Consider the following 55,781-nt stretch of genomic DNA (forward strand, 5'->3'; position numbering starts at 1 on the left):
GTCCCCTGCCGCTCCTCAGGAGCCGGCTGCGCCGTGTCTGGGAGGCGATCATGCTGGAGCGGGTGACGGAGCTCAAGGACGACGGGACGAACGAGGAGTTGTAGCGTCCGCCTCAGCTCTGGGCCAGCACCACGCACGACTCGCCCGGCACGTACAGCAGCCCGTCCGCGCCGGGCGGCTCGACCGGCTCCCAGGCGGCGAGGACCTCGGCCCGGCGCGTGCCCAGCGGGATCGCCGCGCGCTCCTTGCCGAGGTTCACCGCCACGCGCACGTCCCCGCGCCGGAAGGCGAGCCAGCGCGCCTCCTCGTCGTACGCCACCTTGATGTCGGCGAGACCGGGGTCGGTGAGGTCCGGCTGCTCCGTGCGCAGGGCGATGAGCCGGCGGTACCAGTCCAGCACGCGCGCGTGCGGGTCGCGTTCGGGCTCCGTCCAGTCCAGGCAGGAGCGGTCGCGGGTCGCCGGGTCCTGCGGGTCGGGCACGTCCTCCTCGGCCCAGCCGTGCGCCGCGAACTCCCGTCGCCTTCCCTGCCGTACGGCCGCCGCGAGCTCCGGGTCCGTGTGGTCGGTGAAGAACTGCCAGGGGGTGCCCGCCGCCCACTCCTCGCCCATGAACAGCATCGGCGTGAACGGCCCGGTCAGGGTGAGCGCCGCCGCGCAGGCCAGCAGACCGGGGGAGAGGGACGCCGAAAGCCGGTCCCCCTGGGCGCGGTTGCCGATCTGGTCGTGGGTCTGGCTGTAGCCGAGCAGCCGGTGTCCGGCGACCCGCGCGCGGTTCAGCGGGCGGCCGTGCCTGCGGCCCCGGAAGCCCGAGTACGTGCCGTCGTGGAAGTAGCCGCCGGTCAGCGTCTTGGCGAGGGCGGCGAGGGGGGCGTGCGCGAAGTCGGCGTAGTAGCCCTGGGACTCGCCCGTCAGCGCGGTGTGCAGGGCGTGATGGAAGTCGTCGTTCCAACTCGCGTGCAGGCCGAGGCCGTGCTCCGCGCGCGGCGTGATGATCCGCGGGTCGTTGAGGTCGGACTCGGCGATCAGGAACAGCGGCCGGCCCAGCTCGGCGGCGAGTCCCTCCACGGCCGTCGACAGCTCCTCCAGGAAGGGGTACGCGCGCGTGTCGCGCAGCGCGTGCACCGCGTCCAGCCGCAGCCCGTCGAGCCGGTAGTCGCGCAGCCAGGCCAGCGCGCTGTCCACGAGATACGCCCGCACCTCGTCCGAACCGGGCGCGTCCAGGTTGACGGCCGAGCCCCAGGGGGTCTGGTGCGTCTGCGTGAAGTACGGACCGTACGCCGGCAGGTGGTTGCCCGACGGACCCAGGTGGTTGTGGACCACGTCCAGGACGACGCCCAGGCCGAGTTCGTGCGCCCGGTCGACGAACCGCTTCAGCGCGTCGGGGCCGCCGTACGGCTCGTGCACCGCCCACGGGGACACCCCCTCGTACCCCCATCCGTGCCGCCCAGGGAAGGGGGTCAGGGGCATCAACTCCACGTGGGTGACGCCTAGTTCGGCCAGATGCTCCAGCCGCTGCGCGGCCGCGTCCAGGGTGCCCTCGGGGGTGTACGTCCCCACGTGCAGCTCGTACAGCACGGCGCCCGGCAGCGGACGCCCCTCCCACGCCGTACGCCATGCGTACCGCCCCTGGTCCACGACCGCGCTCGGCCCCTCGGGTCCGTCCGGCTGGCGGCGCGAGCGCGGGTCGGGCAGCGCCGGACCGTCGTCCAGCGCGAATCCGTACCGCGAGCCGTCCGCCGCGTCCGCCTCGCCGCTCCACCACCCGGGCCGGTCGGGATCGCGCTCCAACGCGCGCGTGGCGCCGTCGCAATGGAGCGTCACGCGGTCTGCCTGCGGTGCCCACACCTCGAACTGCACGGACGGTTCCCCTTCGTCTGCTCACCGTGATGTAGCCAGTCCATCGTGCCGTGCGCGAGATCGATCCGCTTTTGAATCCCGCCTTTTCGGGCGGGTGTCGCGGGAAGTACGCGCGCGTGGCGGCCGTTTCCACGTCGCAGGAAGACGCTGGACAGCCAGGGGTGACTGGCCGACAATCACGAACGTGACGTCGTCCTTCGAGATGCATCCCTCTCCCGCGCGGCTGTCCGACGCGGAGCGCGACAAGGCGCTGCGGGTGCTGCGCGACGGCGTCGTCATGGGCCGTCTCTCGCACGACACGTTCGTGCGGCGCATGGAACTGGCCCTCGCCGCACGCCGGTCCGACGAACTCGCCGTGCTCACCGCCGACCTGCCGAACGAGAACCGCGTCTCGCGCGTCTTCTTCGGCACCGTCGAGGCGGTCTCCGGCTTCCCGGGCCGCCTGCGCGCCGCCTGGCAGGCCGAACGCCTGCCCAAGCTGCTGCTGCCCCACCCGGCCGCCGCCCACCCGCTGCGCATCGGCCGGGATCCGGGCAACGGGCTGCGGCTGAACCACGACACGGTGTCCCGCGTGCACGCCGAACTCAGCCACCAGAGCGGTATGTGGGTGCTGAGAGACCTCGGCTCGACGAACGGCACGACCGTGAACGGGCGCCGCGTCATCACCGCCGCCGTGGTCCGCGAGGGCGACCGGGTCGGCTTCGGGCGGATCGCCTTCCGGCTCTCGGCGAACTGAACGGCGCCCGGCCAACCGGCCACGCCTGTCGCGACGTTGCGCGTGCGGTGGCCGAAAAGGCGGTGCCCGTCGTGGTGTTGACGTACCCCTGAAGTCGTGACTCACTGTGCCTACACCATGCCCCCCAGGTGAACCGACGGCCTCACCTTGTGGAGGTGTGCCCTGCCGCTCCTGCGCTACCCGACCGTGGACGAGCTGGGCGTTCGCGCGGCCGAGCTCGTCGCCCGGCGCCCCGTGGACGCCCGGCTGCGCCGGATCGGGGCCTCGCGCGCGGGCTCGCCGCTGTGGCTGCTTTCGATCGGTCACGGCAGCCGTCACGTCCTCGTCGTCGCCGGCCCGCACGCCAACGAGCCGGTCGGCGGCGCCACCGCCCTGAACCTGGCCGAGCGCGCTCTCGCCGACTCCCGGCTCACCGAGGGCGCCGACGCCACCTGGAACCTGCTGCTGTGCCTCGACCCCGACGGCTCCCGCCGCAACGAGGGCTGGCTCGGCGGCCCGTACACCCTGGGCCACTACTTCCGGAACTTCTTCCGGCCCGGCTTCCTGGAGCAGCCCGAGTGGCTGCCCGACGGCGCGGCCGCGGCCGCACTGCCCGAGACCCGCGCCCTGCTGGAAGTGCAGGACGAGCTGCGGCCCTTCCTGCAGTGCTCGCTGCACGGCGTCGACATCGGGGGCGGCTTCGTGGAGCTCACCCGCGACCTGCCAGGACTCGCCCAGCGCCTCGCGCACACCGCGACCCGCCTCGGCATCCCCCGCGAACTCGGCGCGTACGACGCCCTGTACTGGCCCCCGTTGGGCCCGGCCGTGTACCGGATCCCGGCGCCGCGCCGCGGAGACGCGGTCGAGGCCATCACCGAGGCCGCCGTCGAGTCCACCTGGTTCCACCCGCAGCGGCACGGCACGGTCACCGCGATCGTCGAGGCGCCCATGTGGGGTGCGGCCGCCGTGGCCGACGGCTCGCCGCCCATCGACCGGGACGCGGTCCTGCGCGGCGTCAGCCGCACCCTGCGCCACGACGCACGCCTCCTGGAAGGCATCCTCGCCCGGATCAGGCCACGGCTCTCCACCGTGCCCGACACGACGAGCGTCCTCGCGGCCGTCGGCGACTACCTGCTGGTCTGCCCGGATCTCGCCGACACCTGGGACCCCGACACCGAGGACGGCAGGGGCCGCCCGCTCCCGCCGCTCAGCGCCGCCCACCTGGCCGCGCTGCGCATCGCGGGGCGCCGCCTTGCCCTGCGCACGGCCGGACTGCTGCACCGGCTCGCGCGCGACACCGGAGACGACGCGGCCGGTGTCCTGCCGGAGCTGGACCGGCTCATCGACGCGCGGTGCGACGAATACGACAACGGCTGTGGAGCGCGCTGGATCTCGGTCGGCCGTCAGGTCGAGTACCAGACGCGGGTGGTGCTCAGCGTGTTCGAACTGGCGGGCCGCTACGCGCGCGTGCGCTCCCGTTCGGGTGAGCCGGGGTGGGGTGCGGAGGCCGCCGTGCCGATGCATCGGGAATGACGCACACCATCACAGCGACGGCCGTACGCGGCGCTCTGCTCGCGGCGGCCGCCCTCCTGGCCGTCGGCCCTGCTCCGGCCGCCCACGCGGCAACGCCCGCGCAGTTCCCGGGCACGTGGCTCGACCTCACCGTCACCCGCGGCGAGACCGTGTCCGGCGACGCGCGCGGCACCCTGCTGACGTGCTTGCCGCCCCAGGGCCACCCGCACGCGGCCAAGGCCTGCGCCGAACTCGATGCGGCGCACGGCGACATCGGCGCCCTCCCGCCGAACCACGACGTCCTGTGCCCGATGATCTACGCCCCGGTGACCGTCCAGGCGTACGGGGTGTGGCAGGGGCGGCCGGTCGCGTTCCGGCACACGTTCTCGAACGCGTGTGAGATGGCCGCGCGGACGGGGGCGGTCTTCGCGCTCGACGCCTGAGGGGCCGGCGACGGGCGCCGCGCGCTCGTGGTGCGCGACGCGCTGCTGTGCGGACACCTCAAGCGGCCCGCTCCCGCGCGTGCAGGGCCGCCGCGAGCACCGTCCGGGACTGGTGCTCGACCTGGTGCTCCAGGGGGACCCAGCGGGCGCGGAAGCGGTCCGCGAAGGCCCCGCACCAGGAGGTGACGAGCTGTTCGAGCCGGGGCGCCGCGCTGTCGTCGGCCTCGCGCAGGACCCGCAGCAGCATCGCGGCCGCCCGCAGCGGCAGGCGCCGCCCGAAGGCGTCCACGCTGCCGACGTACGCCATCGTGGTCTGGGCGGGCGGGGTGTGGATCCAGTCGGCGGCCAGTCCGGGGATCAGCCCCAGCGCCCACTCGGCCGCCCGCAGCAGCGGTCCCTCGGCGCCGTCCAGCCGGGGGAGCGCCTCCCTGAGGATGAGGTCCACCTCCAGGGCGTCCCGCTGCAGCCGGCCGGCCAGACGCCGCATCGCCGCCGCCGGGGCGGGATGCGGCGCCGGGTCGTCGACCAGGTCGCTGGCCCACATCGGCACCTCCACCACCGCCGTCAGGCCGCCGTACCGGTGCGTGTGGTACCAGGTGCTGTGCCGCGCGTCGTCCGGCATGCTCGGGTAGGCGGCCTCCGAGTCGGGCCCCGGCATCACGTGCACCCCGGGGCCGGAGGCGGGCCAGGCCGCCGCGTCCGAGGCGCCCGCCTCCACCGGTATGTGCAGCTCCGCCGCGGACTTGGCGAACGGCTCTGCGAGGCCCGGCACGTCCCGCGTCAACTGCACCCAGCTGCCGCCCAGGTCGGTCCCGTGCAGCGTCACCTGGAGGTAGGGCCGCAGCTCGTCGATCACCGCGGTCAGGGCCCGTGTCTCGGGCGGCAGCCGGTCGGGCGGCAGCAGCGACGGCGACCACTCCGGCTGCTCGGGCCCGGCGGGCCGGTAGAAGCCGAGGTGGTAGTCGAGCAGGCTGCGCGGTGCCGGGGTCACATGGAGGCTCGCCCCGTCGGGGTCCGCGCACAGCAGGAAGTGCCAGGAGGTGCCGGCCCGCAGCTCCCGCTCGCGCAGGACGCGCTCGGCCAGCGCGAGGAGGGTGGAGCCGCCGGTCGGCTCGTTGGCGTGGGCGCCCGCCACCACCAGCACGGTCCGGCGGGCGTGGCCCACGGACAGCAGGTGCAGGGGTCTGCCCCCGCGGGAGACTCCCACCTGCCGCAGGGTGCACAGGGCGGGCCGGTGTGCGGCCAACGCCCTGGCGGACGCGACCAGTTCGGGAACGGTGAGGTAACGCAGCTCCGGCAGGAGACTCACCCCCCCGACGTGTCCGTCCGGCTCCGCTGTCCCCAGTGCCGCATGACAGTAGCTGAACTGTCAAGGACAGTACGGGGGGCGCCAGGGGTGACGCTCCGGCGGGAGGGTGCGCTCACTCCTCCCCGTCGTCGCCGGCCCGCTCCAGCAAGGCCACCGGCAGCCGGTCGAACAACTCGGCCACGCGCGCGTGCCCGGTGAACTCGCGCTCCGGAGCCAGCAGATCGGCCCACCGTCCTGGCGGCAGCGGCAGCCGGGTGTCGCGCCAGCCGCCCGCCTCCGCCAGCCGCAGCGACAGCCGGGTCACGGCCGTGACCACCTCGCCGGAGCGCGCGAACGCCACGCAGTGCGCCGCCGCCGGGCCCTCGGCGGTCAGCGGCTCGTACGTCCCCGCCTCCCCGAAGGCGTCCGGCCGCCGCGCGCGCAGCCCCAGCGCCGCCGCCGTCAGCGCGGCCTTCCCGCCCGGGTCCGCGGGCGGGAAGCGCACCGGCCGCCGGTTGTCCGGGTCCACCAGCGCCCGGTACTCGTCCTCCGTGCCCTGGTACAGATCGGGCACCCCGGGCATCGTCAGATGGACCAGGGCCGTCCCGAGGACGTTCGCCCGGACGTGCGCCGCCAGCGCGTCCCGGAAGGCGGCCACATGCGCACCTGTCACCCCGCACGGGCCCCTCGCCACGAACTCCGCGACCGCCTCCTCGTACGGCGGCTCCTGCTCGGTCCAGCTCGTGTACAGGCCCGCCTCGCGCACGTGCTTCAACAAGGCCTGCCCGACGCGCTCGGCCCCGCCCTCCGCCGGGCCGAGCCCGAACACCGTCTGCCAGGCAGCCCACGCCAGCTGTGCGTCCGGCACGCCCTCCTCGTCGCGGGTCACCTCGGCGAGCACCTCCGCCCAGCGCTCCGGGCACTCGGTGAGCACGGCCAGCGCCGCGCGCACATCGGCGCTGCGCTTGGTGTCGTGCGTCGTCACCACGGTCCCGGTGGCCGGCCAGTCGCGCTGCACACGCGCGCAGTACGCGTGGAAGTCCTCCGGGGACACGGCCGGGCGCCCCGGATCCCCGCCCACCTCGGTGGCCGACAGCAGCGGCACATAGCGGTAGAACGCCGTGTCCTCCACGGACTTGGCGCGCAGCGCCGAGGCGGTCTGCGCGAACCGCTCGCGGAACTCGATGAGTTCGGGCGCGTCAGGGGCGTCCGGCGCCGCGCCGTGCGACGTACCGAGCAGCAGGTCGCGTACGGCGTCGACCGCCTCCCCCTCCTCGGGCACGAGGAAGGCGAGCCGGGCCTCGCGGGCGGCCTCCTGCGTGACCACGGAGGCCGTGTCGGTGGAGGTGTACGGCCGGTACACGCGCATCCGCACCAGCAGTTCCCGCAGCGCGGTGTGCAGCGCCCAGGGCGCGCGGTCGCGGTGGGCCGGGTCCGGCGACGCGGCGCACGCGCGGCTCGCCGCCCGGGTCAGCCGGTCCATCTCGGCGGCCAGCTCGTGTGTGAGCACCCTGTACGCGGCCCGGCGCGCCGTGGCCGCCCAGTCACCGCCCCGGTCCGTCTGCGGGGCCGCGAACCGCCGGTAGCGCGCGAGCAGTTCACCGGCGCCGGCGGGGTCCGTGAACAGCCCGTCGACGTGCCGGAGGGCGTCGTAACCGGTGGTGCCCGCGACCGGCCACGACGCCGGGAGCCGCTCCCCGTCGGCCAGGATCTTCTCGACGACGGTCCAGCGCCCGCCGGTCGCCTCGTGCAGCCTCCGGAGGTAGCCGTCGGGGTCGGCGAGGCCGTCGGGGTGGTCGACGCGCAGCCCGTCGAGCACCCCCTCGCGCAACAGCCGGAGGATCGTGGCGTGGGTGGCGTCGAAGACCTCCGGGTCCTCCACCCGTACCCCGATGAGCTCCGAAATGCTGAAGAAACGCCGGTAGTTGAGCTCGGTGCGGGCCAGCCGCCACCACGCCGGCCGGTACCACTGGGCATCGAGCAGCTGCGGCAGCGGCAGCTCCTCGGTGCCCTCCCGGAGCGGGAAGACGTGGTCGTGGTAGCGCAGCACGTCGCCGTCGGCCACCAGGTGGCCGAGCTCCTCGCCCACCGGCCCGCCGAGCACGGGCAGCAGCAACTGCCCGCCCTGCGCCGCCCAGTCGATGTCGAACCAGCGCGCGTACGGCGACTTCGGGCCCTCCCGCAGCACCTCCCACAGGGCGCGGTTGTGGCGCGGGGTCATGGCCATGTGGTTCGGCACGATGTCGGCCACCAGGCCCAGACCGTGCCCCCTCGCGGTGTGCGCGAGGGCGCGCAGGCCCTCCTCGCCGCCCAGCTCGCCGCGCACGCGCGCGTGGTCCACGACGTCGTAGCCGTGCGCCGAGCCCGGCACCGCCTCCAGCACGGGGGACAGATGCAGATGGGAGACGCCGAGCGACGCCAGGTACGGCACGGCGACCGCGGCGGCCGCGAACGGGAAGTCGGGCTGCAGCTGGAGCCGGTAGGTGGCCGTCGGCGTCCTGGGGTCGGGTCGCTCAGATGTCATGCAGACCTACGTACCCGTCCCGCCACGTTTCGTGACATCGGCGCCCCCCGGCCGGCGTCACACGGGCCGCTGCAGCACCGTCAGGCTCCGGTCCGGCAGCGTGATCCGGTCCCCGGCCCGCACCTTCGCACCGGTGTCGGGCGGCACCCCCTCCGTACGGGCGGTGTCGACGACCACCTGCCACTGCCGGCCGTGGTCCACCGGGACGACGAAGCCGAGGGGCGCCGGCGAGGCATTGAACATCAGCAGGAAGGAGTCGTCGCCGATGTGCTCCCCGCGCGGACCGGGCTCGGAGATCGCGTTGCCGTTGAGGAACACCGTCAGCGCCGACGCCCGCGCCAGATCCCAGTCCCGCCGGGTCATCTCGCTCCCCTCCGGAGTGAACCAGGCGATGTCGGACAGCTCGTCGTGGGTGCCCTCCACCGGGCGCCCGTGGAAGAAGCGCCGCCTGCGGAAGACCGGGTGCTCCCTGCGCAGCCACACCATCGCGCGCGTGAACTCCAGCAGCCCGCCGCCGTCCGCGTCGTCGGCGTCAGGGTCGGGCCACGCCACCCAGGACACCTCGTTGTCCTGGCAGTACGCGTTGTTGTTGCCTCCTTGGGTGCGCGTGAACTCATCCCCGTGGCTGATCATCGGCACGCCCTGGGACAGCATCAGCGTGGCGACGAAGTTCCGCATCTGACGGGCACGCAGCTCCAGCACGCCCGGGTCGTCGGTGTCGCCCTCCGCCCCGCAGTTCCAGGACCGGTTGTGGCTCTCGCCGTCCCGGTTTTCCTCGCCGTTGGCGTCGTTGTGCTTGTCGTCGTACGAGACGAGGTCGTGCAGCGTGAACCCGTCATGGCAGGTCACGAAGTTGATGGAGGCCAGCGGGCGCCGCCCGTCGTCCTGGTAGAGGTCGGAGGAGCCCGTCAGCCGGGAGGCGAACTCCGCCAGCGCGCGTGGCTCGCCCCGCCACAGGTCGCGCACGGTGTCGCGGTACTTGCCGTTCCACTCGGTCCACAGCGGCGGGAAGTTGCCCACCTGGTAGCCGCCCTCGCCCACGTCCCACGGCTCGGCGATCAGCTTCACCTGGGAGACCACCGGGTCCTGCTGCACCAGGTCGAAGAACGACGACAGCCGGTCCACCTCGTGGAACTGCCGGGCCAGCGTCGCCGCGAGGTCGAAGCGGAACCCGTCGACATGCATCTCGGTGACCCAGTACCGCAACGAGTCCATGATCATCTGGAGTACGTGCGGGGACCGCATGAGCAGGGAGTTCCCGGTGCCCGTGGTGTCCATGTAGTAGCGGGGGTCGTCCGTCAGGCGGTAGTACGACGGGTTGTCCAGGCCGCGGAAGGACAGCGTCGGGCCGAGGTGGTTGCCCTCGGCGGTGTGGTTGTAGACCACGTCCAGGATGACCTCGATCCCGGCCTCGTGCAGCGCCCGGACCGCCGACTTGAACTCCAGGACCTGCTGGCCGCGGTCGCCCCAGGAGGCGTACGCGTTGTGCGGGGCGAAGAAGCCGATGGTGTTGTAGCCCCAGTAGTTGCCCAGGCCCATGTCGGCCAGCCGGTGGTCGTTCACGAACTGGTGCACCGGCATCAGCTCCAGCGCGGTGACGCCCAGCTCGCCCAGGTGCTCCAGGACGGCCGGGTGCGCGAGCGCGGCGTAGGTGCCGCGCAGCTCCTCCGGCAGTCCCGGGTGGCGCATGGTCAGGCCCTTCACATGGGCCTCGTAGATCACCGTGTGGTGGTAGCCGGTGCGCGGCGGCCGGTCGTCGCCCCAGTCGAAGTAGGGGTTGATCACGACCGACGTCATGGTGTGCGGGGCCGAGTCGAGGTCGTTGCGCTTCTCCGGGGCGTCGAAGTGGTAGCCGTAGACCTCCTCGCCCCAGCGGACCGCCCCGCCGATCGCCTTCGCGTACGGGTCGAGCAGCAGCTTCGCCGAGTTGCAGCGCAGACCGCGCGCGGGGTCGTACGGCCCGTGCACCCGGAACCCGTACCGCTGCCCGGGCATGATGCCCGGCACGTACGCGTGCCGCACGAACGCGTCGCTCTCCCGCAGTTCCACCGCCGTCTCCGAGCCGTCGTCGTGCAGCAGACACAGCTCTACTCGGTCCGCGGCCTCGGTGAACACCGCGAAGTTGGTCCCGGCGCCGTCGTACGTGGCGCCGAGCGGATACGCCTCTCCAGGCCAGACCTGCATGGCACACGACTCTTCCAGGTGGGCTCCGCCGCCGGGGCGCCTTCGCCCGGAGTCTCCCCGAAAGCGACACCGCCACCCGTCGCTCCCGGCCCCCGATCCTGCGCTCGGCGGGCCGCCGAGGCGGGTCCACCGGCGCGGCCTGCGCATCACCCGGCGCGACGCCACCGCTATGAATCCGCTCACTCCGTCCGCCCGTCCCGCTCAGAACGGGTACGGAATGGAAGGAAGTTGAGGAGAGACCCTGTCCATCCGGCTGCATCGCCGACCGCTCCCGGAGTACCCTTCCTTGATCGTTGAGACGGAGTGCTCGGGGGAGCGGAAGGCGGTGCACGGGTGGGCTCGGGAGGGCTGGAGCTGCCCCCTGGTGACGAGGGTCGCGAGGGAAACTCCACGGACGTCCCGCCCGGCGCGGTGTCCCTGGCGCGGCCGATGGACGCGGGGGCGATCGGACCGGAACTGGACTGGGGCGCCGAGGCCTGGCGCGAGGTGCGGACGCGCGCCCAGCGGGCCGGCCGGGCCTACATCTGGCTGAACCTCGTCGAACAGCGGCTGCGCGCGGTCGTGGCCGCCGTCCTGCGGCCGGTCTACGAACCGGTGCACGGCGACGACTGGGTGGTCGCCGCGGCCGGACCCGCCGGACAGGAATGGGTGCAGCGGGCCGTCGCCGTCCGCGAAGTCAGCCGCCGCAAGGGCTACTTGCTCGACCCGGCCGACGACAACGTCATCAGCTTCCTCACGCTGCCCCAGCTGCGCGAGCTGATGGTGCAGCACTGGCCGTGCTTCGAGCCGTACATCGACGAGCGCCGGGACGTCGAACTCGCCCTGGACGAGCTGGAGGTCACCCGCAACGTCGTCTCCCGCAACCGGGCCCTGTCCGAGGCCGTCCTGGCCCAGGCCGAACGGGCCTCGGCCCGGCTGCTGGCCATGCTCGGCTCGGGCGGCGACGTGCCGTCCTCGCGCCGGCTGCCCGTCGACGCGGTCGAGGACCTGGTCGGCGACCGGTACGCGGACGTGGTCGCCGTGCACCCCGACCGGGTGCGGCTGATGCGTCAGTTCCCCGCCGAGGACCTCTTCGGCGGCGCCCGCCGCCTCGACGCCATCGGCATCGGACTCAACCTGCTCGTGCAGAACTTCTCCGGACGGCGGCTGGTGCGCCTGGCCGAGTCCGGCTGCCGGGTCCGGCTGCTGTTCCTCAATCCGGCCTCCAGCACGGTGAAACGGCGCGAGCGCGAACTCGGCATCAAACGGGGCGAACTGGGCCGCTCCGTCGAGATGAACATCCTGCACATGCGCCGGGTGCGCTCCCGGCTGCGCGACCCGGGCGCCTTCGAGATCCAGGTGTACGACGAGACGCCGCGCTTCACCGCCTACCTCGTGGACGGCGACGGGGCCGACGGCATCGCCGTGGTGCAGTCGTATCTGCGCAGGGCGCGGGGCATGGAGTCGCCGGTGCTGGTGCTCCGCAACGGAAGCCGGATGCTCAGGTCGAACGCCTCGGGCGACGCGGTCGAACCCGGGCTCTTCCCCACCTACCGCGAGGAGTTCGAGCTGGCCTGGGCGGATTCGCGACCGGTGTCGTAAGGCGTCCCGGGTGGTCCACGGCGGCCCGGTCCGGGCGGTAAGCGGAACCGGGTCGTCGGATTGTCAGTGGCGCATGCGAAGGTGGAGACCACTGGGGGACAGCACCACCACGAAGGGGGACCGCCCATGAGCTGGCACCGGGAGCTGCTGATCGGCTTCGACCTGGAGACGACCGGGACCGACCCGCGCACCGCGCGCATCGTCACGGGGGCCGTGATCGAGGTCAGAGCGGGGCAACCGGCCGGACACCGGGAGTGGCTGGCGAATCCGGGCGTGCCCATACCGGCCGGCGCGGTGGCGGTGCACGGCATCACCAACGAGCGCGCGGTGGCCGAGGGTCGCCCGGCCGACCAGGTCGCGGACACCATCGCCGACGTCCTCACGACGTACTGGAAGACCGGCGTCCCCGTCGTCGCCTACAACGCCGCCTTCGACCTCACCCTGCTCTCCGCCGAACTGCGGAGGTACGGGCTGCCGTCGCTGTCCGAGCGTCTGGGCGGCGTGGACCCGGCCCCGGTCGTCGACCCGTACACCATCGACCGCCGCGTCGACCGCTACCGCCGAGGCAAGCGCAACCTGGAGGCGGTCTGCGCGGAGTACGGCGTCGTGCTCGACGCCGCCCACGACGCCTCGGCCGACGCCCTCGCCGCGGCCCGCCTGGCTTGTGCGATTGCCGACCGTCACCCCAAGGTCGCGGCCCTCGGCCCGGCGGAGCTGCACCGCCGCCAGATCGAGTGGTACGCGGAGTGGGCGGCGGACTTCCAGAACTTCCTGCGCCGCAAGGGCGACGCGACCGCCGTGGTCGACGGGGCATGGCCCATGCGGGAGTTGGCCCAGGAGACGGTCTGACCCGTCCCCCGGGTCCAGAGTTGATCTCTAAGGGGAAGCCGGGGAACGGGGCGACGGTGAGCGCGCGGCCGTAGAGACCGGTCGTGCGGCGTCCAGAACGCGGGCGCGCTTCAGTGCGTCGAGCCGGAGCTTTGTCGCGGCATTGAGATCGCGCCGCTGCTGCGCGGTCAGTTCGCCCAGGTATCGCGGCCCCACGCGATCGACCACCCCGGGCAGATCGACGGTGAGCACGCACGCGGCGTCGGCCTCGGCGATCCGTACCTCCGCGCGCGGTGCGACGCCCTTCGTCGGAGGGGCGTCGTGACTCCGACGGGCCGCGGCGGCCCGGGCGCTCTCCATCGAGGCGAAGGGCAACCTCCGCTTCGTCATGCAGGAAGACCACTGGTCAAGGGCTCGGCGCGTGGCGGCGTCGTCGGCGATCCGTCCACGAACGGCGTTGTAGGCCTCCTGCGGAACGTACGAGACCTTGGCCGCCGCCATGACGTCACCGTAGAGACGGACGCGGCCGCGGGCGATGCAGCCCGTGGTCGCGAAGGTGAACCGTGGGCCGCTCGACAGCCGTAGCGTGGCGCGCTGCCCTGGATCGCCGGTGAGCGCACGGGCGTAGACCTGCCGCTTCGCCGCCGGAAGCCCGGGCGGGTACTGGTCGTCGGGGGACGGGCCGGGGTCGGAGAACCCGTAACCGTGGCTCCGCCGTGCCTCGGGATCGGGGTGCCAGGGGTCGTCGTCCCGGGCGGTGGCAGCGTCAGCGGCGGGCTGACCGAAGCCCTGCGCGGCCATGCACCGACGGGTCAGCTCGTCCTCCGCCCGGCGGAGTGTGCGCTGCTCCTCGCGGTAGGGGGAGGTCCGCAGCGCGAGGTCCACGGCTGCCTGGCTCAGGGCCGGTCCGCCGGGCCGGCCCGCCGGTCCCGCCGGCTGCGCGCGAACGCAGCCGGCGGAACCGAGGGCCAATACGGCGACGGCTACCGCGGCGACCGCGGGTGTGGCCATCGGACGCATGTCATCGATCCTCAGCCGCACCACCAGTTGTTGGAGCTGATGGCGTCGTTCCAGTTGCCCCCGCTCGGCTTGCCCCACTTGGTCAGATCGGCGGCCTGGGTGTCACGGTTGATCACCCACGAGGATCCGCCGTAGTTCGCGTTCTCGTACACCACGGCCTCGCAGCTGAGCCCCTCGTTGCGAATGGCCGAGGCGCAGTCGTTCCAGTGCCGGACCGAGTCGCACCCGCCGGCGAAGTTGCCCCAGTAGGTGTTGTTGCCGGACACCTTGCCCATCGAGCCACCGTAGTTGGCGTTGACCCAGAAGCAGAGGTAGCCGCTCTCGTTCGGGCAGTCGGTCACGGCCGCCTGGGCCGAGGGCGCGAGTGCCAGACCGGAGAAGACAAGGGCTCCGGTCGCGAGTACGGACATGGCGATTCGACGCACCGTAGTTCGATCCTCTCTGTGGAGGTGAGCTTGCTGACGATGTGTGACTCCCCGAGTCTGGGCGGCGGGGCCAGGGCCGTCGTTGATCGCGAGCGCCGTCCGGTTGTCGTTACGTGCCGTCCCGGCCGGTCCGTTCCGTGCCGTCGCGGCCAGCGCACCGGATCGCGCGCCGGTAGTCACCGGGCGGCATCCCGTAGGCCGCGCGGAACAGGCGGCTGAAGTGCGCCTTGTCGGGTAGGCCCCAGCGGGCGGCGACGGCCTGGACGGGGCGGTGGTCGTGGCGGGGGTCGGCCAGATCGCGATGACAGTTCTCCAACCGGCGTCGGCGTATCCAGCCCGCGACCGTGAGCCCTTGCGCTTGGTAGAGGCGGTACAGCTGGCGGGTGGAGACGTTGTGGGCCGCGGCCACGACGGCCGGAGTCAGTCCCGGGTCGGCCAGATGGTGCTCGATGAAGGCACGGGTCCGCAGAAGCAGGGTGTGGTGACGGCTCTCCAAGGGCAGCAGGCTCTCTGCCTCCAGGTGATGGGCGCACACGGCCGCCAGGAGATCGACCGTGACGGCGGTCAGACGCGGGGCGTCCGCCGGGGTGTAGGAGCCGGTGTCACCGACCAACTGCTCCAGAAAACAGGCCAGCAGTCTGCCCACACCTCTGTCGCCGGGCAGGCGCAGGGCGGTGAGCGAGCGGACGACGTCCTGCGGAAGCGGCAGCAGCGCGCGGGGAATCTGCACCATGATGCCGTGCACGGCGCCGCTGGTGCCCGGCTCCGCCCAGCCCTGCCAGGGCCGGGAGGTGTCGTAGAGCGTCATCTCGCCGGCCGAGCTCGTGGTGTCGTGGCCCCCCTGGATGATCCGGTGGCCACCGCTCCGGTTGAGCATCACCTGATAGCTCTCGGGGTCGGACCGCCGGATCAGCTTCGCCGGCCGGTACGTCTCCAGCCGGGGGTACCCCAGACCGGACACCTGGATCGCGCCCAGGTCCACCAGCCGTAACCGTGCCCGGAAGTCCGGCGCGTGCTCGCTGCGCTGCCGGTTGGGGACCAGCGTGTCGCTCGTCATGCCCTGCCAGTAGTCGAACCGTTCGGCGGGCGGTAGGACACTCGTGCAGAACTCCGTGACCTTCGTCATGAACCCTCCCCTGGTGGCGTCCCTGTGGAGCCAGGGACGTCAGCGGCGAAAGTATTGGCGACGGCCGGGTGCGGCGGAAGATCTCGGGAGGCCAGAAGGCCAGAAGGTCAGAACGGATACCAGCGCACCGTCTCGTCGCCGTCCCGCAGCGAGGCCACCCGGCGCCGGAACTCGGTCAGTGCCGCGGGGTTGGCGGGGGCGTGCTGCGCGACCCAGGCGCAGCTCGCCGTCTCCCGGGCCCCGCGCAGCACGGAGCAGCCCTCCCATGCGCGCACGTCCCAGCCGTACGCCTGAGTGAAGGCGTCGTAGGTCTCGGCGGGCAGGCCGTACCGGTCGCGGGAGAGGGCCATGACGACGAGGTCGTGCTCGCGCAGGTCGGCGGAGAAGGTCTCCAGGTCGACCAGGACCGGACCGTCCGGGCCGACGTGCACATTGCGGGGCAGGGCGTCGCCGTGGATCGGGCCCGGCGGCAGATGGGGCGTCAGCGCGGCCGCGGCCGCCGCGAAGCCGTCACGGCGCTCGCGCAGATAGGCCGCGTCGGCCGGGTCGATCGCGTCGCCCGCGAGGCGCAGCCAGCGTTCCACGCCGCCCAGCAGCTCGCGGCGGGGGAGGGTGAAGGAGGGGGCGGGCAGGGCGTGCACGACCCGGAGCAGTTCCGCGAGATCGCGCGGCTCCGCGGGCCGTACGGCATCGGGCAGCCGGTGCCACACGGTCACCGGGTGCCGCCCGTCCACCAGCACGGCCTCGGACGCGGCCGCCCGCACCGCCGGCACGCCCGCCTCGGCCAGCCAGCCGGCGATGTCCAGTTCCCGCCGCGCCCGGTCCAGGAGCTCGGCGTCGCGGCCCACCTTGACGACCAGGTCACCGGCGGCGAACACCGCGTTCTCGCCGAGGGCGAGGAGCCGCGTGTCCCGTGCCGGACCGGGCAGCACCCCCGCCGCGGCCAGTACGTCCCGCGCCCGCGCCTCGTCCATCCGTCCGCCTCCGTGCCCTGTGCGTTGCCTGTGACTGTGTCTCTGCCTGTTCCTGCGCGGCCAGTGTCGCATTCGCACAGGTCGGACCCCGTGCGTGGTCCCTTGACGGGCAGCCGGGGCTTTCACGAACATGAACACGCCAACCGACCTGTGCGAAGGGGCTGATTCCGTGACATCAGTGAGCGAAGTGACTCAGTCGAGGCAGCGCGCCCCGAGCCCGAACGGACAGCGGCATCTCACTGGTCACGGCGCCTGGTTCCTGGTGCTGCCTGCCCTGATCCCGATCCTCGTGCTGAGCGTCGGACCCCTGCTGTACGGCATCCTGCTGGCGTTCACCGACGCCCAGTCCGGCCGGACCGCGCCCACTCAGTGGACCGGCATCCTCAACTTCCGGGATCTGGCGCAGGACACGCTGTTCTGGGAGTCGTTCCGGATCGGACTGGTGTGGGCGGTCGGCGTGACCGTGGCGCAGTTCCTGCTCGCCCTCGGCCTCGCCCTGCTCCTGAACCAGGACCTGCGGCTGCGCTGGCTGGCACGGGCCCTCGCGATCGTCCCCTGGGCGATGCCCGAGGTCGTGGTCGGCATCATCTGGCGGCTCGTCTACAACCCCGACGCGGGCGTCCTCAACGAGACCCTGCGCGGCCTGGGCCTCGGCGACGGCCGAGACTGGCTGGGCGCACCGGCCACCGCCTTGCCCGCGGTGATCGTCGTCGGCGTCTGGGCGGGGATGCCGCGCACTACGGTCGCCCTGCTCGCCGGGCTGCAGAACACCCCGCGCGAACTGCACGAGGCGGCCGCGGTGGACGGCGCGGGTGCCTGGCGCCGCTTCCGCACGGTCACCTGGCCCGCCCTCAGGCCGGTCGCGCTGGCCGTCACCGCGCTCAACCTGATCTGGAACTTCAACGCCTTCGCCCTGGTCTACGTGCTGACCAGCGGCGGACCCGGCGGCCGCACCCGGCTGCCCATGCTGTTCGCCTACGAAGAGGCCTTCCGCTACGGCCAGTTCGGTTACGCGGCGGCGATGGGATGTGTGATGGTCGCGGTGATCGCGATCCTCCTCGCCGTGTTCCTCGCGGGCCGGCTGCGAAGGGGTGACGACGCATGACGAACCGACGACGGCACATGAGGCCCGGCCCCGGGGCGCGCCTCGGCCAGTACGCCGCGCTGCTCGCCTATCTCGTCTTCCTCGCCTTCCCTCTCCTCTGGCTGCTCTCCACCGCCTTCAAGTCACCGCGCGAACTGGGCAGTCCGCATCCCACCTGGATCCCCAGGGACCCCACCCTGGCCAACTTCCGGCAGGCCTTCGCCGAACAGCCCCTGCTCCACGCCGCGTTCAACTCTCTGCTCGCCGCGCTCGGGGCGGCCGTGATCGCCGTACTGCTCGCGACCCCCCTCGCGTACGTCATGGCGCGGCGCCGCTCGGCGCTGTCCAGGGCCGCGTCGGGGTGGGTGGTGGTCAGCCAGGCGTTCCCGTTCGTGCTGCTGATCATCCCGCTGTTCCTGGTGCTGAAGAACCTGCGGCTGATCGACTCCGTGAGCGGACTGGTCATGGTCTACGTGGTGTGGGCGCTGCCGTTCGCGCTGTGGATGCTCGCCGGGTACGTGCGGTCGGTGCCGCCGGACCTGGAGGAGGCCGCGGCGGTCGACGGCGCGGGCCGAATGCGGACCCTGGTGTCGGTGACGGCGCCGCTGCTGGCGCCGGGGATCGCGGCGACGGCGCTGTTCGCGTTCGTCACCGCCTGGAACGAGTTCTTCTTCGCGCTGGTGCTGCTGAAGACCCCGGAGAATCAGACCCTGCCCGTGGTCCTCACGCACTTCATCGGCGCGGAGGGCGCGGCGGACCTCGGCCCCCTGGCCGCGGCCGCCTTCCTTGCGACGCTGCCCTCGCTGGTGGTGTTCGCGGTCATCCAGCGACGGATCACGGGCGACATGCTCGCCGGGGCGGTGAAGAGCTGATGCGGACCATGAGACTGCTGGCCCTGGTGGTGCTGCTCCTTCTCGCGGGCTGCACCTCCGGCACCGGGCACGACGGTGGCAGGATCACCCTGCGCTTCCAGTCCCTGGCCTGGCAGACGGAGTCCGTCGCCGCCAACAGGGAACTCGTGAAGCAGTGGAACGCCACCCATCCACGGGTCAAGGTCGAGTATGTCCAGGGGAGTTGGGACAGTGTCCACGACCAGCTGCTCACCTCCTTCGAGGGCGGCGAGGCGCCGGACGTCATCCACGACGCCTCCGACGACCTCGCGGACTTCGCCTATGGCGGCTACCTCGCCGACCTGACCGACCTGCTGCCCGCGAAGCTGAAGTCCGGCATACCGCAGCGCAGTTGGGACACTGCGACCTTCGGTCACGGGATCTACGGCGTGCCCTTCCTCCAGGAGCCGCGCGTGCTGATCGCCAACGCGACCGTGCTGCGAAGGTCGGGCGTGCGGATACCGACGCCCGAACACCCCTGGAACTGGCAAGAGTTCCGGCAGGTGGCCAGGAAGTTGAGCGGTGGCGGCAAGTACGGCGTGGCCTGGCCGCTCAAGGAGCCTGTCTCGGCCACGCTCAACCTGTCGCTGTCGGCGGGCGGGGAACTCTTCCACCGCGGCGCGGACGGCAAGGCCGCCGTGCGCTTCGACGCGGCCGACCAGGTGGTGCCGCGCACCATCCACGACCAGGTCGTCCTCGACCGCAGCGCGCCGAGTGCGACGCTGGGCAGCGGCGGCTCGGACACCCTGCCGGGCTTCTTCGGCGGCAGGTACGCGATGGTCCCGCTGGGCTTCTCCTACCGGCAGCAGATCGCGCAGCAGGCGCCGAAGGGCTTCGACTGGCAGGTGCTGCCCGCGCCGGCCGGCGCCGACGGCCTCACCCAGGGGGTCAGCCCGCAGACACTGTCCATAGCCGAGGACAGCCCCCACAAGAAGGAGGCGGCGGAGTTCATCGAGTTCCTGCTCCGGCCGAAGAACATGGTGCGGCTGGCCCTCGGCGACTGGATGCTGCCCACCGGCACCGAGGCCCTGAAGGACCCGGCCCTGCGCACCGCCAAGGACGGCTGGGCCACCGGCACCGCCCTGGCGGCCCGCCTGCGCTCCGCGCCCGCCCAGTCCGTGCGCGGGTACCCGGAGTGGAAGGACAAGGTGGCCACCCCGGCCCTCCAGGAGTACTACAGCGGCGCGATCGGGACCGGCGAGCTGCGTCGCCGCCTGGAGAAGGAGGGGAATCTGGTGCTGGCGCGGTACCAGCGCTGAGCGCCGTTCCGGGTGCTGCCCAGCGAAGGGGTGGGGGCCCGCAGCGACGTCCGATCCGTCAGTAGAGGCCTGGTTTGTGATGAAGGAGCCTCGTCGAACTCATCACAGGTGCGTGAAGACGTCGCCGCGCGCCCGCCCGATCGGCCAGAGTTTCGCGCAGCCCGGCCCGCCGGGCACGGCCGTCGCGCCCGCCCCCACGGGGCGCGACGGCCACCCCTAAGGTGACCGGATGACGACCTATGCGGCGCTCCTGCGCGGAATCAACGTGGGCGGCAAGAAGAAGGTCCCCATGGCCGAGCTGCGAGGGCTCATGGAAGGCCTGGGCCACGAGGGCGTACACACCCATCTGCAGAGCGGCCAGGCCGTGTTCACCACCGGCCGGGGCGACGAGGAGTCCCTCGCCGACGAGCTCACACGGGCTATCGAGGGCCATTTCGGCTTCCCCGTCGACGTGCTCGTACGCGACCACGCCTACCTCGAGGCGGTCGCGGCCGCCTGTCCCTTTCCGGCCGCCGAACTGGAGCCCAGGCAGCTCCACGTCACGTACTTCTCCGCGTCCGTCGGTGCGGAGCGCTTCGCGGACATCGATCCGGCCGCCCATCTTCCCGAGGAGTTCCGCCTCGGCGACCGAGCGCTGTACCTGTACGCCCCCGACGGCCTCGGCCGCTCCAAGCTCGCCGAGGCGCTGGCGCGGCCCCGCGTGAACCGGGGGCTCATCGCCACCTCGCGCAACTGGAACACGGTCGTCAAGCTCGTGGAACTGACGGGGAGTTGAGATCAACAGGCGTCGTAGGCTCTGCCCATGCGCTACATCATCATCGGGGCAGGGGCGGTCGGCGGCACCGTCGGAGGAAGGCTCGCCCAGGCGGGCCGCGAGGTCGTCCTCGTCGCACGGGGCAAGCAGCGCGCGGCGCTGAGCGAGGGCGGGCTGCGGCTACGGGTGCCGGAGGGCGAACTGACGTACCGGCTGCCGGTGGTGGACGGTCCGGGTCCGCTCGGCGAACTGCGCCCCGACGACGTGCTCGTGCTGGCCGTGAAGACCCAGGACAGCGTGGCCGCCCTGGAGGCGTGGAGCTCCGCGCCGGTGGCGGGCGGCGGTACGGCGGCCGAACGGCTGCCGCTGGTGTGCGCCCAGAACGGGGTGGAGAGCCAGCGGCTCGCCCTGCGCCGCTTCCGCCATGTGTACGGCGTATGCGTCTGGCTGCCCTCGGCCTTCGTGGAACCCGGCGTCGTCTCCGCCGCCGGCGCCCCGCTCACCGGCATCCTGCACCTGGGCGGCCATCCGCACGGCACCGACGACACCGCCCGGCGGATCGCCGCCGACCTCGAGGCGTCCCGCTTCGAGGCGCCGGTCGTGCCGGACGTCGCCCGCTGGCAGTACGCCAAGCTGCTCGGCAACCTCGGCAACTCCCTGGAGGCGGTCAGCGGCCCGATCGAGGACGACGCGGGGAAGGCGCTCTTCGCGCGGGTGCGGGCCGAGGGAGCGGCCGTGCTCGACGCCGCCGGGATCCCGTACGCGAGCGTCGAGGAACAGCGGCAGGCACGCGGCGACAAGGTCACCCTCGTCCCGCTCGACGGCGCCCCGCGCGGCGGCGGCTCCTCCTGGCAGTCCCTCACCCGCGGCACCGGCACCATCGAGGCCGACTACCTCAACGGCGAGATCGTCCTCCTCGGCCGTCTGCACGGCGTACCGACCCCGCTGAACGAACTGCTCCAGCGCCTCGCCAACCAGTTCGCGCGGGAGCACCGGCCGGCCGGCTCGATGCCGCTGGCCGAGCTCGTGCGGCGGGCGGACGAGGCTGTCGCGTTTGTTCAAGAGGCCTGAGCGGACACTGCCTAGCGTGGGCCGCATGACGTACGACGACCTGCACCCTTACATGATCGAATGCGCCGCCGAGGCGGCCCGCGTCGCGCGCGGTGTCACGGCGGCCCGGCTCGACGACCGGACGCACTGCCCCGACTGGGACGTCCGCGCCCTCGTCAACCACTGGGTCCTGTACACCTCGCACGGCCTGGAGCACCGCGCCCGGCGCGAGCAGCTCCCCGAGGAGCTGACCGAGCGCGACTTCACCGCCGATCCCGACTGGGCGGAGGCGTACGCCGCCCAGCTGGACCGGGCGGTCGCCGCCTGGGCAGATCCGGCGGTGTGGGAGGGCGAGATCGACCTCGGCATGGCGACGATGCCGGCCACCGCCATCGCCTCGATGATCATCAAGGAGATGGCGGTGCACGGCTGGGACGTCGCGACCGCCACCGGTCAGCGCTACCGCGTCTCGGACGGCGCCTCCCGCTTCGTCCTGGACGTGGTCGAGACCCACGGCGACCTCTACCGCAAGTACGACGGCTTCGCCGATCCGGTCCCCACCGGGCCCGACGCGTCCGTCTTCGACCGGGCCCTGGCGTCGAGCGGCCGGGACCCGCGGCAGGGCGTCGAAGTGGACCACTGACAAGCCACCGGATTGGCCCGGGACGCTGCGCCACCCGTGGCCTAGCCTCGTCGGCATGACGCGTTCCGAGACCCCTGTGGTCGACTTCTTCTTCGACCCCGCCTGCCCCTTCGCCTGGATCACCTCACGCTGGATGCTGGAGGTCGAGCGCGAGCGCCCGCTCGATCTCCGCTTCCACGTGATGAGCCTCTACCTGCACAACACCGGCAACGACCTCCCGGACTGGTACCGGGACCTGGTGGACCGCTCGATCGGTCCGGTGCGCGTCGCGGTGGCCGCCGCCGAAAGGCACGGCGAGAAGATCCTGCGGGACCTGTACACCGCCTTCGGGACCCGGATCCACGACCACGGCGTGAAGGACTTCGACGCCGTGATCGCCGAGTCCCTCGCCGAGCTCGGGCTCCCGGCCGAGCTGGCGGACGCCGCGCACGACCCGTCGTACGACGACGCGGTCCGCCGCCGCCACCAGGCCGGCGCCGAGCCGGAATCGGGCGGCTATGTGGGCACGCCCACCCTCCACGTCGACGGCACGGTGTGGTTCGGCCCGGTGCTGCGGGCCATCCCGCGCGGCGCCGAGGCCGTCGAACTCTTCGACTCCTTCCGCGTGCTGGCCAATCACCCCGACTTCTTCGAGCTCAAGCGCACCCGCACGGGAGGGCTGTCGTTCGACTGATCGGCGTCCGCCTCAGGCGCCGAGGGCCGACAGCATCGGCATCCGCGCCGCGTCGTACCGCTCCAGCAGCACCCGTGCCACCTCAGGGGCCGGGCCCAGCACATCCGCCAGGACGTCCGCCTGAGCCGCGCCCCGCGCGATGCGGTCCGGCAGGAAGCCGGGGGCGAGGACGTAGGGGGCGACGGCGACCCGTGCGCAGCCGAGGGCGCGCAGTTCGCCTACGGCGTCCTCGGTACGGGGGAGGGAGGCGGAGGCGAACGCAGGCCGCACGGCACACCAGCCGGTGTGCCGCCACTCCCGCGCGATATCAGCGATCACTGCGATCGCCTCCGGGTCGGTGGACCCCGCCGAGGCCAGCACGACCCCGGTCGAGGACTTGTCGGCGGGGGTCAGCCCCGCCTCGTACAAACGGCGTTCGAGCGCCGACAGGAGAAGGGGCGAGGGGCCGAGCACCTCCGCCTGGCGGATGCGCAGCCGCGCGGGCGCCTTGCGCAGGACGGCGGGGATGTCGGCCTTCGCGTGGAAGGCCCGGGTGAGCAGCAGCGGCAGGGCCACCACATCCCGTACGTCGCCCTCCGCCGCCAGTGACTCCAGTACCCCCTGCACGGACGGCAGGTTGAAGTCCAGGAAGCCGGTCTCCACGCGCAGACCCGGCCGCAGGGACCGCACCCGCCGCACGAGGGCGTGCACGGTCGCGGCGTGCCGCGGGTCACGGCTGCCGTGCGCGACGACGACGAGCACGGGGGGAACCGGCGTGCGACGCATGGGACCTCAGCCCTTCACCAGCAGGCCGCGGCTGCGCAGCACCCACCGCTCCAGCGGGCTGAAGATCAGCAGGTCGATGGCGATGCCGACGAACAGGATGAGCAGGATGGCCTCGAACACCATGGCCATGTCGCTGGCGGTACGGCCGTTCTCCAGCAACTGGCCGAGGCCCACGCCCAGGTCGGGGAAGTTCGCGATGATCTCCGCCGCCATCAGCGAGCGCCACGAGAACGCCCAGCCCTGCTTCAGGCCCGCCACATAGCCGGGCATCGCAGCGGGCAGCGTGACGTACCGCACGCCCTTCAGGCCGGTCGCGCCCATCGTGCGGCCCGTGCGCAGGAACAGCGGCGGCACCTGGTCGATGCCGGACACCAGGCCGTTGGCGATGGACGGGACCGCGCCGAGCAGGATCACCGCGTACATCATCGAGTTGTCCAGGCCCAGCCAGATGACGGCCGGCGGCACCCAGGCCACCGACGGCAGTGACTGGAGCCCGGACAGGATCGGCCCGATGGCCGCGCGCACGAACCGCACCCGGGCCACCAGCAGCCCCAGCGGGGTGCCGATGAGGAGCGCGAAGAAGAAGCCGAGCAGACCGCGCGAGACGCTCGTCCAGATGTAGCCGAGCAGCGTGCCGTGCAGCCAGTCGTGCTGAAACGCGTGCCACACCGCCGCCGGCGCGGGCAGCTTGGTGGGATCGTCGACGATCTTGAGGGATATCAGCCCCTGCCAGACCACCAGGACCACGAGGACCGCGGTGACCGGCGGGACGATCTTGGTGACGAAGGTCTGCCGGAACGTCGGCCGTCCGGTGACGGCGACCTCCAGGGCGTCGAGCCCCGCCTCGACGCTTCCGGCGTCCGCGGCGGGCTTCGTCTCAGTGCTGGCCATGGCGGCGGATCTCCCCACGCAGGACTTCGGTGATCTCGAGGGACAGTTCCGCGACGGGGGCGTCCTCGATGCGGCGCGGCTGCGGGATGTCGACCGCCCACTCGCGGGCCACCCGGCCCGGACGGGACGACAGCAGGACCACCCGCTGCGCCAGCCGCACCGCCTCCCGCACGTTGTGCGTCACGAACAGCACCGACAGACCGGTCTCGGCCCAGATGCGGGTCAGTTCGTCGTGCAGCACGTCGCGGGTGATGGCGTCGAGGGCCGCGAACGGCTCGTCCATCAGCAGCAGTCCGCTCTCCTGCGCCAGCGCCCGGGCCAGTGCCACGCGCTGCCGCATGCCGCCCGACAGCTCGTGGACGCGCTTGCCGTACGCGCCCCGCAGCCGGACCAGTTCGAGCAGCTCCTCGGCCCTGCCGCGCCGCTCGGTCTTCGGAACCCCCCTGAGCTTCAGGGCGAGTTCGATGTTCTTGCCCGCGGTCAGCCACGGGAAGAGGGCGTGCTCCTGGAACATCAGCGCCGGTCGGCCGCCGGTGGTGATGGCGCCGGTGGTGGGCCGGTCCAGGCCCGCCACCAGGTTCAGCAGCGTGGACTTGCCGCAGCCCGAGGCCCCCAGGAGGGTGACGAACTCGCCCGGCGCGACATCGAGGCTGATGTCGTCCAGGACGAGCTGCCGCCCGCCAGGCCCCGGTCCCGCGAAGGACTTCGAGACGTGATCCAGGCGCGCCGCGTGGTCGACGGTCTCGTCGGCCTTGGCGAGGGTCGTGGTCGTGGCCATGGTCGTCACCTCCTGGGAACGGATCGGGGCTTGGGGTCAGTCGGTGCCGAGTCCGGCGGCGTCCACGGGGCTCTTGCCCTCGGCCTTGAGGACCTTGTTGAGCGGGGCGAGGTCGTAGATGGACGTCAGGTCAGGCCTCTGCAGCAGTCCGGCCTTCACCGCGTGCGCGGCCTCGGTGTGCAGCGTGGCGGCCAGCGGGTCGTCGGTGATCTGGATCGACTTCCACGCCGGGTCCAGGACGTTCGCCGGGAGCGCCTTGCCGGAGTCCGTCTCCAGCTGCTTGTTCGCCGCCGCCTTCGCCTCGTCCGGGTGGGCGTTGATCCACTTGTTGGTGGCGACGGAGGCCTTCAGGACGGCCTCGACGGCCTTCGGGTGCTCCTTGAGGAACCTCTGCGACACGATGATGTTCGTGATCACGAACTTCTTGTCCGGCCACAGCGTGGACTCGTCGAGGATCGCCTTGCCGCCCTCGGCGATCAGCTTCGACGCGGTCGGCTCCGGTACCCAGGCGCCGTCGATGGAACCGGACTTGAACGCGTCCGGAGTCACCTTGTTGTCGCTGCGTACGACCGTGACGTCGCCCTTGCCGCTCTGCGCGTCGACCTTCCAGCCCTGCTCGGCGGCCCAGTTGAGGAACGCCACGTCCTGGGTGTTGCCGAGCTGAGGCGTGGCGATCTTCTTGCCCTTGACGTCCTTGAGGGACTTGATCTTCTTCGGGTCGACGACCAGCTTGACGCCGCCCGAGGCCGAACCACCGATGATCTTCAGGCTCTTGCCACCGGACTTGGTGTAGCCGTTGATCGCCGGGGAGGGGCCGATCCAACCGATGTCGATCGAGCCGGAGTTGAGCGCCTCGATCTCGGAGGGCCCGGCGTTGAAGGTGGCGTACTCGGCCTTGGTGGCGCCGAGTTCCTTCTGGAACAGACCCTCCTGGCGGCCGACCAGTGCGGTCGCGTGGGTCAGGTTACCGAAGTAGCCGATCTTCACCGAGTCCAGGCCGTCGATCTTCTTCGCACCGGCGGCGACCTTCTGCTTGGCGGAGTCGTGCGTGGCCTCGGAGCCGTAACCGCAGGCCGCGAGCGCCAGCAGGGGAAGTACGACGGCCACGGCGAGGCCGCCGCGGAGGAACGTGACTCGGGATGAGCGGGGGGCAGGCACGGGAGGTGTTCCTCTCGTTGGCCCGGCGGTCACGCCTCTCGGGTCGTGGCCGGGACGTCGGCAGGTCTTCGCTTATTCAGGCGGTGGGGGGTGAGCAGGGCGCGCATGCAGGGCGCGTACGTCAGCGCGCACATCGCGCCACTCCGCCCTGCCCGCTGCCGAGGGCGCCGCTGCCGACGCGGCCGCCCTCCTTCGCGAACGTGGAGTAGAAATCGGGGGAGTTCATGGTCAAAAGTCCCAACCGTCCTCGTCGGCCGCGTCCTTGACCGGCTCCGGAGCCGCGAACGACTCGCCGACCATGCCCGCGGTGAGCGTGGTGCCGTCGGACGGGTCGATCAGGATGAACGAGCCGGTGCGGCGCGAGTCGGCGTAGGAGTCGACCGGGAGCGGCTCGGCGGTGCGGATCTTCACCCGGCCGATGTCGTTGGCGACGAGCTGCCCCGGGTGCGGGTGCAGGGACAGGTCGGCGAGGGTGAGCCGGGACGGGATGTCCTTGACGATCGCCTTGACCGTGCGGGTGCCGTGCTTGAGCAGCACCCGGTGGCCGACGGCCAGCGGCTGGTCGGCGACGTGGCAGACGGTCGCCTCGACGTCCTGCGTGATCGCGGGCGCGTCCTTGCTGGGCACGATCAGATCGCCGCGCGAGACGTCGATGTCGTCCGTCAGCAGCAGCGTCACGGACTGGGTCGTCCAGGCCGCGTCGACCGGCGTGCCGAGCAGGTCGATGCCGGAGATGGTGGTCGTACGGCCGGAGGGCAGGACCGTGACCCGCTCGCCGACCCGGAAGGTGCCGGCGGCGATCTGGCCCGCGTAGCCCCGGTAGTCCGGGTGCTCGGCGCTCTGCGGCCGGATCACGTACTGCACGGGCAGCCGCGCGTGGCAGTGCGCCAGGTCGTGGCTGACCGGGACGGTCTCCAGGTGCTCCAGGACGGTCGGGCCGCCGTACCAGTCCATGTGGGCGGACGGCTCCACGACGTTGTCACCTGCGAGCGCCGAGATCGGGATCGCGGTGACCTCCGGGACGCCCAGCTCGGTGGCGTACGCCGTGAACTCCTCGGCGATCGCGGCGAAGACCTCCTCCTCGTACGCGACGAGGTCCATCTTGTTCACGGCCAGCACCACGTGTGGCACGCGCAGCAGCGCGGCGATCGCCGCGTGCCGGCGGGTCTGCTCGACCACGCCGTTGCGGGCGTCGACGAGGATGACCGTCAGCTCGGCCGTGGAGGCACCGGTGACCATGTTGCGTGTGTACTGCACATGGCCGGGGGTGTCGGCGAGGATGAACCGGCGGCGCGGGGTCGCGAAGTAGCGGTACGCCACGTCGATCGTGATGCCCTGCTCGCGCTCGGCACGCAGGCCGTCCGTGAGCAGCGCCAGGTCGGGAGCGTCCTGGCCGCGGTTGCGGGAGGCGTGCTCGACGGCCTCCAGCTGGTCGGTGAGGACCGACTTGGAGTCGTGCAGCAGACGGCCCACGAGCGTGGACTTGCCGTCGTCGACCGAACCGGCGGTGGCGAACCGCAGGAGGGTGGTCTCGGACAGGGCCGAGATTTCGGAGAGATCCGTGATCGTGGTCATGCTCAGAAGTACCCCTCGCGCTTGCGGTCTTCCATCGCGGCCTCGGAGAGCTTGTCGTCGGCGCGGGTCGCGCCGCGCTCGGTGAGCCGGGAGGCGGCGATCTCGGTGATGACGGCGTCCAGCGTGGTCGCGTCGGAGTCGACGGCGCCCGTGCAGGACATGTCGCCGACGGTGCGGTAGCGGACCTGCCGCTTCTCGACGGCCTCGTCCTCGCGGGGGCCGCCCCACTCGCCCGCCGTCAGCCACATGCCGCTGCGCCGGAAGACCTCGCGCTCGTGCGCGAAGTAGATCTGCGGCAGCTCGATGCCCTCGCGGGCGATGTACTGCCACACGTCCAGCTCGGTCCAGTTGGACAGCGGGAACACCCGGACGTGCTCGCCGGGCGCGTGCCGCCCGTTGTACAGGTTCCACAGCTCGGGCCGCTGCCGGCGCGGGTCCCACTGCGAGAACTCGTCCCGCAGGGAGAACACCCGCTCCTTCGCGCGCGCCTTCTCCTCGTCGCGCCGCCCGCCGCCGAAGACGGCGTCGAACTTCTCGCTCTGGATCTTCTCGGTGAGCGGCAGCGTCTGGAGGGGGTTACGGGTCCCGTCGGGACGTTCCTTGAGCACACCCCGGTCGATGTAGTCCTGTACGGAGGCCACATGGAGGCGCAGCCCATGTGCGTCCACCACACGGTCCCGGTACTCAAGGACCTCCGGGAAGTTGTGTCCCGTGTCCACATGCAGCAGCGAGAAGGGCACGGCCGCCGGAGCGAACGCCTTCAGCGCCAGATGCAGCATGACGATGGAGTCCTTGCCGCCGGAGAACAGGATCACCGGCCGCTCGAACTCGCCCGCCACCTCACGGAAGATGTGCACCGCCTCGGACTCCAGCGCGTCCAGGTGCGACAGGGCGTACGGCGTGCCCGGTCGGTGCCCGGGGCCCGTGCCCTCCTCGGTCCTTGCGACGGTCGTCATGCCAGTCCCCTCTTGCTGAGCAGGGCGTACACCGACGCCGCGGACTCCTGCACGGTCTGGTGCTGCGACTCGATCCTCAGATCGGGCGCCTCGGGCCGCTCGTACGGGTCGTCGACCCCGGTGAGCCCGGTGAGCTCGCCCGCGGCCTGCTTGGCGTACAGACCCTTCACATCGCGGACGGAGCACACGTCGACCGGGGTCGCCACATGCACCTCCAGGTACGGCGTCCCGCCCTTCTCGTGACGCCCCCGCACCGTGTCCCGGCTGTCCGCGTACGGCGCGATCACCGGGACGAGCGCCTTGACGCCGTTGCGGGCGAGCAGCTCGGCGAGGAAGCCGATGCGCTGCACGTTGGTGTGCCGGTCCTCGCGGCTGAAGCCGAGGCCCGCGGAGATGAACTCACGGATCTCGTCGCCGTCGAGCACCTCGACGAGGTGGCCCTCCTCGCGCAGCCGGCCGGCCAGCTCGTACGCGATCGTGGTCTTGCCGGCGCTCGGCAGACCCGTGAGCCAGACGGTGGCTCCGGTGGTCACGTGGTTCTCCTGTACGTGGGTGGTGGTCGTCATCCGTGCAGCCCGCACTCGGTCTTGGCGCTGCCCGCCCAGCGGCCGGCGCGCGCGTCCTCGCCCGCCAGGACCCGGCGGGTGCAGGGGGCGCAGCCGACCGAGGCGTAGCCGTCCATCAGCAACGGGTTGGTCAGGACGCCGTGTTCGGCCACGTACGCGTCCACGTCGTCCTGGGTCCAGCGGGCGATCGGGGAGATCTTGACCTTCCGCCGCTTCTCGTCCCAGCCGACGACCGGGGTGTTCGCCCGGGTCGGGGACTCGTCGCGGCGCAGCCCGGTCGCCCAGGCCTGGTAGCCCTTGAGGCCCTCCTCCAGAGGCTGGACCTTGCGCAGCTTGCAGCACAGGTCGGGGTCGCGGTCGTGCAGCTCCGGGCCGTACTCGGCGTCCTGTTCGGCGACCGACTGGCGCGGGGTGAGCGTGATGACGTTCACGTCCATCACGGCCTCGACCGCGTCGCGGGTGCCGATGGTCTCCGGGAAGTGGTAGCCGGTGTCGAGGAACACCACGTCCACGCCGGGCCGGGCACGGGAGGCGAGGTGCGCCACCACCGCGTCCTCCATGGAGGAGGTCACGCAGAAGCGCTCGCCGAAGGTGTCCGCCGCCCATCGGAGGATCTCCAGCGCGGAGGCGTCCTCCAGCTCGCGCCCCGCCTGCTCGGCGAGCGCCTTCAACTCGGCGTCCGTACGCTCTTCCTGGGCTGTGGTCATATCCCGTCATCCCCTCCGTCGCCGACTCGCTGAACGCCCCGGGCGAGCAGCCCGAGGAACTTCAACTGGAAGGCCCGGTTGCACGCACCGCATTCCCAGGCGCCGTGGCCCTGCTCGCTCGGACGCAGGTCCTCGTCGCCGCAGTAGGGGCAGTGGAAAGGAGCAGCACGCTCGCTCACGACAGAGCCTCCTCTGAAGCCCGCGCCGCCCACGTGGCGAACCGCTCGCCGTCCCCGCGCTCCGCCTGGAAGCGCTTGAGGACGCGCTCGATGTAGTCGGGGAGCTCCGTCGAAGTGACCTTCAGGCCGCGGACCTTGCGGCCGAAACCGGCCTCCAGACCGAGCGCCCCGCCGAGGTGCACCTGGAAGCCCTCGACCTGCTCGCCGTTGCCGTCGAGGACCAACTGGCCCTTGAGGCCGATGTCCGCGACCTGGATACGGGCGCAAGCGTTCGGGCAGCCGTTGAGGTTGATGGTGATCGGCTCGTCGAAGTCCGGGATACGGCGCTCTAGTTCGTCGATCAGCGCGCTGCCGCGCGCCTTGGTCTCGACGATGGCGAGCTTGCAGAACTCGATGCCGGTGCAGGCCATCGTGCCGCGCCGGAAGGGCGAGGGCCGGGCCGTCAGGTCCAGCGCCTCCAGCGCCTCGACCAGCGGATCGACCTGCGCCTCCTCGACGTCGAGCACGATCATCTTCTGCTCGACCGTCGTCCGCACCCGGCCCGAGCCGTGCGCCTGAGCCACCTCGGCGATCTTCGTGAGCGTGGCGCCGTCGATGCGGCCGACGCGCGGGGCGAAGCCGACGTAGAACCGGCCGTCCTGCTGCCGGTGCACACCGACGTGGTCGCGCCACCGCTCCACGGGCTGGGCGGGAGCCGGACCGTCGACGAGCTTCCGCTCGAGGTACTCGTCCTCCAGCACCTGCCGGAACTTCTCCGCACCCCAGTCGGCGACCAGGAACTTCAGCCGGGCGCGCGTGCGCAGGCGCCGGTAGCCGTAGTCGCGGAAGATACCGATCACGCCCGCCCAGACGTCCGGGACCTCCTCCAGCGGGACCCACGCGCCGAGCCGTACGCCGATCTTCGGGTTGGTGGACAGTCCGCCGCCGACCCACAGGTCGAAGCCCGGGCCGTGCTCGGGGTGTTCGACGCCGACGAACGCGACGTCGTTGATCTCGTGGGCGACGTCCAGCAGCGGGGAGCCGGAGATCGCGGTCTTGAACTTCCGGGGCAGGTTGGAGAATTCCTTGCTGCCGATGTACCGGCTGTGGATCTCCTCGATGGCCGGGGTGCCGTCGATGATCTCGTCCTCGGCGATGCCGGCCACGGGCGAGCCGATGATGACGCGGGGCACGTCGCCGCAGGCCTCGGTGGTGGACAGCCCGACGGCCTCGAGCCGCTCCCAGATCTCCGGCACGTCCTCGATCCGGATCCAGTGCAGCTGGATGTTCTGCCGGTCGGTGATGTCCGCGGTGCCGCGCGCGAACTCCTGCGAGACCTCGCCGATCACGCGCAGCTGCCGGGTGGTGAGCCGGCCGCCGTCGATCCGCACCCGGAGCATGAAGTACTTGTCGTCCAGCTCCTCCGGCTCGAGGATCGCGGTCCGGCCGCCGTCGATCCCGGGACGGCGCTGGGTGTACAGCCCCCACCAGCGCATACGGCCGCGCAGGTCGGTGGGGTCGATCGAGTCGAAGCCGCGCTTCGAGTAGATCGTCTCAATGCGTGTCCGCACATTGAGACCGTCGTCGTCCTTCTTGAACTGTTCGTTGCCGTTGAGCGGAGTGAAGTGACCAACGGCCCACTGACCCTCACCGCGGTGACGACTCACCTTGCGGCGGGGCGCGGAGGCGGCAGGGTTTTGCGGGGTGGCGGCCATGGGTGTACGTCCTTCGGGACAGGCGAAAAGCGGCTCTGACCTGCGCGTCTATAGGCATGCAGGGACACGTGCGCGTCATTGCGCAGGGGAAGAGGAAAGTGAAGAAGATCGGCTGGGCTGTGCTCTCAGCTCGCGCGACAGATGGCGCTGGACATACGGCCAAGGTCGACGTGCCGCCGACTCACCAAGGCAATTCCAGTTCCAGGCATGACGGAAGCGTGGCACGTGGATCTCGGGCCAGTCCACCGTTATCCGAATGCTGGACATATGCATCCCGGATGGTGGGACTGCTGTGATCCAGGTCATGCGGGTGGGGGTTTGCGGTCATGCAGGTGGGGCCGGGCCCCCTGGGCCTCAGGCGCCCGGCCACGGCCCCGGTGTCGCCGCCGCGGGCTCGTCCTCCACCTTCGTGTCGAACAGCGTGAAACCCCGCCGCTGATAGTTGTCCATCGCGAACTCGCCGTCCTTGCTGCAGGTGTGCAGCCACACCCGCTTCGTCGGCGCCCGCCCGGGCCACCGGTCCGCCAGGTCCCAGGCCCGCGCGGTGCCGTACGCCAGCAGGTGGCCGCCGATCCGCCGCCCCCGGAACGCCGGGATCAGGCCGAAGTAGGCGATTTCCACGACCCCTTCGTCCTGCGGGTCCAGTTCCACGTACCCGGCGGGCGTCCCGCGGTCGTACGCCACCCACGACTCCACGCCGGGCCGGTCCAGGTACTCCAGCCACCGGGCGTGGCTCCAGCCCAGCCGGTCGGTCCAGTGGATGTCGCCGCCGACCGAGGCGTAGAGGAACCGGCTGAACTCGGGGGAGGGGACCTCGGCGCGGACGATCCGGACGTCGCCCTCGGGCGCGGCGGCGGGCAGGAGTCGGGCCGGGGACGTCTGCTCCAGGGACCAGGTGGTGACGGTGACGCTGTTCATGGAGGTCAGGGAATCAGCTAGCGCGTCGACCTGTCGAGGGTGGCCAGGGGCAGCGAGAACAGCATCCGGTCCGTGACCGACCACACCTCGCCGGTCTCCTGCCAGTACGACAGGGAGCCGACGCCCTCCGTCCAGCAGTGGCGGGTCGACTCCGGGCCGCAGCGCGCGGACGTCGCGCCGGTCGTGTCCTGGCGCCAGAGGGTGCCGTGGCGGTACAGGGCGCTGTGGCGGTACGAGGCGCCGGGTGCGGTGCTGACGTACCAGGTGGACCGTCCCGTCCCGGCCGGGCGGTACGCCAGCACTCCGCGGATGCCGGCCGCCTGTGTCCGGTACGCCTCGACCGGCGCGACGCGCCCAGCCGCGTCGGTGGCGAGCAGGCCCTCGCGCGCGGGGTTCTTGCTGAAGGGGTAGCGCCACAGGCGCGCGGGGCCGTCGCCACCCGCCGGGGTCCCCTCGGCCACGACCAGGCTGTCCGGCACGGAACCGCGGTCGAGGGAGAGGCTGCCGGGGCAGGGGGTCCCGGCGCGGGCGCAGCGTGCGCCGCCGGGAAGGCGGTAGGTGCCGACCGCGGGCATCACGTAGCGGTAGCCGTCGGCCGACCAGCCGCCGGGCACGCGGCCGATCGCCGTGCGGTCGGCCGTGGTGCGCTGGATGCGGTTGAGGTCGTAGACGTAGAGGGCGGCGGAATCCCCGGCGGCCGCGGTGACCAGCAGCTTGTCCTGGTACCAGACCATGCCGGAGACGTGTGAGACGAGACCGCGGTAGCCGCGGCCGTCGGCGGTGGGGACGGCGAGGAGCACCCACCGGTAGGCGGGGTGCGCGGGGTCGGCCGCGTTCACGAAGGCCACGCGGGCCAGTCCTCGCTCGGTAGTGGGGCCGGTCGTGGCGCTGTGGGCCCAGCCCGCCAGGATCACGCGGTTCTGGCCCCACAGGCCGTCGTCGTCAGCGTCCCCGGACGTGGTCACCGACACCGGGCGCCAGTCCGCCGCGGTGGCGTCGGCGCGGTCCCAGCAGTACGCGTGCGCGGCGGCGGGTGCGACGGGCAGCGACCTGCGGTCGGCGGCGGCGCAGTCGGCCGCGTCGCGCAGGGTCCGGTCGGCGCTCGTCAGGACGGCGTCGACCCCGACCGGACGCCCCATCGCGGAGGCGAGCCGGTCGAGTGAGCGCTGCGCCACCAGGTGCTCCTGGAGCCGCAGTTGTCCGGTCGCGGCGGGGGAGGTCAGCGGCTTCAGGGCGCCCGGGTCGGCGGCGACCGTGGCCTGGGAGGCGCTGATCATGGTGGCGACCGCGGTGAGGGCGAGGGCGGTGCCGGCCAGGACCGCGCGCACCGCCTGACCTCGTCTGCGCCGTCGATGTCTGCCGCGATGCTTCACAGTTCCTCCCGAGGCAGGCCAACTGCGCCTGATGGTCCGAACGTTGACCGAGGAGCAGGTGAGGACGCCCGTACGGGATGCTACGGCAGCGGGACGCGGCACGTGTCCAAGACCAGGCAAATATGCGGAAGATACCTCCGTAATGCCCCCGGAATATCCCCCCGGGACTGCCCCCTGGTCAGCGGCCCGTCGCGCGGGCCGCGGCCACCGCCGGGGCCGTCGAGTGGGGCAGCAGGTCGCGCGGATCGTCGGGCAGCAGCACCTCGACCTCCGCGTCCTCGTCGAATCGGTACGGCCGGTGCCGCAGGAACGCCCCGAGATATCGCCGTACCCGCGACATCTCGGCGCGCACCGTCACCGTGCGGGTCGGGTCGCCGAACATGTCCCCGGCCAGGCCCGCCGCGCTGAGGCCGGAGCGGTGCAGGGCCAGCAGATAGAGCAACTCGGCGTGCCGCGGGCTGAGTTCGTGCGACCAGGAGCCGGCGCAGCCGGCGACCGACACCGACCAGCGGCGCGGCTGCGTCAGGTCCAGCACGACGCGGGTGGCCGCGGACGGCACCGGTTCGGCGGCCGCCCGCACGAGCCAGCCGTCGGCCAGCGGCTCCACGGAGCACAGCCCGAGCGCCGGCAGCCATCGGCGGCCCGGCACCGGTGACTTGGGCAGCGCGACCCGCCGGGTGTACGGCATCCCCGTGACCGCCGCCGTCCAGCCGTCGCCGTCCACGACCAGGGCGCGCCCCTCCAGCCGGGCGAGCACCGGCGCCGCCACCGCGCGCAGCCGCTCCAGGGAGTCCTGGTGCAGCTCCCGCAGCCGTGCCTCGGCGAGTTTGGCCACCGAGTCGACCCAGGCGAGCGTGGCCGGGTGCATCGTCTCCAGCGGTCCGCTGACGTCCACCACGCCGATCAGCCGGCCGCCGCGGGGATCGGTGATCGGGGCGCCGGTGCAGGTCCACGAGGTGTGCGAGCGGACGAAGTGCTCGGCGGCGAAGACCTGGACGGGCCGGCGCACCACGGCCGGCGTGCCCACCCCGTTGGTGCCGACGACGTCCTCCCGCCAGTCGGCGCCGGGTTCGAACCCCAACTGGTCGGCCTTGCGGAGCACGGACGCACTGCCCTCACGCCACAGCACCCGGCCGTCCTCGTCCGCGACCACCATGATGTGGTGGGCGATGTCCGCGACCGCGAGCAGCCCCTCCCGCAGCAGCGGCAGGACGTGCCGCAACGGTGACTCCTCCCGCCTGCGCCGCACCTCGTCCGCGCTGAGCAGCCCCGACCTGACGTCGCGGTCCGGGTCGACGCCGCTGCGCAGCATCCGCCCCCACGACTGCCGGATCACCGGACGCGGCTCGATCCGCCCGCGCTGTCCGGCGAGCGTGGCCTCGCGGACATCGCTGAGCAGGCGTGCCGCCTCGGCCACGTCGGCGGCGGCGAGGTGGGCCACGTTCATCGGCGGGTGCGCCACTTGAGGTCCTCCCGGAAGGCGTTCGAAACAGGGCGGCAAGCCGTTCGGGTGGCGGTTTCCGGTCCGACTGTTTCGTATCGTGATGCCGTTTGTCCGTCTCATGGTGCCGTTTGCCCGCGCCGGAAGGACACCCTCCGCACACAGAAGCCAACTTGTTGCAACCCCTTGCAACCCTGGTGGTCCGACGCGGGGTGTCTGAGACTTGAGCCGCGCCGCCGCGAGCGGCGTTCGTGGCCTTGAGCGGCCCCGAGATGCGGGGGTGGTGCCGTGTCGGCGCAGCACCACCCCCGTACTGCTCAAGGCAGCGGGCGTGCGCGTTCCACCACCGACGCCAGGTCCAGGGTGGGAGGCAGCGTGCCGAAGGACGAGCCCCAGTCGCCGCCCAGGCGGGACGCGCAGAACGCGTCGGCGACCTCCGGCGGGGCGTGACGCACCAGCAGTGAGCCCTGGAGCACCAGCGCCATCCGTTCCACGAGCCGTCGCGCACGTCCCTCGACGCCCTCCAGCTCGCCGAGTTCGGTCAGCAGGTTCTTGACCGCCCCGTCCAGCCGGTGGTCGGCGCCGCGCACCCGGCCGACCTCCAGCAGGAAGGCGTCGAAGGCCCCCGGCTCGCGCTGCAGCGCCCGCAGCACGTCCAGCGCCTGGACGTTCCCGGCGCCCTCCCAGATCGAGTTGAGCGGCGACTCGCGCACCAGCCGGGGCAGGCCCGACTCCTCGACGTAACCGTTGCCGCCCAGGCACTCCGCCGCCTCCACCGTCACCGGCGTACACCGCTTGGTCACCCAGTACTTGGCGGCCGGCACCGCGAGCCGCAGCAGCGCCCGCTCCTGCTCGCCGCCGTCGTCGTAGGCCGCCGCGAGCCGCAGCGCGAGCGCGGTCGCCGCCTCCGACTCCAGCGCGAGGTCGGCCAGGACGTTGCGCATCAGCGGCTTGTCGATCAACTTGCCGCCGAACGCCTCCCGGTGGGTGCAGTGGTGGATCGCCTGCGCCACCGCCTGCCGCATCAGCCCGGCCGAACCGAGCACGCAGTCCAGCCGCGTCGCGGTGACCATCTCCAGGATGGTCCGCACCCCGCGCCCCTCCTCGCCGACCCGGCGCGCCCAGGTTCCGTCGAACTCGACCTCGCTGGAGGCGTTCGACCGGTTGCCCAGCTTGTCCTTGAGCCGCTGGATGAGGAACGTGTTGCGCGTGCCGTCCTCCAGCACCCGCGGCACGAGGAAGCAGCTCAGCCCCTCCGGCGCCTGCGCCAGCACCAGGAAACCGTCCGACATCGGCGCCGAGCAGAACCACTTGTGCCCCGTCAGCTCGTACGTCCCCTCCTCGGCGAGCGGCCGCGCCGCCGTCGTGTTCGCGCGTACGTCGCTGCCGCCCTGCTTCTCCGTCATGCCCATCCCGAAGACCGCTCCCGCCTTCAGGTGCGCGGGCCGCAGATCGCGGTCGTAGATGGTGGACGTCAGCCGCGGCTCCCACTCCGCGGCGAGCGCCGGATCGGCGCGCAGGGCGGGCACGGCCGCGTGGGTCATCGACAGCGGACAGCCGGTGCCGGCCTCGGCCTGCGTCCAGACCAGGAACCCGGCCGCACGCCGCACATGGCCGGCCGGACGCACCCAGGCCGTCGTCAGGCCCGCCGAGACCCCCTTGCCGAGCAGCCGGTGCCAGGCGGGGTGGAACTCGACCTCGTCGACGCGGTTGCCGTAGCGGTCGTGGGTGCGCAGCCGGGGCGGGTTCTCGTTCGCCTGCACCGCCCATTCCTGTACCTGCGCCGACCCCGTGGCCCGGCCGAACGCGGACAACTCGTCGCGCACCTCGTCGAGCAGAGCCGGATCGGTGTGCCGTTCGACCGCCTCCACCAGGGCCCGGTCGGCGGAGAAGACGTCGTATCCGACCAGCGGCGGGGGCTGGTTCGTCACGGTGTGGGTAGGAGTGCCTGCCATGTCTGCGAACTTACCCGGAGCGGCGGCGGGGGGCACCACACTGCCACGGAGACGGTCCCGGGCGCCTCTTTCTCCACAGAGCACCAGGTGGGGCAGGGTGGACGGGCCGGAAGATCAGGTGGATACCCCGGAAGATGAGGGCAATGGGGTGCGACGGATACCTTTAGGTCGTGCAGCCAGCAAGTGACATCCCCGAACCCCACTCAGGACGCCTCCACCGGGCGCGAGCCCTCTATCGCAACGTCTCCAAACGCAGGACCGCCTGGCTGCTGATCAAGGACACCGTCGACTCCTGCATGGAGTACCGCATCCTGGGTCTCGCCGCCGAGGCCGCGTTCTTCACGCTGCTGTCGGTGCCGCCCCTGTTGCTGAGCCTCATCGGACTGCTCGGTTACGTCGACGCCTGGACCGGCGCCGACACCATCCACAGTCTGGAGACCAACCTCCTGGAGGCGTCCCGCACCGTCCTGTCCGACAAGGGCGTCAAGGAGATCGCGGAGCCCATCCTGAACGACGTGGTGAAGGGCGGCCGTCCCGACGTCATCTCCATCGGCTTCCTGTTCGCCCTGTGGTCGGGCTCCCGCGCGGTGAACGTCTTCATAGACACCATCACCGTGATGTACGGCCTCGACGGCGTGCGGGGCATCGTCAAGACCCGGCTCATGTCGTTCCTGCTGTTCATCGTGGCGCTGCTGATCGGCTCGGTGGCGCTGCCGCTGATGGTCGCGGGCCCGGACGCGGTCGTACGTTTCCTGCCGTGGTCGGAGACGCTGGTGCAGGTCCTGTACTGGCCCGTGGTGCTCGTCCTGTCCGTCGTCTTCCTGACGACGCTGTACCACGTGTCCGTCCCCGTCCGCTCCCCGTGGATCGAGGACGTGCCCGGCTCCCTGGTCGCGCTGGCCATGTGGGTGCTGGGCAGCTTCCTGCTGCGCCTCTATCTGACGGGCACCATCGAGGGCGCCACGATCTACGGCTCTCTGGCCGCCGCCGTCGCCGTACTGCTGTGGATCGGTGTGTCCGCGTTCGCGGTGCTCGTCGGCGCCGCGATGAACGCCGCCATCGACCGGGTCTGGCCCGCCGCCGCCACGGCCGTGGCCCGTGCCGAGCACGAGCGGCTGATCGAGGTCCGGGTCGCCGAGTACGTGTCCCGCACCAGCGTGGTCCGCGACAGCGAGGCCGGCGAGTCGGACATGCCCGCCGAGTTCCCCGAGCGCTGGTCCCGCTTCCTGCCGCCGGACGACGTGGCGGGCCGGCTCCGTACGCATGCGAAGAGCTCGCACCACACGCACAAGGAGAAGGGCGACGGCCACGCGCGCAACGGCAGCGGCGGCGAGACGCCGTCCGACAAGTGAGCGTGTCCCACATGTGAGAGGGACCCGCAAGTGAGGGGGCCCGGCATATGAGGGTGTCCCACAGGTGAGGGGGCCGGCGGGGCGAGCGGACTGTCACCGCCCCCGTAGCGTCCCCCTCGCCACCGCTACACCCGCCACACCCCCGCCGTCGCGGCCTCCCGCGCGTAGTCCGCGAAGTCCCGCGGCTCGCGGTCGAGCACCAGCCGCACCCCGTCCTCCAGGTACGCGTTCCGCCCGTCGAGCAGCGACTCGAACTGCTCGATGCGGAACGCGACCTCCTCGGGCGGCATCCCGGCCCCGGCCAGCCGCTCGCCGTACTCCCGCGTCGACACCGGCCGGTACGCCAGTTCCCGCCCCGTCGCCTCCGCGATCGCCGCGACCGCCTCCCCGAAGGTCAGCAGCCGGGGACCGGACACCGCCACCGCTTGCCCGATGTACCGGTCGTCCGGCGCGAGCGTGGCCACCACCACGTCCGCGACGTCCCGCACGTCGACGAACGGCTCGCGTACCTCCCCGGCCGGGAGCACCAGCTCCCCGCGCTCCCGCAGCTCCGCCGCCAGCGGACCCTCGCTGAAGTTCTGCGCGAACCACGCGGCCCGTACGACCGTCCAGTCCGCGGCCGACTCGCGGAGCGCCTCCTCGGTGGGCCGGGCCGACTGCTCGCCCCGCGTCGACAGCAGCACCAGCCGCCACACGCCGAGCCGGACCGCCTCGTGCGCGAGCAGCCCCACCGCGAGCGCCGCGTCCGGAGCGCCCACGTCCGAGGGGTACACCAGGTACGCCGCGTCGGCGCCCCGCAGCGCGTCCGTCCACGTCGACCGGTCGTGCCAGTCGAAGCCGCGCGCCCGGGACGCCTCCCGTACCGTCAGCCCCGCCGCGCGCGCAGCGGCGGCCACCCGGCTGCCCGTACGCCCGGACGCGCCCGTCACCACGACCGTCATGCTCTGCTGCTGCGCGTTCTGCCTCTGCACAATCTGCGTATGCCGTGTCATACCACCCAGTGAACTGCGTCGCCCGGCGAGCAGCCATCACAGTCCTCACGGTCGGGGCAGTGCGACGCCGACAGCCGCGTAGCCTGGCGTACGTGTACGAGGAGCGGGCGTCCCGGCTGACCGGCGCGGCGGTGTGGCGTCGCACGCCTGAGCCCCGGGAGGATCCCGCCGCCCGCCCCGTACTGCCCGACGGTTGCATGGACCTGCTGTGGAGCGAGGGACGCCTGCTGGTCGCGGGCCCGGACACCCGCCCGTACGTCCCCGAAGGCCGACCCCGCCGCTGGGCGGGCGTCCGCTTCCACCCCGGCACCGCGCCCGCCTTCCTGGGCGTACCGGCGTACGAGCTGCGCGACCGCCGCGTGGAGTTGTCCGACCTCTGGCCCGTGGGCGAGGTACGACGCCTGCGCGCACGCGTGGACGCGGCGGCCGACCCGGCGACGGCACTGGAGGAGATCGCCCTGGAGCGGGCGCCGATGGCACTCGACCCGCTCCTGCACCGCCTGGTCGCGGCCCTGGAGGCAGGTCGCCCGGTGGCCGCCACCGCCGACGAACTGGGCCTCGGCACCCGCCGGTTGCACCGCCGCTGTCTGTCGGCCTTCGGCTACGGCCCCAAGACCCTGGCCCGCATCCTCCGCCTGCAGCGAGCGCTCGCGCCGGCCCGGTCCGGCCTCCCGCTCGCGGAGACGGCGATCCGGGCCGGGTACGCGGACCAGTTCCATCTCTCCAGAGACGTACGGGAGTTGGCGGGCATCCCCCTGGGCCGGCTACTCGGCGCCACCGGCCGCTAGCGGCGCGAACAGATCGACGCCGTTGCCGTCGGGGTCGTGCACGGTGGCGTACCGCTGCCCCCAGAAGGCGTCCCACGGCTTGAGCTCCCCGTGGTACCCCGCGCCCACCATCTCCTCGTACACGGAGTCCACTTCGGCGGGTGATCCGCACCGGAAGGCGAGCGAGACACGGCCACCTGGGGCCGGGGGTCGCCACCCGGCGTGGAAGGAGCGGACGGTCTCCTCGGTGTCGAGCGCGAGGATCAGCCCACCGGGCAACTCCGCCTCGACATGCGGCTGTTCCTCGGCTCCCTCCGGAAAGACGAGCCCGAGGCGGCGGTAGAAGGCGAGCGAGGCGGCCAGCTCGGAGGCCACCACGCCGATCACTGCGAATCGTGGAGTCATGCGGTCACGGTAGGCTCGGCGCGGGTGCCTGGTCTTGAACGAATCGGACGCGCTGTTCGGGCGCAGCCCCTACGCTCGTGTGGTGTGGCTGCTGATTCCTGGTACGTCTTCATCGAAGAGGACACCGAAGAACGCGAGTGGACCGGAGACTCCAGTTTTCTCCAGCATCGCTGGCAACTGGTGGCGGGCCATCATGTCGACGGGGGCAAGCGGGCGGCAGAGTCGAAGGCCGAGGAACTTGCCGACAGTCATGTTCCGCAATGCATAGCTCGGCGGCTCAATCCCGGAGGTCGGCCGCGCCGGAGTGTGTTCCGCATGCACGACGGGACGTGGCTCGTGCAAGTGAAGTACCGCTACGACGAGTTGCACTTCCGCGTGGGCATCGGCGAGTTGGTTCGGGCGGAAGAGGAGATCAAGGGGAAGGAACCTCCCGAGCCGCCCAAGCGAGGATTCAAGACCCTGTTCGGGCGCTGAACTCCCCGTTCAGGAAGGCCCTCCAGGCCGACGGGGTGATGGTGAGGTGGGGGGCGGTGGGGGTCTTGGAGTCGCGGATGTGGATGGCAGCCGGGTGGGCGGCCACTTCGACGCAGGCGCCGCCCTCGCCACTGCTGTAGCTCGACTTGAACCACGCGTGCGCGGTGTCGTTCATTGCTCTCCCAGAAGACGATCCAACAGGTCTCGTGTGTCTTCGGCGTTGAGGGCCTGCGTTCGCAGCATCGCATACTTCTGGGCAAGGATCCCCACCTCGTCGGGATTGGCGATCAAGGTGCTGCCGCGCTGGGTCTCGCTGTACGCGAGTCGTTGGTAGTCCGGGGTTTCCAGCAGGATGAAGGGGCCTTCAAGCCCCGCGTGCGAGCTGCGTCCCAACGGCAGGACCTGCACAGCGATCCCGGGCGTCGCGGCGCACTCCCGCAGGTGCCGCACCTGCTCGGCGTACACCTCCCTCCCGCCCAGGTGGTCCTGCAGGGCCGCCTCCCAGATCACGAAGCTCGTGGACGGCGGCACCTTGCGGTGCAGGATCTCCTGCCGCTCGATGCGCGCCGCCACCAACTGCTCGATCTCGTCCTCGTCGTAGACCGGAACACGGCTGCGGAACACCGCTCGCGCGTAAGCCTCGGTCTGGAGGAGGCCAGGGACCAGGAGGCTCTCGTACCAGGAGATCGTGATCGCCTCCCGCTCACAGTCCAGGTACTCCTCCGCCCACAACGGAACCAGATCCACCTCCGGCATCCTGCTCAACGCGACCGACAACGCCCCCTTCGTGTCGAGGAGTTCGTCGAGGTGCTCGGCGAGGTCCGGTTTCAGTGGGCGTCTGCCCTGCTCGATGGACGCGATCTGCTGCTCGCCGACGACGAACAGTTCGCCCAGTGACCTCTGCGTGTATCCGGCGGCCTCGCGATGAAGGGCGAGCAGTGCGCCCACCATCTTCATCGCCGAGGCGTTCCTCCGTGTCCGTCGCGTCGTGCCCATGCGGTCGAGAACTCCCCACCCGTGCGCCTACGTTCTGTTCTCATCATGGGCACGGAGCGTGACTCTTGCCGCGTGAACGCGGAAATTCAGCCGTGGAGCTTCGCCAGCGCGAAGTCGGAGTATGGGGCGTTCTGGACCGCTCCTCCGCCGACGATGATGTCGTCGTTCCCGGTGAGGACCAGGCCGCGCGCCGCATCCGCGCCGCCGTTGAAATCGACGGTCGAGATGCCGTCGCCGCCGCCGAAGCTGGTGTCCAGGGTGCCGTCGGGGCGGTAGCGGGTTACGAGCATGTCGCCGGCCGTGGGGTCGAGCGGGAAGGCGGAGACCTCGCCAGTGAGGCCGGCGACGACGACCCGCCCCTGGCTGTCGACGGCGACCTCGCGTCCCTCGTCGGCGGTCACCGGGTCGACGTCCGTCGTGACCTTCCCGTCGCCGCCGAAGCTCGTGTCCAGGGTGCCGTCGGTGTGGTAGCGGGCGACCGCGGTGCGGATGGGGCCGGTCGCGCCGAAGGGGTCGGGAGCGTTGGCCGCGCCGGTGATGAGGTAGCCGTCCGCCGTGTGTGCGAAGCCGAACGCGAGGTCGTTCTGTCCGCTCATGTCGGTGTGCACGGACCCGCCCTGGCCGAAGGACGTGTCCAGGGTGCCGTCGGGGTTGAAGCGGGCGAGCAGGAAGTCGCCGTTCGAGGTGCCTGCACCGATGATCTTGCCGTCGGGGAGCTCGTCCAGGGCGAAGAGGTGGTCGCCGAGGCCGAAGTCCGTCTTGGCCACACCGCCGTTGCCGAACGTGGGGTCCAGGTGTCCGTCGGGGAGGTAGCGGGCGACGAAGGAGTCGGGCCCGGAGGCGCCGGCCGCCAGGATCTTCCCGTCCTTCGTCAGGGCGAGCCCGCGAATCCCGTCGCCGAGGCCGCCGCTCAGGTCCGTACGAACCTTCCCGCCGTCGCCGAAGCTCGTGTCGAGGCTGCCGTCGGGGTTGTACTTGGCGAGGGCGACGTCGGCGATCTGCTCGCGCTGGGTGAAGCCTCCGGCGATGAGCTTGCCGTCCGGCAGGAGGAGCAGGGCCCGGCCGACGCCGACACCGTCGCCGAAGTCGGTGGTCACCAACCCCCCTTTCCCGAAGCTCGTGTCCAGGTGCCCGTCCGGGGTGTACTTGGCCAGGCCGAATGACGACTCGCCCCCGGCCAGGACGACGTTGACGCCACGACGCCCGATGACGTACAGCTCGCCGTTCGGACCGCGCACGAGGTCGTTCCCGATCTCGGGCTCGGAGGGTGTGGCCCCGAAGTCGGTCGTGGTCCTGCCGTTGACGCCGAAGGAGGTGTCGGGGTCACCGGGGGAGATGTCGGGAGCCGAGGTGGCCGGAGCGGCCGCGGCGAAGACGAAGGCGAGCGCGGCGAGGGCCGCTGCGTACGGTTTCAGGCTGCGGGACATGTCCCCTGCCTTTCCCTGTCGGGTGTCATGTACGCACCCCGTATATCAGTGACGTTGCTCTGGTGGATCAACGGGGCCCATCGAGGTGAGTAGAGCGCGGCCGTGAATCGAACATCGCTCGAACGGCCCTGCGTAGGCCTCCCCCGCCGGAATACCCGCGCGCGCTGTGGTGCTCTGTTCATACCGGTGCGGTCATGCCGGGGTGGTTGCGCGGTGGGAGGAGCTGGTGGGCGGATGACGGCAGACCAGGCGGGCCCCGTGGTCAACACGCCGAACGGGGCGATACGTGGCAGATACGAGCGCGGGGTCGCCGTGTTCCGCGGCATCCCGTACGCGGCCCCTCCCTTCGGGCCCCGCCGGTTCCTGCCGCCGGAGCCGGCCGCGCCCTGGGACGGCGTGCGCGACGCGGGAGTCTTCGGGCCCACGGCGCCGAAACCGCCGTATTCGGACGCCTTCGAGCACTACCTGTCCGACCCGTCCGTGCCCGGCGACGACTGCCTCAACCTGAACGTGTGGACCCCCGAGCCGGGCCCCGCCGCCCGGCTCCCCGTCCTGGTGTGGCTGCACGGCGGCGCCCTGACCAGGGGATCGTCGGCGGTTCCGGTGTACGACGGGCACGCCTTCGCCCGGGACGGCGTCGTCCTCGTCTCCGTGAACTACCGGCTGGGTGTGGAGGGTTACGGACTGTTCCCGGACGCGCCCGCGAACGCCGGACTGCGTGACCAGCTGGCCGCGCTGCAGTGGGTGCACGAGTCGATCGCGGCCTTCGGCGGCGACCCCGACCGGATCACCCTGGCCGGCCAGTCGGCCGGTGCGATCAGCGTCGGCTCCCTGATCGCCGCGCCCCAGGCACAGGGGCTGGTCCGGCGGGCGGTCCTGCAGAGCGGGGCGCCGGAGGTCTCCGAGCGCGACCGGGTACGGCGGATGGTGCGCCGTATGGCGACCCGGCTCAAGGTCCCCGCCACCGCGGAGGCCTTCGCCGCCGTCGACCGCGACCTGCTGCTGCGCACCCAGGGCGAGGTGGGCCGGCTGAGCAGCCCGGTCCTGGGCGGCCCCGCGTTCGGCGTCGTCGTCGACGGCGACGTCGTCCCGCGCGACCCGCTGGCCGCCCTGCTGGCGGGGGACGCGGCGCCGGGCGTCGACCTGCTCATGGGCTGGACGCGCGACGAGTACCGCCTGTGGCTGGTCCCGGGCGGCCTGGTCGAGCACGTCGACCGGCTCGGTCCGGTGGCGTACGCCGGGGCGATGGCCCGTTGTCACTGCGGCCACGAGGTGCCGCGCGGCTACCGTGTCCTGCGCCCGCACGCCGGCACCTCCGAGATCGTCGGCCAGATGGTCACCGACCACCTGCTGCGCATCCCGCTGCACCGGCTGGCCGGGGCCCGGCCGGGATCGTCGTACCTCTACGAGTTCGCCTGGCCGTCCAACCTGCCCGACCTGGGCGCCTGCCACGCGCTGGAGCTGGGCTTCGTCTTCGATACCGGCGACGCCCCCGAGTCGCGCAAGCTGGCGGGCGAGGGCGGCCCGCAGGAGCTGTGCGACGAGATGCACGCGGCCTGGGTGCGCTTCGCCGCCACCGGTGACCCCGGCTGGCAGTCCTGGGACGACAGCCACCCGGTCCGCGTCTTCGGCGACGGCCCGACACACACCGCCCACGGCCCACGGGACGCCGAACTCGCCCTGTGGACCCTCGCCGAACCCGCCCGCGAGCCGGTGGTCCCCCTCAACGGGACGCACGTGCGCGGCGCCGAACTGGCGGCCACCGTACGCCGCCTGCGCCGGTCGGTGACCGTGCGACGCCGCTGAGTCACCGGGGACGGCTGAGCGTCCGGGCGATCGACGCGATCGTCCCGGGCCCCACCCGGCAACAGCCGCCGATCAGCCGGGCGCCCGCGTCCCGCCAGGAGCCGGCCGCCTCGGCGGCGAAGGTGGGGTGCCCGTCCCAGGCGCGCGCCCCGGCGTCCCAGGACTCACCGCTGTTCGGATAGACGACGACCGGCTTACCGGTGACCCGTGCGGCGGTCTCGATCGCGTGGTACGCGTCCTCGGGGGCGCAGCAGTTCACGCCGACCGCGATCACCTCGTCCGCGTCGGCGACCAGGGCGAAGGCCTCCTCCAGCGGCTGCCCGGCGCGCGTGCGGTCGCCGTCGACGGTGTACGACAGCCACGCGGGCACGCCGAGTCCGCGCACCGCCCGCAGCAGCGCCGCAGCCTCGTCGGTGTCCGGGACGGTCTCCAGGGCCAGCACGTCCGGCGCGGCCCCGGCCAGCACCTCGAGGCGCGGCCGGTGGAAGCGCTCCAGCTCGGCCACGCTCAGCCCGTACCGGCCGCGGTACTCGGAGCCGTCCGCGAGCATCGCCCCGTACGGCCCCGCCGACGCCGCCACCCACAACGGCCGCCCGATCCCCTCGCCCCGCGCCCGCCGCACCGCTTCCCGCGCCAACTCCACGCTCAGCACGAGCAGTCGGCCCGCCTCCGCGCGCCCGATCCCGCGCCGCGCGAAACCTTCGAACGTGGCCTGATAACTGGCCGTGGTCGCCATGTCCGCCCCCGCCCTGAAGTAGGCGAGGTGCGCCTCGACGACCGCCTCGGGCCGCTCGGCGAGCAACCGCGCCGACCACAGCGCGTCGCTCAGATCATGACCGGCGGCCTCGAGCTGGTTGGACAGCCCGCCGTCGAGCACGACCACCTGGGCGGCGAGCGCTTCGGCGAGCGCGGATGAACTGCTGCTGACCATGACACGACGCTAACCGACCCGGCCCGGTCGAGCCCCGACGCGGGCCCTGGGCAGGCGGGTGGCACATGACACCTGCGAAGCCTCCAGTCTAGGTGGTCACAACGGCCTTTGTAATTCTGATAGTTGACTCTCACATATTGCGAGAGGACACTCTCACGTCATGACGACAGGCAATCGCTTCGGCGACCTGGAGATCAGCGACCCCAAGGTCATGCGCGCGCTCGCGCATCCCGTGCGGCTCGCCGTTCTGGAGCGGCTGCAGCGCTACGGTCCCGCCACCGCCACCCAGCTCTCCCCGCACGTCGGCGCCACCCCCTCCGTGACCAGCTGGCACCTGCGGCATCTCGCGGGCTTCGGGCTGGTCCGTGATGCCGAGGGGGCGACGGACCGGCGGGAGCGGCGCTGGGCGGCGGTGGCGCGGGGCTGGCGCGTCGAGGTGCCGGAGGACGAGGACGGGCGGGCGGCGGCCCGGGTGCTGTCCGGCGAGGTGATCGCGCGGACCGCCGAGCTGCCGCTGCGCTGGCTGACCGATACCGAGCCCGGCCTCGAAGCGGAGTGGACCCGGAACGCGGGCCTGGCCAACACGCGGATCGTGGTGTCGGTGGAGGAACTGGCCGCGCTGCAGGAGGCGATGGAGGAACTCTTCATGCCCTATGTCACCCGGGACGCGGCCGAACGGCCGCCCGGCAGCCGGGGCGTGCGGATGCTGATGTACGCGCTGCCGGAAGGGGCCGAGGGCGGCGACGGGGACGCGTCGTGTTGAGCGGTTCGCTGCGGCGGGAGCGCCGCTTCGTCCGCTACTGGATGGGGCAGACCGTCTCCCAGTTCGGCGACCGCGTCTCCGAACTCGCCGTGCCCCTGGTCGCGGTGGGCGCGCTGCACGCCTCCGCGCATCAGGTCGCCCTCCTGACCGCGCTCGCGTGGGCCCCCAACTTCGTCGGCCTGCTCCTCGGCGCCTGGGTCGACGGCCGCCCCGGCAAGCGGGCGTTGATGGTCGCCGCCGACTTGGTGCGCGCCGGTGTGCTGCTGACCCTGCCGGTCGCCGCGCTGTTCGACGCGGTGACGCTCGGGCAGCTGTACGCGGTGGCGCTGGTGACCGGGCTGGCAGCGGTGGTGTTCAGTACGGCCAACCAGTCGTTCTTCGCGCGCCTCGTGCCGCCCTCGTCGTACGTCGACGCCAACAGCAAGCTCAGCGTGAGTCGTTCGGCCTCCTTCGTCGCCGGGCCCGCCCTCGGCGGCGGGCTGGTCCAGTTGCTGACGGCGCCCGTCGCCGTGGCCGTCGACGCGGTGTCCTTCCTGGCGTCGGCGCTGCTCGTCGGCCGCGCCCGTGTCGACGAACCGAGGCCCGCCACCGACGGCCCCAGTGCCCCCTCGCTGCTGCGCTGCGCGGCACAGGGCCTGGCCTTCGTCGTACGGAACCCGGTTCTGCGGGCCGGCCTCGCCTGCTCGGCGACGGTGAACTTCTTCACCTTCCTCACCGGCACCGGCCTGCTCGTGCTGTTCGCCGACCGCCAACTCGGCCTGGCCCCGGGCGAGATCGGGCTGGCGTTCGGCGTGGGCGCGACCGGGGGACTCCTGGGCGCGGTGTCGGCGCCGGCGATCTCCCGGCTGATCGGCGTGGGGCGTAGCGTGGCCGTCGGCGCCGTCCTGTACCCGGCGCCGCTCGCGCTGCTGTGGGTCGCCGGTGGGCCGCTCTGGGCGCGGGCCGGGGTGCTGGCGGCGGTGGAGTTCCTCTCCTCCGTCGGCGTGATGCTCTTCGACATCAACCTCAACTCCCTTGAGGCGTCGGTCGTCCCGGACGGTCTGCGCAGCCGCGTCGCGGGCGCCTACAACACGGTCAACTACGGCACCCGGCCCCTGGGCGCGCTCGCCGGCGGCGCCCTCGCCACGTTCATCGGCCTCCGCCCGACCATCACCGTGGCCGCGGTGGGCGGAGCCCTGTCACTGGTGTGGCTGCTGGCGTCCCCCATCCCGCGCATCCGCTCCGTGGGTGCGGCGGCCACGCAGGCGGACTGACCTCGCTTCGCCGCTCGCCGCTCGCCGCTCGCCGCTCGCCGTTCGACGTGCGGCCGGCCAGTCGATCCCAGCCAGTCGATATCGGGTTGCCGAGTACCCCGACGTCCTGCGAAAACAATACGGTTGCGGCGCCATGGGGGAGGAGACGCATGACGTACAAAGCGGGGCGCGGTGAAGAGGCGCGTACCGGAGCGGCGGGCGGTTCGGGCGGGTCCGCCGAGCGCGCCCTGTGGCGGCAGCGCGACTTCGGGATCTTCTGGGTCGCCCAGACCCTCTCCGTGCTCGGGGACTCCTTCGCCCTGATCGCCCTGCCCCTGCTGGTGCTCCAGGCCACCGGCTCGCTCGCGCGCATGGGACTGCTGACGGCGGTGGGCGGCGCGGCCTCGGTGCTGGCGGCGGTGTTCGCCGGGGCGCTGGTGGACCGGGTGGACCGTCGCAGGCTGCTGATCGCCTGCGACCTGGTCCGCATGGTGCTGTACGGGCTGATCCCGCTGGTGTGGCTGTTCGGCCCGCGCATCTGGCTCCTGTACACGGTGCTCCCGCTGTGCGAGGCCGTCGGCATGCTGTTCGCCGTCGGTTACGTCACCGTTGTGCGCGGCCTGGTCGGGACCGGCCAACTGGTCGAGGCCAACGGCCGGTTGAACGCGACGGCGGCCGCAGCCGGCGTCCTGGGACCGCTGTGCGCGGGCCTGGTGGCGGCCTGGTCGGGACCGGCCACCGCGGTGGCCGCGGACGCGGCGAGCTTCGCCGTGTCGGCCGCGTGCATGTGCTTCGTACGGCTCCGGGAGCGCGCCGGAGCGGACGAACGCCCCAAGGACACGAGCCTGTGGCAGGACCTGCGCACGGGCGTGTCCTTCCTCGTACGGCACCCGGTGCTGCGCTCCCTGACCATCCTCCTCTTCGTGTTCAGCTTCCTCACCCTCGGCCTGACCGACCTGGTGATCTACCACCTCAAGCACGACCTCGGCCACGGCGACGGCACCGTCGGCACCGTCATGGGGGCGGGCGCCCTCGGCGTCATCGCCGGTTCCCTCCTCGTGGCCCCCGTCCGCAGGCGGCTCGGCTTCGGCCCGACGTGGATCGCCTCGGTCGCCGTGTGCGGCGTGGCCTTCGCCGGTCTGGGCTGGGTGCGTGACGTGCCCGCCGTGGCCGTGCTGAGCGCGGCCTTCCTGGGCTGCGGCGGCATGGCGGGCACCTGCTCCATGTCCCAGCGCCAGGAGGTCACTCCGGAACACCTCCTGGGACGGGTCACCTCCGCCTTCTGGACCCTCCAGTACGCCGCGGCCCCCGTCGGCGCGGCCACCCTCACCTGGGCGGCCGAACGGCAGGGGACGGCGCCGGTCGGCGCGGTCGCGGGCGGTGCCTGCGTCCTGGTCGCGATGGCGGCGCTGCTCACGCCGATCCGCCGCTCCTGAGTTCCGAGAACACGAAAGAGAACTCGGCCGGTTCGGCCCGCAGGTGGTACTGGGGCAGCGGGCCCGGACCGCAGGACTGGGAGCCGATGCCGTGCTGGCCGTGGTCGAGGTTGACCCACACCGTGTCGCCCGGCGTGAGGTCGGTGCGGTGCGTCGCGGCGTCCAGCTGCTCGGTGCTCCAGCGCCGGGCGGTGAACCAGAACTCCGGGTCGCCCTCGATGCGCAGCCCTCCGATCTCCGCCCAACGGACGTCGGCACGGGCGCCGTTCTCCTGCGGCCGGACGTACGGCGTCTGCAGTTCGTCGACCGAGGCATCCCAACGAGCCAGCAGTGCCGCCGACTTGGTGTCCGGGTAGGCCTCTCCGGGACCGCCGCCGAACCAGCTCACCCGGTCGGAGCCCGTCAGCCCGAAGCGGATGCCGAGCCGGGGCAGCGGCACCGTCCAGTCGCCCTCGGGTGCCACCGACACCGTCAGCCGCAGGTGGGTGCCGTCCGAGGTCCAGCGATAGACCGCCGCCAGGCCCAGCGCTCGTGCGGCGGGCGCCACCCGGGTGCGTACCGTCAGCGCGTCGCCGCTCACCCGCACCCCGTCGAGGCGGTGCCGCATGCGGTGCAGGCCCAGCTCGCGCCAGAGCGGGCCGGACCTGCTGTCGCGCCGCCAGGTCGCGCCGTCGTCGTTGTCGGTGGTGGCCCGCCACACGTCCAGCCGCAGGCCGGTGACCTCCACGCCGCCGATCGCCCGGAGCGCACCCGTACAAGCGTCGAAGGCGCCCGGGCCGAGGGTGATCAACCGCGCGCCCGGCAGGGGCTCTTCCGTCGCGGCGACGGACGGCAACTCCCTGACGGAGACGGGGATCTGGCCCCAGGCGACCTCGTGCCCCTTCGGCCCCCACGCGGTGTCGGCCGCCAGCAGGGCGCGTACCGTCCAGTGGACCTCACCGCTCCCGGCCGCCGGTGGCTCCGGCAGCTTGACGTCGGCCGTCTCGCCGGGGGCCAACTCCGGTACCGGCAGGGGGCCGGTCCCGACCGTTTCGCCCTCCACCTGGTACGACCACTCGAAGGCGAGCGCGGACAGGCCGGCGAAGTCGTGCCCGTTGGTGATGCGCACGGTGCCCTCGGCCCCGTCACCCTCGATCCGGATCGGTTCGATCACCTTCTTGTACTCGGCCAGCCCCGGGGACGGCCGCCGGTCCGGGAACAGCAGCCCGTCGCAGACGAAGTTGCCGTCGTGCAGCTCCTCGCCGAAGTCGCCGCCGTACGCGAATCCGTACCGCTCGTCCTTGATGCCGTGGTCGATCCACTCCCAGATGAAGCCGCCCTGGAGCCGGTCGTACGACGTGAAGAGGCGCTGGTAGTCGGCGATGCCGCCGGGGCCGTTACCCATGGCGTGGCCGTACTCGCACAGGAGGAAGGGGAGTTCGCGGCGCTTCCGGGGTCCGCCGTCCAGGCCCCGGCCGATCAGCTTGGTCTCGGCGTGGTCCGCGTACATCCGTGAGTACACGTCCGTGTCCCGGCAGTTGACGTCCCCCTCGTAGTGCACGAGCCGGGAGGGGTCCCGGCCGTGGATCCACTCGGCCATCGCGGTGAGGCCGCGGCCGGTGCCCGCCTCGTTGCCGAGGGACCAGAGGACGACGGACGGGTGGTTCTTGTCGCGTTCGACCATCCGGGCAGCACGGTCGAGCAGGGCCGGGGTCCAGCGCGCGTCGTCGACGGGGTTGTCACGCCAGCTCTGTTGGCCGAAGCCGTGGGTCTCCAGATCGCACTCGTCGATCACCCACAGGCCCAGCTCGTCGCAGAGGGAGAGGAAGGCGGGGTGCGGCGGGTAGTGGGAGGTGCGGACGGCGTTGACGTTGTGCCGCTTCATCAGCAGCACGTCCTCGCGCATCGTCTCCAGGTCGAGGGCGCGCCCCCTCTCCGGGTGCCACTCGTGGCGGTTGACACCCTTGAAGAGGACCGGCTTGCCGTTCACCTTGATCAGGCCGTCCGCCAACTCGACCGTACGGAAGCCGATGCGGAGCGGCACCCGTTCGCCCTCGGTCGCGAGGCAGGCGTCGTACAGCCGGGGTGTCTCCGCGGTCCACGGCTCGACCGGGACCGTCAGCGGCTCACCGGTCGCCACGTCGACGCCGAGCTCCGGCACCGTGACCCGCCCGGCCACGTCGGAGACGACGCGCAGCGTCCCCTCGCCCGTGACATGGTCGTAGCCGGCATGCACGAAGAAGTCGCCGACCGCGCCCGCCGGGCGGTGCAGCAGGGTGACGTCACGGAAGATGCCCGGCAGCCACCACTGGTCCTGGTCCTCGAGATACGAGCCTGACGACCACTGGTGGACGCGGACGGCCAGGACGTTGCCGCCGGGCCTGAGAAGGTGGCCGACCGCGAACTCGTGCGGCAGGCGCGATCCCTTGAACTCGCCGAGGGGTGTGCCGTTGAGCCATACGCGGGCGCAGGACTCCACGCCGTCGAAGCGGAGCACGGCGTCGCCGCCCTCGGCAGGGCCGGGCCAGTCCTCCGGCAGGTCGAAGAGCCGCAGGTGGTCGCCGGTGGGGTTCTCGGTCGGCACCCGCGGCGGGTCGACCGGGAAGGGGTAGAGATGGTTGGTGTAGGCGGGCGATCCGAAGCGTCCGGCGCCCTGCAGGACCCAGTGGCCGGGGACCGAGACCTCCGCCCAGCCGCCCGCGTCGTACCCCGGCTCGGCGAACGCGTCGTCCTCGGCGTCGGCCGTCGCCGAAAGGCGAAAATTCCAAAGCCCGCTCAGCGAGAGGGATTTGGCGTCGGAGGAGGCGTACCAGGCGCGGGGCGGGAGCAGTCCGGAGCCCGGGGAAAAGTCCTCGACGTAGTCGGTGGCCGTGGTGCTGCTGCGGAAAGACATCGCTCTCCTCTGGTCGGGTGTCCAGTCGGTCAGCTGTCCAGTGCGTCCCGTACGAAGGCGTTGGTGAACTTCCCGGTGGGGTCGAGGGATTGAGCCAGGCTGAGAAAGTCGTCGATGCGTGTGTACCGCCGACGGAGCACGGACGCCGGCAGGGTGAACACCTTGCCCCAGTGCGGGCGCGGCGCGAAGGCGTCCAGCACCTCCTCGACCCTGCGCACCACCGGCAGCACCGCCCCCGGGTCCTCGACCCAGGTGAAGTGCAGCGCCACCGAGTCCCGGTCGTGGGCGGGACTGAGCCACTGCCGGTCGGCGGCGACCGTACGCACCTCGCAGGTCTGCAGCACGGGCGCGACCACGGCCCGGATGCCGTCGAGCGCGTGCAGTGCGTCGACGGCTGACGACCACGGCAGCAGGTACTCGGACTGCAGCTCGGCCCCGTTGCTCGGCGTGAACTCGGCCCGGAAGTGCGGCAGTCGCTCGTGCCACGGACCCGGCATCCCCAGCTGCTCGGTGCAGTTGATCGCGGGCATCCCCGGCACCGGATGCATCGCCTCGGTGGCGGGCGCGGCCCACGGGAAGTCCACCGACGGCTGGTCGGTGCGGCGCTTGAGCCACGCCAGCCGGAAGCCCGGGTCCCGCCAGTCGGTGAACAGGCTGACGCTGTACGCCGACCTGGCCACCGCCGCGAAGTCAGGTCCGTCGTAGGGGAGTCGACCGAAGCGCGAGAGCTCGGTGAACACGTGCTGCTCGACCTCGTACGACGGCTCCAGGTCGAGGGTGAGCTCGACGATCACACCGAGCGCGCCGAGCGACGTCACGGCGCCGTCGAACCCCTCCTCGCCCCGCGCGATCGTCACCGTCGAGCCGTCCGCCGTGACCAGCCGCACCTCGCGCACCGCCGCGGCCAGCGGCGCGTTCCCGACCCCCGAACCATGGGTGCCGGTCGCCACCGAACCGGCCACCGAGATGTGCGGCAGAGAGGCCATGTTGGCCAGCGCCAGGCCGCGGGCGTGGACCGCGGCGGCCAACTGCGCGTACCGGACGCCGCCCGCGACCCGCACCGTACGGGCCGTGGTGTCCACGTCGATCACGGGCGGCAGGTCGGCGAGCGACAGCAGAAGGCCGTCGGCGCCCGGGTCGGCGATCTCGTTGAAGGAGTGCCCGCTGCCCAGCACCCGCACCTTGGCGCTCTCGGCCACCAGGCGCCGCAGCGCCTCCACCGAACTCGGACGCTGGAACTCCTTGGCCGCATAGGTGATGTTGCGCGCCCAGTTGGTGACCGTCTCCGCCATCCCTGCCGTCCCTCCCTGTGCCTGTCCGTGCCCTGCTCGGGGGTCTTTCGAGCCTCTCATCCGCCGACCTACCGTGGAGCGCTATTGCCGTCCCCGCGCCGGTGAGTCGGAAGGTCGCTCTCTTGCCCGAGACATTGCCCAAGACGTCGCCCGAGCGCCCCAGGGCGCTGTTCGCCATGACCGCCCGCAATGTTCCGCACCTCTTCCCGCCGGAGGTGCTCGCGTCGCTGCGTGCGAGCGTGGACGTCGATCCCGCCCTGGTGGCCGAGGACTTCAGCGACCCGCGGGTCCGGGCGGCCCTCGCCCGCGCCGAGATCCTCGTCACCGGCTGGGGCTGCCCCCGCCTCGACGCGGCGGCCCTGGACGCGGCGCCCGGGCTGCGGGCGGTGCTGCACGCCGCCGGGTCGGTCAAGGAGTTCACGACCCCCGAGGTGTGGCAGCGCGGCATCGCGGTGTCCTCGGCGGCCGCCGCCAACGCTCTGCCCGTCGCCGAGTACACCCTCGCCATGATCCTGCTCACCGGCAAGGACGCCCTCGTCTCCCGCGACCGGCTCCGCGCCCGCCGTCCCTTCCCCTACGGCGGCATCATCCCGGGCCTCGGAAACCACGGCCGCCGCGTGGGCGTCATCGGCGCCTCCCGCATCGGCCGCCGTCTCATCGAGCTGCTGCGCCCGTACGACCTGGCGGTGAGCCTCACCGACCCGTACGTCGACGCGGCCGAGGCCGCCCGTCTCGGCGTACCCCTGCTGCCGCTGGACGACCTGCTGCGCACCTCGGACGTCGTCACCCTGCACGCCCCCCTCACCCCGCGGACCCGAGGCCTCATCGGCGCCCGCGAACTCGCCCTGATGCCGACCGGATCGGTGCTCGTCAACACCGCGCGCGGCGCCCTCCTCGACCACGACGCGCTGATCGAGGAGCTGCGCACCGGCCGCCTGACCGCCGTCCTCGACGTCACCGACCCCGAACCGCTCCCCGTCGACTCGCCGCTCCTCGACCTGCCGGGCGCCTTCGTCACCCCGCACCTCGCCGGCTCCCAGGGCAACGAACTGGCCCGCCTCGGCCGCACCGTGGCGGAGGAAGCCGCACGGCTGCTGGCGGGCGAGGAACTGCGGTACGCGGTCGACCACACGGGGCTCGACCGGGCCGCGTGAGGGGCGCGGCCGTAGCCGTGTCCGGGTCGGGCGCGATGCCGCCGCGCGCGACACAGCGCGCGCCACGAGGGGACCCGGTACGGCGAACGCGCAGG

The 55,781-nt window shown here is 72.2% G+C and carries 52 protein-coding genes (1 of these 52 cut by a window edge); 21 read left to right on the forward strand and 31 right to left on the reverse strand.

The genetic code is table 11. The features are described 5' to 3' along the window. Positions 1-104, forward strand: the 3' end of a protein-coding gene (locus tag ABZ910_RS10530; protein ID WP_361361686.1) for an aminoglycoside phosphotransferase family protein. 838 nt of this gene lie to the left of the window's left edge; only the last 104 of its 942 coding nucleotides appear in the window; the start codon falls outside the window, past its left edge; it ends in the stop codon at positions 102-104. 8 nt (positions 105-112) lie between these two features. Here ABZ910_RS10530 and treZ read toward each other — a convergent pair whose 3' ends face one another. After that, complete coding sequence (gene treZ / locus ABZ910_RS10535; RefSeq protein WP_361361688.1) at positions 113-1,858, reverse strand: malto-oligosyltrehalose trehalohydrolase; 1,746 nt, start codon at positions 1,856-1,858, stop codon at positions 113-115. Positions 1,859-2,042: 184 nt separating this feature from the next. Between treZ and ABZ910_RS10540 the strand changes: the two genes are divergently transcribed. The 3 genes from ABZ910_RS10540 to ABZ910_RS10550 all read left to right on the forward strand — a co-directional run bounded on the left by ABZ910_RS10540 (position 2,043) and on the right by ABZ910_RS10550 (position 4,528). Further along, positions 2,043-2,594 carry a DUF1707 and FHA domain-containing protein gene (locus ABZ910_RS10540; protein WP_361361690.1) on the forward strand — a complete coding sequence of 184 codons (552 nt, stop codon included), beginning with the start codon at positions 2,043-2,045 and terminating at the stop codon, positions 2,592-2,594. A 147-nt stretch (positions 2,595-2,741) separates the two neighbouring features. Continuing rightward, positions 2,742-4,106, forward strand: a complete 1,365-nt coding sequence (locus tag ABZ910_RS10545; protein WP_361361692.1) for a M14 family zinc carboxypeptidase — start codon at positions 2,742-2,744, stop codon at positions 4,104-4,106. Next, positions 4,103-4,528 (forward strand): subtilase-type protease inhibitor, encoded by a 426-nt coding sequence (locus ABZ910_RS10550; protein WP_361361694.1) that lies wholly within the window; start codon positions 4,103-4,105, stop codon positions 4,526-4,528. Before ABZ910_RS10545 ends, ABZ910_RS10550 begins: the two co-directional genes overlap by 4 nt. Before the next feature lie 58 nt (positions 4,529-4,586). Here ABZ910_RS10550 and ABZ910_RS10555 read toward each other — a convergent pair whose 3' ends face one another. The 3 genes from ABZ910_RS10555 to glgX all read right to left on the reverse strand — a co-directional run bounded on the left by ABZ910_RS10555 (position 4,587) and on the right by glgX (position 10,524). Beyond that, positions 4,587-5,837: a M14 family zinc carboxypeptidase gene (locus ABZ910_RS10555; RefSeq protein WP_361361696.1), complete on the reverse strand. Its 1,251-nt coding sequence runs from the start codon at positions 5,835-5,837 to the stop codon at positions 4,587-4,589. A gap of 112 nt (positions 5,838-5,949) precedes the next feature. Continuing rightward, positions 5,950-8,340, reverse strand: coding sequence for a malto-oligosyltrehalose synthase (treY, locus tag ABZ910_RS10560; protein ID WP_361361698.1), 2,391 nt, complete (start codon positions 8,338-8,340; stop codon positions 5,950-5,952). A 57-nt stretch (positions 8,341-8,397) separates the two neighbouring features. After that, positions 8,398-10,524, reverse strand: coding sequence for a glycogen debranching protein GlgX (gene glgX / locus ABZ910_RS10565; protein ID WP_361361700.1), 2,127 nt, complete (start codon positions 10,522-10,524; stop codon positions 8,398-8,400). 333 nt (positions 10,525-10,857) lie between these two features. Between glgX and ABZ910_RS10570 the strand changes: the two genes are divergently transcribed. After that, positions 10,858-12,105: an SAV2148 family HEPN domain-containing protein gene (locus ABZ910_RS10570; protein WP_361361702.1), complete on the forward strand. Its 1,248-nt coding sequence runs from the start codon at positions 10,858-10,860 to the stop codon at positions 12,103-12,105. A 126-nt stretch (positions 12,106-12,231) separates the two neighbouring features. Continuing rightward, positions 12,232-12,954, forward strand: a complete 723-nt coding sequence (locus ABZ910_RS10575; RefSeq protein ID WP_361361704.1) for a 3'-5' exonuclease — start codon at positions 12,232-12,234, stop codon at positions 12,952-12,954. A 27-nt stretch (positions 12,955-12,981) separates the two neighbouring features. On the opposite strand, the gene ABZ910_RS10580 is transcribed toward ABZ910_RS10575, so the two are convergent. From ABZ910_RS10580 to ABZ910_RS10595, 4 genes are all read right to left on the reverse strand, one after another. After that, positions 12,982-13,944: a hypothetical protein gene (locus ABZ910_RS10580; RefSeq protein WP_361361706.1), complete on the reverse strand. Its 963-nt coding sequence runs from the start codon at positions 13,942-13,944 to the stop codon at positions 12,982-12,984. 20 nt (positions 13,945-13,964) lie between these two features. Continuing rightward, a complete protein-coding gene (locus ABZ910_RS10585) occupies positions 13,965-14,363 on the reverse strand; it encodes a peptidase inhibitor family I36 protein (protein ID WP_361361707.1) in 399 nt (132 codons plus the stop codon). A 124-nt stretch (positions 14,364-14,487) separates the two neighbouring features. Then, entirely contained in the window at positions 14,488-15,504 is a 1,017-nt protein-coding gene (locus ABZ910_RS10590) for a helix-turn-helix domain-containing protein (protein ID WP_361361709.1), read from the reverse strand. A 107-nt stretch (positions 15,505-15,611) separates the two neighbouring features. Then, positions 15,612-16,478 (reverse strand): aminoglycoside phosphotransferase family protein, encoded by an 867-nt coding sequence (locus ABZ910_RS10595; protein WP_361361711.1) that lies wholly within the window; start codon positions 16,476-16,478, stop codon positions 15,612-15,614. A gap of 169 nt (positions 16,479-16,647) precedes the next feature. Here ABZ910_RS10595 and ABZ910_RS10600 point away from each other — a divergent pair, with 169 nt between their 5' ends. The 7 genes from ABZ910_RS10600 to ABZ910_RS10630 all read left to right on the forward strand — a co-directional run bounded on the left by ABZ910_RS10600 (position 16,648) and on the right by ABZ910_RS10630 (position 22,831). Continuing rightward, complete coding sequence (locus ABZ910_RS10600) at positions 16,648-17,583, forward strand: sugar ABC transporter permease (protein ID WP_361361713.1); 936 nt, start codon at positions 16,648-16,650, stop codon at positions 17,581-17,583. 17 nt (positions 17,584-17,600) lie between these two features. Next, positions 17,601-18,434 (forward strand): carbohydrate ABC transporter permease, encoded by an 834-nt coding sequence (locus ABZ910_RS10605; protein WP_361361820.1) that lies wholly within the window; start codon positions 17,601-17,603, stop codon positions 18,432-18,434. Further along, a complete protein-coding gene (locus ABZ910_RS10610; protein ID WP_361361715.1) occupies positions 18,434-19,711 on the forward strand; it encodes a sugar ABC transporter substrate-binding protein in 1,278 nt (425 codons plus the stop codon). Before ABZ910_RS10605 ends, ABZ910_RS10610 begins: the two co-directional genes overlap by 1 nt. 229 nt (positions 19,712-19,940) lie before the next feature. Further along, a complete protein-coding gene (locus tag ABZ910_RS10615; protein WP_361361717.1) occupies positions 19,941-20,486 on the forward strand; it encodes a DUF1697 domain-containing protein in 546 nt (181 codons plus the stop codon). A 27-nt stretch (positions 20,487-20,513) separates the two neighbouring features. Next, positions 20,514-21,536, forward strand: a complete 1,023-nt coding sequence (locus ABZ910_RS10620) for a 2-dehydropantoate 2-reductase N-terminal domain-containing protein (RefSeq protein ID WP_361361719.1) — start codon at positions 20,514-20,516, stop codon at positions 21,534-21,536. A gap of 25 nt (positions 21,537-21,561) precedes the next feature. Continuing rightward, a complete protein-coding gene (locus ABZ910_RS10625; RefSeq protein WP_361361721.1) occupies positions 21,562-22,158 on the forward strand; it encodes a TIGR03086 family metal-binding protein in 597 nt (198 codons plus the stop codon). A gap of 55 nt (positions 22,159-22,213) precedes the next feature. Next, positions 22,214-22,831 (forward strand): DsbA family protein, encoded by a 618-nt coding sequence (locus ABZ910_RS10630; protein ID WP_361361723.1) that lies wholly within the window; start codon positions 22,214-22,216, stop codon positions 22,829-22,831. A gap of 12 nt (positions 22,832-22,843) precedes the next feature. Here ABZ910_RS10630 and ABZ910_RS10635 read toward each other — a convergent pair whose 3' ends face one another. The 15 genes from ABZ910_RS10635 to ABZ910_RS10705 form a co-directional block, all read right to left on the reverse strand. Then, positions 22,844-23,596, reverse strand: a complete 753-nt coding sequence (locus ABZ910_RS10635) for a sirohydrochlorin chelatase (RefSeq protein ID WP_361361725.1) — start codon at positions 23,594-23,596, stop codon at positions 22,844-22,846. A 6-nt stretch (positions 23,597-23,602) separates the two neighbouring features. Next, the gene (locus ABZ910_RS10640) at positions 23,603-24,487 is read right to left on the reverse strand and encodes an ABC transporter permease (RefSeq protein WP_361361727.1); all 885 of its coding nucleotides are present in this window, start codon (positions 24,485-24,487) and stop codon (positions 23,603-23,605) included. After that, positions 24,474-25,265: an ABC transporter ATP-binding protein gene (locus tag ABZ910_RS10645; RefSeq protein ID WP_361361729.1), complete on the reverse strand. Its 792-nt coding sequence runs from the start codon at positions 25,263-25,265 to the stop codon at positions 24,474-24,476. Before ABZ910_RS10645 ends, ABZ910_RS10640 begins: the two co-directional genes overlap by 14 nt. Before the next feature lie 36 nt (positions 25,266-25,301). Next, entirely contained in the window at positions 25,302-26,423 is a 1,122-nt protein-coding gene (locus ABZ910_RS10650; RefSeq protein ID WP_361361731.1) for an aliphatic sulfonate ABC transporter substrate-binding protein, read from the reverse strand. Positions 26,424-26,651: 228 nt separating this feature from the next. Continuing rightward, positions 26,652-27,998 (reverse strand): GTP-binding protein, encoded by a 1,347-nt coding sequence (locus ABZ910_RS10655; protein WP_361361733.1) that lies wholly within the window; start codon positions 27,996-27,998, stop codon positions 26,652-26,654. Positions 27,999-28,000: 2 nt separating this feature from the next. Then, positions 28,001-28,954, reverse strand: coding sequence for a sulfate adenylyltransferase subunit CysD (gene cysD, locus ABZ910_RS10660; protein WP_361361735.1), 954 nt, complete (start codon positions 28,952-28,954; stop codon positions 28,001-28,003). Beyond that, on the reverse strand, positions 28,951-29,520 hold the full coding sequence (cysC, locus tag ABZ910_RS10665) for an adenylyl-sulfate kinase (RefSeq protein ID WP_361361737.1): 570 nt from the start codon (positions 29,518-29,520) through the stop codon (positions 28,951-28,953). Before cysC ends, cysD begins: the two co-directional genes overlap by 4 nt. Next, entirely contained in the window at positions 29,517-30,227 is a 711-nt protein-coding gene (locus tag ABZ910_RS10670; protein ID WP_361361739.1) for a phosphoadenylyl-sulfate reductase, read from the reverse strand. Before ABZ910_RS10670 ends, cysC begins: the two co-directional genes overlap by 4 nt. Next, positions 30,224-30,406 (reverse strand): hypothetical protein, encoded by a 183-nt coding sequence (locus ABZ910_RS10675; protein WP_361361741.1) that lies wholly within the window; start codon positions 30,404-30,406, stop codon positions 30,224-30,226. Before ABZ910_RS10675 ends, ABZ910_RS10670 begins: the two co-directional genes overlap by 4 nt. Beyond that, positions 30,403-32,100, reverse strand: coding sequence for a nitrite/sulfite reductase (locus ABZ910_RS10680; protein ID WP_361361743.1), 1,698 nt, complete (start codon positions 32,098-32,100; stop codon positions 30,403-30,405). The genes ABZ910_RS10675 and ABZ910_RS10680 overlap by 4 nt, the downstream gene beginning before the upstream one ends. Before the next feature lie 125 nt (positions 32,101-32,225). Next, positions 32,226-32,309 carry a putative leader peptide gene (locus ABZ910_RS10685; RefSeq protein ID WP_361361822.1) on the reverse strand — a complete coding sequence of 28 codons (84 nt, stop codon included), beginning with the start codon at positions 32,307-32,309 and terminating at the stop codon, positions 32,226-32,228. Between the two features lie 145 nt (positions 32,310-32,454). After that, positions 32,455-33,018 carry a GNAT family N-acetyltransferase gene (locus ABZ910_RS10690; RefSeq protein ID WP_361361745.1) on the reverse strand — a complete coding sequence of 188 codons (564 nt, stop codon included), beginning with the start codon at positions 33,016-33,018 and terminating at the stop codon, positions 32,455-32,457. Between the two features lie 17 nt (positions 33,019-33,035). Beyond that, positions 33,036-34,391: a hypothetical protein gene (locus tag ABZ910_RS10695; RefSeq protein ID WP_361361747.1), complete on the reverse strand. Its 1,356-nt coding sequence runs from the start codon at positions 34,389-34,391 to the stop codon at positions 33,036-33,038. 178 nt (positions 34,392-34,569) lie between these two features. Continuing rightward, the gene (locus ABZ910_RS10700) at positions 34,570-35,853 is read right to left on the reverse strand and encodes a GAF domain-containing protein (protein ID WP_361361749.1); all 1,284 of its coding nucleotides are present in this window, start codon (positions 35,851-35,853) and stop codon (positions 34,570-34,572) included. 296 nt (positions 35,854-36,149) lie between these two features. Then, complete coding sequence (locus tag ABZ910_RS10705; protein WP_361361751.1) at positions 36,150-37,787, reverse strand: acyl-CoA dehydrogenase family protein; 1,638 nt, start codon at positions 37,785-37,787, stop codon at positions 36,150-36,152. A 170-nt stretch (positions 37,788-37,957) separates the two neighbouring features. Between ABZ910_RS10705 and ABZ910_RS10710 the strand changes: the two genes are divergently transcribed. Continuing rightward, complete coding sequence (locus ABZ910_RS10710) at positions 37,958-39,139, forward strand: YihY/virulence factor BrkB family protein (protein WP_361361753.1); 1,182 nt, start codon at positions 37,958-37,960, stop codon at positions 39,137-39,139. Between the two features lie 125 nt (positions 39,140-39,264). Here ABZ910_RS10710 and ABZ910_RS10715 read toward each other — a convergent pair whose 3' ends face one another. Then, entirely contained in the window at positions 39,265-40,131 is an 867-nt protein-coding gene (locus ABZ910_RS10715) for an NmrA family transcriptional regulator (protein WP_361361755.1), read from the reverse strand. 92 nt (positions 40,132-40,223) lie between these two features. Between ABZ910_RS10715 and ABZ910_RS10720 the strand changes: the two genes are divergently transcribed. Next, positions 40,224-40,919 carry a helix-turn-helix domain-containing protein gene (locus ABZ910_RS10720; RefSeq protein WP_361361824.1) on the forward strand — a complete coding sequence of 232 codons (696 nt, stop codon included), beginning with the start codon at positions 40,224-40,226 and terminating at the stop codon, positions 40,917-40,919. Here the strand turns inward: ABZ910_RS10720 and ABZ910_RS10725 are convergent. Further along, entirely contained in the window at positions 40,896-41,303 is a 408-nt protein-coding gene (locus ABZ910_RS10725) for a VOC family protein (protein WP_361361757.1), read from the reverse strand. The genes ABZ910_RS10720 and ABZ910_RS10725 overlap by 24 nt on opposite strands. Positions 41,304-41,387: 84 nt before the next feature. On the opposite strand from ABZ910_RS10725, the gene ABZ910_RS10730 reads away from it, so the two are divergent. Further along, entirely contained in the window at positions 41,388-41,777 is a 390-nt protein-coding gene (locus ABZ910_RS10730; protein ID WP_361361759.1) for a hypothetical protein, read from the forward strand. Here ABZ910_RS10730 and ABZ910_RS10735 read toward each other — a convergent pair. The 3 genes from ABZ910_RS10735 to ABZ910_RS10745 all read right to left on the reverse strand — a co-directional run bounded on the left by ABZ910_RS10735 (position 41,755) and on the right by ABZ910_RS10745 (position 44,200). Beyond that, positions 41,755-41,952: a DUF397 domain-containing protein gene (locus ABZ910_RS10735; protein ID WP_361361761.1), complete on the reverse strand. Its 198-nt coding sequence runs from the start codon at positions 41,950-41,952 to the stop codon at positions 41,755-41,757. The genes ABZ910_RS10730 and ABZ910_RS10735 overlap by 23 nt on opposite strands. Continuing rightward, positions 41,949-42,773 carry a helix-turn-helix transcriptional regulator gene (locus ABZ910_RS10740; RefSeq protein WP_361361763.1) on the reverse strand — a complete coding sequence of 275 codons (825 nt, stop codon included), beginning with the start codon at positions 42,771-42,773 and terminating at the stop codon, positions 41,949-41,951. Before ABZ910_RS10740 ends, ABZ910_RS10735 begins: the two co-directional genes overlap by 4 nt. Positions 42,774-42,859: 86 nt before the next feature. Further along, complete coding sequence (locus ABZ910_RS10745) at positions 42,860-44,200, reverse strand: hypothetical protein (protein WP_361361765.1); 1,341 nt, start codon at positions 44,198-44,200, stop codon at positions 42,860-42,862. 234 nt (positions 44,201-44,434) lie between these two features. On the opposite strand from ABZ910_RS10745, the gene ABZ910_RS10750 reads away from it, so the two are divergent. Continuing rightward, a complete protein-coding gene (locus tag ABZ910_RS10750; protein WP_361361767.1) occupies positions 44,435-46,006 on the forward strand; it encodes a carboxylesterase family protein in 1,572 nt (523 codons plus the stop codon). Position 46,007: 1 nt separating this feature from the next. Here ABZ910_RS10750 and mmuM read toward each other — a convergent pair whose 3' ends face one another. Continuing rightward, complete coding sequence (gene mmuM / locus ABZ910_RS10755) at positions 46,008-46,937, reverse strand: homocysteine S-methyltransferase (RefSeq protein ID WP_361361769.1); 930 nt, start codon at positions 46,935-46,937, stop codon at positions 46,008-46,010. Between the two features lie 160 nt (positions 46,938-47,097). On the opposite strand from mmuM, the gene ABZ910_RS10760 reads away from it, so the two are divergent. The 3 genes from ABZ910_RS10760 to ABZ910_RS10770 all read left to right on the forward strand — a co-directional run bounded on the left by ABZ910_RS10760 (position 47,098) and on the right by ABZ910_RS10770 (position 50,368). Beyond that, on the forward strand, positions 47,098-47,700 hold the full coding sequence (locus ABZ910_RS10760; protein ID WP_361361771.1) for a helix-turn-helix domain-containing protein: 603 nt from the start codon (positions 47,098-47,100) through the stop codon (positions 47,698-47,700). Beyond that, complete coding sequence (locus ABZ910_RS10765) at positions 47,694-48,953, forward strand: MFS transporter (RefSeq protein ID WP_361361773.1); 1,260 nt, start codon at positions 47,694-47,696, stop codon at positions 48,951-48,953. The genes ABZ910_RS10760 and ABZ910_RS10765 overlap by 7 nt, the downstream gene beginning before the upstream one ends. A 149-nt stretch (positions 48,954-49,102) precedes the next feature. After that, a complete protein-coding gene (locus ABZ910_RS10770; protein ID WP_361361775.1) occupies positions 49,103-50,368 on the forward strand; it encodes an MFS transporter in 1,266 nt (421 codons plus the stop codon). Here the strand turns inward: ABZ910_RS10770 and ABZ910_RS10775 are convergent. Both ABZ910_RS10775 and ABZ910_RS10780 read right to left on the reverse strand, forming a co-directional pair. Then, positions 50,346-53,240: a glycoside hydrolase family 2 TIM barrel-domain containing protein gene (locus ABZ910_RS10775; RefSeq protein WP_361361777.1), complete on the reverse strand. Its 2,895-nt coding sequence runs from the start codon at positions 53,238-53,240 to the stop codon at positions 50,346-50,348. The two genes, ABZ910_RS10770 and ABZ910_RS10775, sit on opposite strands and share 23 nt — an antisense overlap. A 29-nt stretch (positions 53,241-53,269) precedes the next feature. After that, entirely contained in the window at positions 53,270-54,532 is a 1,263-nt protein-coding gene (locus tag ABZ910_RS10780; RefSeq protein WP_361361779.1) for an FAD-binding protein, read from the reverse strand. 176 nt (positions 54,533-54,708) lie between these two features. Between ABZ910_RS10780 and ABZ910_RS10785 the strand changes: the two genes are divergently transcribed. Continuing rightward, entirely contained in the window at positions 54,709-55,686 is a 978-nt protein-coding gene (locus tag ABZ910_RS10785) for a hydroxyacid dehydrogenase (RefSeq protein ID WP_361361825.1), read from the forward strand. Positions 55,687-55,781: the final 95 nt, after the last annotated feature.

Origin of the sequence: Streptomyces sp. NPDC046805 (assembly GCF_040645355.1) — a bacterium.
In the GTDB taxonomy this organism is placed as follows: Bacteria; Actinomycetota; Actinomycetes; order Streptomycetales; family Streptomycetaceae; genus Streptomyces.

What these genes read in the sequence shown, in the direction of transcription:
- ABZ910_RS10680 (WP_361361743.1), bottom strand. Translation starts at nt 32,100, where the DNA reads ATGGCCGCCACCCCGCAAAACCCTGCCGCCTCCGCGCCCCGCCGCAAG.
- ABZ910_RS10575 (WP_361361704.1), top strand. Translation starts at nt 12,232, where the DNA reads ATGAGCTGGCACCGGGAGCTGCTGATCGGCTTCGACCTGGAGACGACC.
- ABZ910_RS10725 (WP_361361757.1), bottom strand. Translation starts at nt 41,303, where the DNA reads ATGACTCCACGATTCGCAGTGATCGGCGTGGTGGCCTCCGAGCTGGCC.
- ABZ910_RS10775 (WP_361361777.1), bottom strand. Translation starts at nt 53,240, where the DNA reads ATGTCTTTCCGCAGCAGCACCACGGCCACCGACTACGTCGAGGACTTT.
- ABZ910_RS10715 (WP_361361755.1), bottom strand. Translation starts at nt 40,131, where the DNA reads ATGACACGGCATACGCAGATTGTGCAGAGGCAGAACGCGCAGCAGCAG.
- ABZ910_RS10615 (WP_361361717.1), top strand. Translation starts at nt 19,941, where the DNA reads ATGACGACCTATGCGGCGCTCCTGCGCGGAATCAACGTGGGCGGCAAG.
- ABZ910_RS10610 (WP_361361715.1), top strand. Translation starts at nt 18,434, where the DNA reads ATGCGGACCATGAGACTGCTGGCCCTGGTGGTGCTGCTCCTTCTCGCG.
- ABZ910_RS10655 (WP_361361733.1), bottom strand. Translation starts at nt 27,998, where the DNA reads ATGACCACGATCACGGATCTCTCCGAAATCTCGGCCCTGTCCGAGACC.
- ABZ910_RS10585 (WP_361361707.1), bottom strand. Translation starts at nt 14,363, where the DNA reads ATGTCCGTACTCGCGACCGGAGCCCTTGTCTTCTCCGGTCTGGCACTC.
- ABZ910_RS10605 (WP_361361820.1), top strand. Translation starts at nt 17,601, where the DNA reads ATGAGGCCCGGCCCCGGGGCGCGCCTCGGCCAGTACGCCGCGCTGCTC.
- cysD (WP_361361735.1), bottom strand. Translation starts at nt 28,954, where the DNA reads ATGACGACCGTCGCAAGGACCGAGGAGGGCACGGGCCCCGGGCACCGA.
- ABZ910_RS10785 (WP_361361825.1), top strand. Translation starts at nt 54,709, where the DNA reads ATGACCGCCCGCAATGTTCCGCACCTCTTCCCGCCGGAGGTGCTCGCG.
- ABZ910_RS10740 (WP_361361763.1), bottom strand. Translation starts at nt 42,773, where the DNA reads ATGGGCACGACGCGACGGACACGGAGGAACGCCTCGGCGATGAAGATG.
- ABZ910_RS10780 (WP_361361779.1), bottom strand. Translation starts at nt 54,532, where the DNA reads ATGGCGGAGACGGTCACCAACTGGGCGCGCAACATCACCTATGCGGCC.
- ABZ910_RS10760 (WP_361361771.1), top strand. Translation starts at nt 47,098, where the DNA reads ATGACGACAGGCAATCGCTTCGGCGACCTGGAGATCAGCGACCCCAAG.
- ABZ910_RS10750 (WP_361361767.1), top strand. Translation starts at nt 44,435, where the DNA reads ATGACGGCAGACCAGGCGGGCCCCGTGGTCAACACGCCGAACGGGGCG.
- ABZ910_RS10645 (WP_361361729.1), bottom strand. Translation starts at nt 25,265, where the DNA reads ATGGCCACGACCACGACCCTCGCCAAGGCCGACGAGACCGTCGACCAC.
- ABZ910_RS10635 (WP_361361725.1), bottom strand. Translation starts at nt 23,596, where the DNA reads ATGCGTCGCACGCCGGTTCCCCCCGTGCTCGTCGTCGTCGCGCACGGC.
- glgX (WP_361361700.1), bottom strand. Translation starts at nt 10,524, where the DNA reads ATGCAGGTCTGGCCTGGAGAGGCGTATCCGCTCGGCGCCACGTACGAC.
- mmuM (WP_361361769.1), bottom strand. Translation starts at nt 46,937, where the DNA reads ATGGTCAGCAGCAGTTCATCCGCGCTCGCCGAAGCGCTCGCCGCCCAG.
- ABZ910_RS10620 (WP_361361719.1), top strand. Translation starts at nt 20,514, where the DNA reads ATGCGCTACATCATCATCGGGGCAGGGGCGGTCGGCGGCACCGTCGGA.
- ABZ910_RS10685 (WP_361361822.1), bottom strand. Translation starts at nt 32,309, where the DNA reads ATGCCTGGAACTGGAATTGCCTTGGTGAGTCGGCGGCACGTCGACCTT.
- ABZ910_RS10595 (WP_361361711.1), bottom strand. Translation starts at nt 16,478, where the DNA reads ATGGACGAGGCGCGGGCGCGGGACGTACTGGCCGCGGCGGGGGTGCTG.
- ABZ910_RS10705 (WP_361361751.1), bottom strand. Translation starts at nt 37,787, where the DNA reads ATGGCAGGCACTCCTACCCACACCGTGACGAACCAGCCCCCGCCGCTG.
- ABZ910_RS10580 (WP_361361706.1), bottom strand. Translation starts at nt 13,944, where the DNA reads ATGGCCACACCCGCGGTCGCCGCGGTAGCCGTCGCCGTATTGGCCCTC.
- ABZ910_RS10770 (WP_361361775.1), top strand. Translation starts at nt 49,103, where the DNA reads ATGACGTACAAAGCGGGGCGCGGTGAAGAGGCGCGTACCGGAGCGGCG.
- ABZ910_RS10640 (WP_361361727.1), bottom strand. Translation starts at nt 24,487, where the DNA reads ATGGCCAGCACTGAGACGAAGCCCGCCGCGGACGCCGGAAGCGTCGAG.
- ABZ910_RS10735 (WP_361361761.1), bottom strand. Translation starts at nt 41,952, where the DNA reads ATGAACGACACCGCGCACGCGTGGTTCAAGTCGAGCTACAGCAGTGGC.
- treY (WP_361361698.1), bottom strand. Translation starts at nt 8,340, where the DNA reads ATGACATCTGAGCGACCCGACCCCAGGACGCCGACGGCCACCTACCGG.
- ABZ910_RS10690 (WP_361361745.1), bottom strand. Translation starts at nt 33,018, where the DNA reads ATGAACAGCGTCACCGTCACCACCTGGTCCCTGGAGCAGACGTCCCCG.
- ABZ910_RS10630 (WP_361361723.1), top strand. Translation starts at nt 22,214, where the DNA reads ATGACGCGTTCCGAGACCCCTGTGGTCGACTTCTTCTTCGACCCCGCC.
- ABZ910_RS10590 (WP_361361709.1), bottom strand. Translation starts at nt 15,504, where the DNA reads ATGACGAAGGTCACGGAGTTCTGCACGAGTGTCCTACCGCCCGCCGAA.
- ABZ910_RS10625 (WP_361361721.1), top strand. Translation starts at nt 21,562, where the DNA reads ATGACGTACGACGACCTGCACCCTTACATGATCGAATGCGCCGCCGAG.
- ABZ910_RS10550 (WP_361361694.1), top strand. Translation starts at nt 4,103, where the DNA reads ATGACGCACACCATCACAGCGACGGCCGTACGCGGCGCTCTGCTCGCG.
- ABZ910_RS10670 (WP_361361739.1), bottom strand. Translation starts at nt 30,227, where the DNA reads ATGACCACAGCCCAGGAAGAGCGTACGGACGCCGAGTTGAAGGCGCTC.
- cysC (WP_361361737.1), bottom strand. Translation starts at nt 29,520, where the DNA reads ATGACGACCACCACCCACGTACAGGAGAACCACGTGACCACCGGAGCC.
- ABZ910_RS10745 (WP_361361765.1), bottom strand. Translation starts at nt 44,200, where the DNA reads ATGTCCCGCAGCCTGAAACCGTACGCAGCGGCCCTCGCCGCGCTCGCC.